The sequence below is a fragment of the Vibrio sp. 947 genome, from assembly GCF_033339115.1.
Classification (GTDB): domain Bacteria; phylum Pseudomonadota; class Gammaproteobacteria; order Enterobacterales; family Vibrionaceae; genus Vibrio; species Vibrio alginolyticus.
The window spans coordinates 398,670-456,340 of sequence record NZ_JAWOTX010000001.1 but is presented as its reverse complement, the minus strand read 5'-3'; the positions used below and the strand labels follow the sequence as shown (position 1 = coordinate 456,340).

Genomic DNA, 57,671 nt, shown 5'->3' with positions numbered 1-57,671 from the left:
TCACGTACCACCTCGCGTGCCAGGATTTGAAGCGGTTGGGCGTGTGGTGGAAGTCAGTGCAGTTGGTCAAACTGACCTTCAAGTTGGGCAAAAGGTGTTGGTGGCGATGAGTGGTACTTGGCAATACTACATAGATGCCTCGCCTGAGAATCTTTTTCCGCTACCTGAGAGTTTGGAGAACGACTATGCCTGTCAGTTGTACATCAACGCGCTAACCGCGTGGGTTATCACCACTAAAGTGGCGAAGTTGAACAAAGGCGATGTGGTAATCATCAATGCGGCAGGGTCAGCGATCGGTAAGATATTCGCCCAGCTTGCTCACTCACTGGGTTTTACACTGATTGCTGTGACTTCAAAGCCAGAAAAGTATCCGTACGATACGATTCCAGTGTTGGACGCAAAACAAGACTTACACGCGCAGCTGCAAACGCGCCAACTGCCACAACCAACGGTCGCTTTGGATGCGATAGGCGGTGAGGCTGGCACGGATCTCATTCGTACCTTGAAAGAAAACGGCCAATACATCAACTACGGAACATTGTCGTTAACGCCTTATACGCCTGAGTTTTTTGAATCGATGAAGGCCAACAACATCGACTTTAGTACATTCTTTTTGCGGTATTGGGAAGAATCGGTAGGTAAAGGCGGGAGAAAGACGGTGTTCGCTGAAATGTTAGAACACTTTATTAGCAGCGACATAAAGTTAAACGTTGCATATGATCTGTCGTTAGAGGACTTTCAAACAGCGATTGAAATGGTTGAGCGACGCTCGTCAGCAGTGTCAGGTAAAATCATTTTGACGCTATGATTTACAGTGAGTCTGTTGAGAAAAGGGAGGATAAAATCCTCCCTTTTTTATGGGTTTATTTGTAATGATAGGGCTATTTTAGATGGAAGATTTGCTCTGTTTCGAGCGATGTCATCGCACGTACTTGACGCCAAATGTAATAAAAAATACCGAACATCATCAACATACTTGGGATGGCAATCATTGGGTAACTGTACAGCGTCATTTTGCCTAACTCTTCGTTAAAGGCAGCAGTACCAGAAGGGCTAGTCACAATCCAAGTCGCAAGGAAGTAGTTCATTGCAGATGAGAACGCAAAAGTACTTGCAAACAGGTAGTTAGAAGACATAAGGCAACGTTCGAACGCATCGGTTTTATCATTTTCTTTTAAACGTTGGTTAATCAACGCGAGGTTCAACACTGTGTCATTCAGTACTAACTTCTGCATCAGCGGGTAGCGGGTAAACGTTGAACCCAAAACCGCTAAACCGATCAGGCCAGGAATCAGGGCTTCTTTTAGTGCTAACCAGCGTGTATCAAGCTCTAACAAGCCGATGCCACCAGTTAGTAGAACACTGATAAAGCCCAGAGCAGAAATAAAGTTAAATTTCTTGTTACGGACAAGGTCCATACCGCCATAAATGATAGGAAATAGCAAAGCGACAACCAGCGCCATTGCTGTCCCTAGATGCTCATCGCCACTAAACTTCATCAAAATGAAGGAAGGGATAAATACGTTGAAAAGGATTTCAAATAAGGGATTCGGCTTTTTCGCCGTCGTGTTACTCATAATGTTTTACTGACTCTACTCTATGTCGGCTGTTATTGTACTTTGACAAGAAGTGTTCATCTAGTCGCGCTTGATGTAAAGCGTTAAAGCGTCGAGTTGTGTAACGACTTATGAAATAGACCGGAGCATAGCCAGTTAGTTTACATGGTTGACTACTTTTTGTGTCTTAATAACTCTCCTTCTGTGCGATGATCTGATTACGCGCTCTGAATAATCGAGTCGCCACTGTGTTGTGGTTGAGCCTCAAGGCTTGGGCAATTTCATCATGATTCAACCCAGCCACTAAGCTCAAGAGCAACGGCTCTCGGTATTTGGGTTCGAGAATCATCATTTGTTTTTGAAGCCAATCTTGGGCCATGTCGTAGTCACTGCCAGGGTAGGTTTTTGTCTGTATTGCACACTCATCAATGTCGACAAAATCGTACTGTTTTCTATCAAAGCGCCGAGCATTCTCACGACGCAAAATAGTAATGAGCCAAGACTTCGCGGCGTTGGGGTCATTTAATTTATCAAAGAATCGCCACGCTTTCAGAAAGGTTTCTTGCGCTAAATCTTGAGCAAGGTGGTGATCTTTGCATAACCAATACGCGAGACGGTAGATCTCTTGGTATCGATCTTTCGTCAGTGCTTCGTAACGTTTATGTTTTTCCATAGCATTAAGATAAAAAGTTTGGAGAGCACGTTGTGTCTGCCAGATGAACGACAACCCTTTTTATCGCTTTTACAGTGATAAAAAGGGTTGTTCGATTAGGAAGACAAATTCGAAGAGTTAACCTTCCAAATATCGAAGGGTGACTCTGATTTCTTTCTTACACGCTTAAAATGGTTGGTTGGAAAAGCGTGAGTACTGGATGGCATCTGCGACTTCCTGAGCTTTAGACTCTGAAGTCATAAGGTGAAGTAGCTTAAGAGCAGCTTGATAGCTAACTAGGCTACCGTTCGAAGTGATAACGCCATCATCAATGACAAAATTCTGGTCGACTTGTACTTTGACAGCAGGGTAATCTCTTTGAAAGCCGTTTTCACCTCCGGCCCAAGTTGTTGCTTTTTTGCCGTTTAAAAGGCCAGCTTCGGCTAACAAATACGCGCCAGAGCAATTACTTGCCATCCAATCTGCCGCCTTTGAGGTAGTTCTAATAAAGTGAATGAGATCTTTATTTTCGATTAGTGCATCCATGTCATAGCTGGATGTTAAAACCAATACGTCGAGTTCCGGCAGATCACCAATCCAAGCATCCACACCAATTTTTAATCCTTCTTCAGTGGTGATGGTTTTCTGATCTGAGACGGAAATGGTGAGCACGTCATAATCACTAAACCAAGTGAGACGACTTGCGACGCCAAAAACCTCTAAAGGCGCAGTAACATCAGAGGTCAGTACGCCATCGTAAACCAGAATACCAATTCGTTTATCTGCGGCATGTGCTGTTTGAAGCACCCCAAAGAATAGGACTAGTGTCGCTATCAATAGTTGTAGTGCATTCTTCAATCCGTTTTTACCCATGGTTTTTCCTCGCTAACAGAGCATCAAGTTATTGAGGTTCATTATATTTAGGCTAATTAGTGATTGAAGAGCCACTTGGTCTTTACTAAAGTGAATAAAATTCATGAATAGAGTTCATTGGTTATATGGATAAGATACGGTCCCTACGATTTTTTATTGCCACTTTAGATGGCGGTAGTTTTGCTGCGGCTGCCAAAGTGTATGGCACTGACCCTTCGACCGTGAGCAAAGCCATACATCGTCTTGAAAGCGATTTGGGTATACAGCTTTTTCAACGTTCTACGCGACAGAGCCGCCTGACAGAAGCTGGTCGTAGGTACGCAAATACTGCTAGGTTTGTACTGGAGGAGCTGGCGGCATGTGAGGATTCATTAAAAAGTCACAATGATGCGCTTTCAGGGCAGCTTAAGATTAATGTGCCAGTCTCGTACGGTCGCCTCTATATTCGTCCTTTATTAAAAGAGTTTTGTCGCCGCTACCCTAACATCACTATCGATATTCATTACGATGACGCCTACGTTGATATTATTGAGCAAGGTATTGATGTGTCGATTCGCTCTGGTGTCGTTCACGATAGTCAATTGATTGTGCGTCAGCTCAGCCCTATCGATTTTATCATTTGTGCCAGTCAGGATTACTTAGCGCGCCATGGTGTTCCGAGTGGCTCGGATGTATTCAATGACCATTCTTGGGTTCGTTTTCGTTTTAAACAAACGGGGAAACTGTTGCCGATTCGGATGCCAGAACCAGACGGTGCGAGTGAATATGACCCCGAAAGAAACTACATTGTAAATGACGGTGAATCCATGGCAGAGCTTTGCGCAGAAGGCTTAGGATTAACTCAGATCCCTCATTTTATCGCGAGAGACTGGCTTAAAGCGGGGCGTTTAGTGCCGATATTTCCGAGCATGCGCCAAGCAGGAAATGGCGTGTATCTTCTCTATGCCAACCGGGAATATGTGCCTGCCCGAGTGAGGGTGTTCATCGATTTTATCACTCAAGCAATACAGGATATGGATGAAACGCCATTCCATACTTGGGCTGAAACGTTGCCGATTTATCGACCGAACCAAGGCGATTGAAAACTTCATGTGAGTCTTTGGTTAAAAAACCCTAAGCTATATGGTGCTTTTATTGGTTTTTGTTAGTTTATTGGGCGTTATTATCGAAAAGCGCAGTTTGCTCTTCGTCACTCATAAAGGAAAGACAATGCCAACTAAGATCTTAGTGCCTGCTTTGGCCCTACTTCTCAGCGCATGTGGCGGCGATGGGGAGTCGTCAGCCCCAGCAGAAAGCGGCTCACAAAACACAGGTTCCACATCGTCACAAGGCACATTTGCCGAGCAGATGCTTGCAGCGGTCAACAGCGCCCGCTCTACTACACAACAGTGTGGCGCAACCACCATGCCACCTGTTGGGGCCCTGACTTGGAGCTACGATTTGGAAAGCGCCGCTTATCGACATTCAAGCGATATGGCGAACAGCGATTTCATGAGCCACACAGGCTCTGATAGCAGCAAAATGTCAGATCGAGTTAACGCAACGGGCTATGCTTGGAGCGCCATTGGTGAGAATGTCGCAGTAGGGCAAAGCAGCATTAACGCCGTCGTTAATGCTTGGTTATCGAGTGAAGGCCACTGCCTTAATATCATGAGTGCGGATTTTGATCAGATGGGCGCGTCGCTTGTCGAAAATCACTCTGCACGCTACGGGTATTACTGGACTCAGGTTTTTGCCAAACAGCGCTAATGCGATAAAGAAGCCCGATAGATAAAAAATAAAACGCCAGCAGTCACTATCTGCTGGCGTTTTATTATTTACATCTCTTTTAGCTTGTCAGGTTACGAAGTTTTGGGTCATCCGCCAGGTATTCAACAAATTCAATCTCAAAACCGGCAGGGTCAACAAAATACACATTTTTGCGGTATGGTTCATCAGCACCAGGTTGGGCAATCGGATAACCTGCATCGGTTAGTCTTTTGATGATTGCATCGACGTTGTTGGTCACATAAGCAAAATGCGCTAGCCCAACTTGGTGCCCGCTCAACTCGCGGTTTTCTCCTTCGCCATGGTCACTCATGGCTATGTATTGATACTCGTCGCCAAAATGTAGCCAGTTTCTTGGTTTGCCACTCCATTCGCCTTTACCTTCATCACGCACGTACCAATGTGGAAATGCAGTTTGGTAAAACTTCAGCATTTCAGGGATATCTTTCACGACTAAGTTAATATGTTCTAGTTGGATCATGATGTGCTCCTTTTTGTCATTTTCTAGCCAACGATGAATATGCTAAAACCTCAAGTTAAGTTTAGGTAAAGGGCTTTTTTAAAATTTTTTAGGGTTGATATCTTTGGATCTGGATACATTGAGAGATTCGGTGGGTTTGGTGCTTTGAATCTGAGAGCTGGGTTAGGGGCTTGCAACCTTGTTTCACCCTTTGTTTATTCGTGCTAATCATTTTCGAGCGAGTTTGTGGTGAGTAGATTCCCAGTCTCACCTAGGTTCGCGGGAATGACGGAAAGAGAGTGTTAAACGAAGAGCGTCATTCTGAAAGAGCCTAAGCGAGTATTCAGAATCTACTTTCAGTGTGTTGTTATGTTGCGTTGTGAATTGAACTATCCGCGAGCACAGAACCAGTTCCTCCCTTTTGAGCTCTGCGTGTTGAGAGCTTCGGAGTTTGATACAAGGGGAGGTTAGGTGGGGTTGCTGGTTGAATGTTGGGTAAGGTGCTTGCAACCTTGTTTCACCTTTTGTTTGTTCGTGCTACTCATTTTCGATCGAGTTTACGGTGAGTAGATTCCGAGTCTCACCTAGGTTCGCGGGAATGACGGAAAGAGAGCTAAACGAGCAGCGTCATTCTGAAGGAGCCTAAGCGAGTATTCAGAATCTATTTGCAGCGCGTTTTGATGCCGGTGGAGTGAATTGAATTATCTGTGACTGTAAAACTTGCCACCTTGCGCTCGGAATGATGAGATCTTAAGAGTTTGATACAAGGGGAGGTTAGGTGGGGTTGCTGGTTTGAGGTTGAATGTTGGGTAAGGTGCTTGCAACCTTGTTTCACCTTTTGTTTGTTCGTGCTACTCATTTTCGATCGAGTTTACGGTGAGTAGATTCCCAGTCTCACCTAGGTTCGCGGGAATGACGGGAAGAGAACGCTAACGAACAGCGTCATTCTGAAGGAGCCTAAGCGAGTATTCAGAATCTATTCGCAGCGCGTTGTGATGCTGGTGGAGTGAACTGAATTATCCGTGATTGTAGAGCCATTCCCTCCAGTTTGAACTCGGAGCGCTGAGAGATTTGCTTACACCTCTCCCCAAACCAAAAAAGCCAGCAGTTAATATCTGCTGGCAAAGTCTTTGGGCTTCTAGGTTTTTTGATTGTATTTCTTGTTACTCATCGCTGTCACGGTGCCCCGATTGGTTTTCCGGGGAAGAAAACACAGCACCGTGCGCTTTGTGCTCAAGAAATTGGAGATTAACCTTGCTTACGGATTAGGTAGTCAAATGCGCCTAAGCTTGCTTTTGCACCTTCACCCATCGCAATGATGATCTGTTTGTAAGGAACAGTTGTTGCGTCACCGGCTGCGAAGACACCTTCTAGGCTAGTATCGCCACGGCTGCCGACTTCAATTTCGCCGCGCTCAGATAGCGCTACTTCTGAATCTTTTAGCCATTCTGTGTTTGGTACTAGACCGATTTGAACAAAGATACCTGACAATTCAATCTCTTTGATTTCATCTGTGTTGCGGTCTTTGTACTTCAAGCTTGTTACGCGAGTACCGTCGCCTACTACTTCTGTTGTTTGCGCCATCGTGATGATGTCTACGTTTGGTAGTGAGTTCGCTTTGTCGATAAGCACTTGGTCTGCGCGAAGTGCGTCTGCGAATTCAAGAACCGTTACGTGTTCTACAATACCAGCAAGGTCGATAGCTGCTTCGATACCTGAGTTACCACCACCGATAACTGCAGTTTTCTTACCTTTGAACAGTGGACCGTCACAGTGTGGGCAGTACGCGACACCTTTGTTGCGGTACTCTTGCTCACCCGGAACGTTCATTTCACGCCAGCGTGCACCAGGGCTTAGGATGACACTCTTACTCTTCAACGTTGCGCCGCTTTCAAGTTGGATGTGAATCAAACCATCTTCTGTATGTGCTGCGCCCATTAGCTTCTCAGCTTGTTGCTCAGTCACGACGTCTACGTCGTATTCTTTTAGGTGTTCTGCTAGGTCAGTTGCTAGTTTTGGACCTTCAGTACGTTTTACCGAAATGAAGTTCTCGATTGCCATGGTGTCCATAACCTGACCACCAAAACGCTTAGCAACAACGCCAGTACGAATACCTTTACGAGCAGCGTACAGAGCAGCTGCGCTACCACCAGGGCCACCACCGACAACAAGTACATCGTATGGGTCTTTTTCGCTCAGTGCTTTCGCCGCTTTCTCGCTCGCGCCGTCATCCACTTTGTTTAGGATTTCAGTCAGAGACATACGGCCTTGACCGAATAGCTCACCGTTCACGAATACGCTTGGTACGGCCATGATGTCGCGTTGTTTTACTTCATCTTGGAACAAACCACCGTCGATCATGGTTGCTTTTACTTTCGGGTTGATCGCCGCCATCATGTTGAACGCTTGAACCACGTCCGGACAGTTTTGACACGACAGTGAAATGAAGATTTCTACGTCTAGATCTTTGTCTAGTGCTGCGATTTGCTCAATCACTTCTGGTTCTAGTTTGATTGGGTGACCGCCAGAGTGAAGCAGTGCCAATACTAGAGAGGTAAATTCGTGACCCATTGGCAAGCCTGCAAAGCGTAGTGCTGTGCCTTTTGCTGGGTTAGTTACCGCCATCACTGGTTTACGTGCGCTTGCGTTGTCGTCACGTTCAACGGTGATTAGGTCGCTCATCTCTGCGATTTGGTTCGCTAGAGACAAAATGTCATTCGATGCTTTGCTTTCATCTAGACTAACCACTAAACGAACTTCTTCTTTTACATTAGCCAGATATTGTTTGAGTTGTTGTTGGATCGCTTGGTCTAACATAGTTGTTACTACCTTAATTAAATAGTTACCAATCAAAACAAGTATTTGTTCATTCTTGCTAGCTAAAATCGTTGATAACTGCGTTATAGATTTTGTAGTTAGAGTAGCTAGCTATCGAAAATCTATGCCTGGTTCTAAACGATTTTTTCTACGCAATTACTGCACACCTACTTATTCAGATAGGTAATAAAAAGTGGTTACTGTAGATAAAACCTGAGGGGGAGAGAGCAAATCAGGCAGAAGGTCGTCAAGGTATCTAACCTGAAGTGCTCTCTAATTCAGTTCTAATCAGAAAAAGGAAATCGGGAACTGATTAGAACTTAAATTTCAGTGGCTTAGATTTTGCCAACTAGGTCTAGTGATGGAGCTAGTGTCTCTTCACCTTCTTTCCATTTCGCTGGGCAAACTTCGCCTGGGTGCGCTGCTACGTATTGAGCTGCTTTAACTTTGCGTAGTAGGTCTTCTGCGTCACGACCGATACCTTCAGCAGTGATTTCCATTGCTTGGATAGTACCTTCTGGGTCGATTAGGAACGTTGCACGGTCTGCAAGACCTTGACCTTCACGCATCACACCGAAGTTGTTTGTGATTTTGCCTGTTTGGTCGCCAAGCATGTAGTACTGAATCTTACCGATTGTGTCTGAGCTGTCGTGCCATGCTTTGTGAGTGAAGTGTGTGTCAGTTGATACTGAGTAAACTTCTACGCCACGTTTTTGTAGCTCTTCGTAGTGGTCTGCTAGGTCGCCCAGTTCTGTTGGACATACAAACGTAAAGTCTGCTGGGTAGAAGAAGAATACTGCCCATTTACCTAGAACGTCTTGTTCTGTTACTTCAACGAATTCGCCGTTTTTGTACGCTGTAGCTGCAAATGGTTTGATTTGAGTATTAATCATAATTTACTTTCCTTTGAATGTTTTAAGCTGAGCTGTTGTTGCTTTCGGAAAGTATATTCTCATCGGAGTGTGTTTAAGGAAAATCGCTTGTAACTATCCTATTGATAGCCATTTCCTATTTCACTTGATAGGGAAATCCGATGTAAGTGAGTTTGCTTTGATAGGTTTTATTGAAGATGAAGGCAGATTAGCAATAGAGAATATCGATGATTACTTTGAGTAGATCTTCTCGCTAAGATCGAAGGAGCCTGCATCTCGGCAGGCTCTTTCTAATAGGAAGTGAGGAAGCGGATGCTTATATTTTGTTAGCTCAGATTATCGAGCACTTTGCCGCACAACTTCTTCAGCATGATCATTTCATCCAGCTCTAATGTGATTTTACACATCATGGCGTTTGGCACAGACTTAGCTTGTTCCTTAAGATCACGACCTTGCTCGGTTAGATTGAGCACGCGAACGCGTTCATCGGTCTCACTGCGACCACGCTCTACATAGCCTTTTGCTTCTAAGCGTTTGAGCAGCGGTGTGAGTGTGCCTGAGTCCAAATGCAGTTGAGACCCCAACTCTTTCACGCTGACACCATCTTTCTCCCACAACACCATCATCACTAAGTACTGCGAATAAGTCAGATCAAGCTCGTCCAGCAACGGGCGGTATGCTCGGATCACTGCATTTGCTGCGCTGTAGAGCGGGAAGCAAACTTGGTTTTCGAGTAAGAGTTTATCGTCGTCGGTCATGGTGTTGTCGGTGTAACACTGGCTCATTGGTGTTGCCTACCTGCTTGCAGAGAAAGAGAGTTATAAAATAAATTGTGCACAATATAGTTGCAAACGATCTTTACTTCGATATAAGATTGCAAGCAATTAAATTGCGTACAACTTAAATTAAGAAGGACACTCGCATGACTACTCTATACAAAACTCAAGCTACCGCTTTGGCTGGTCGTAATGGTCAAGTAAAAACTGATGACGGTCTTCTCGATCTAGAGCTGTCATACCCGAAGGAAATGGGCGGCACAGGCGCAGCAACTAACCCAGAACAGCTTTTTGCAGCGGGCTATTCGGCGTGTTTTTCTAACGCGATTTTGCACGTAGCACGTGAAGGTAAAGTAAATCTGAAAAGTGCCCCCGTAACAGCGCAAGTGGGCATCGGTCCTAACGATAACGGCGGCTTTGCACTGACAGTGAGCCTAGCGGTAGAGCTAGACATGCCACAAGAGCAAGCGCTAGAGCTAACGCGCATTGCACACCAAGTTTGCCCATACTCAAACGCAGTTCGTGGCAACATTGATGTGGCAGTAACGGTAAACGGCGAAGCGATTTAAGCGGTTCTTATCACTGCACAAAGACAAGAAAGCCTGCAAGTACGCAGGCTTTTTTGATTGGTATGAGTCGAGAATACTTAACGCGACTCTAGCGGGTAAGAGCGGTAGCTCCACATGCCGTAAGTACGCAGTGCATCGCGGTAGATACCAAGCAGTTCGCTATCGCTGGCTTTGGCTAAGTCTTTCAGTGGCTTGTCTGGGTAGCTTACGGTGTCGAAAGTGATGCCTTGCGGACCAGTTTGCCAGCTTGCGATTTCAAACAAGGTTTGACCACGGCGCACATGGCTCGCTGAGCTTATGATGGTTGCGTGCTTGATGTTATGACGCGCCAATGCGTAGCTGCTGAATAGGGCGTTACCTACCGTGCTGGTGGCGTAGTTTTCTTCAATGATGCGATCTTTGCTGATGCCTTTTTCGATCAGCCAATCCGCCATTAATTTGCCTTCAGTTTTGTGGTTCTTCGGTACGCCTCCCGTCAATACGATCAATGCGTCTGGATTTGCTTTCGCCATTGCTAACGTGGTTTCCAAACGCTCAACTAAGATCTGGTGCATAGAACCATCTGGGTTCAGCGCGTATCCCAGCGTGACGATTGCGCCTTTGTCATCCAGTTTGCCTTTGTCGGCTTTCTCTTTTAATGGAGTCGCAAGTACGCGGTCTACGGTGTCGAAGATGCGTTGGATGTCTGCGGCTTTACCTGCATTGAGCTTCGTGAGCGTCGCCATGTGTTTCGCTGATTCCGCTTGGTTGCCCTCAAAGCGTTGCCATACCGCTAAGTAAGCGTGCAAATCCACATCGTCTGGTGCGACAGAAAGGGCTTGTTCAAACAGTTCAATCGCGCGGTCTGCATTCTTGTTGTAGATCTGCGCGTTTGCTGCAGATATCAGTAGGTCAGTGCGGTACGGCTCAAGTTTGTATGCTTCTAGTAAGCGGTCGGTAACAATCTCCATGTTGCTCGGCATTTTGGCGGTAAAACCCGCATGCGAGATACGCGCAGGGGATTTGAATGCTTGTACTGCGTCGTTGAGAAGTTGGTCGACAACCTGGCGTTTAGTGACGATCTGTGAGTAATCGGCGGAAGATTGGACGGCAGCATCGTTAGCCGCGATAGAGTATGGGGCAGCAGTCAGCGCAATCACGCTACCAAGAGCAATGGCAAGTAAGTTCTTCTTCATGGAATGTCCTAGAGGTGCTGTAGTACCTAGTTTTTATTGTGCCTAGCGTTGTAGGTCGAACGGGGTCGATGGAGTTTTTTCAGTCTAGGTTCGCTTCATGAATAATCTGTGAAATGAATCCCAACTCAGCCGAGCGAATGAATGCGCGTGCTCAAAACGCGAAGTAGGATCACGAAAATACTGAGGTATTCATTCGTGTTCTAAGTAGTTGGATTAAAAGATAAACAGCGTTTGGAAGAACGGACTTAATCAACCAGAGTAAGAAATGAAAAAGCCTGCAACGATGCAGGCTTTTGGTTTATTTGATGGCAGTGCAGAAGCTAACGTCTGCATGATGCGTTTGTGGGTCGAAGCTGTGGTAAAGCTCAAAGCAAGGGCGGTCGTCGTTCTCAATACCGGATTCAATCACTTTGCTCATGACATCATCCCATGCTTTTGAGTATTGACTCGGGTCAGTAATGTGCTGGCGCATCACTGCATACTGACCTCCAGGAAAGTCTTGCAGCTCAATGCCTTTCGGAACTTCGGTGTCTTCTGGCACCATCAAGCAGATATCAGTGCGACACTTCTCGTCTGGCGTGATTTCAGGATTGTCATGGTAGATGAAGATGCAGGTATTGCCTGCCAAACCTTTCATTCCTGCCCATTGATACAGGCGACCTGATGGCTCTTCATAGCCTTGGCCGTAAGGGCCGTTTACACGAATGTAAGCCAGTTTTGCTTTTTCAAAGTTTTGCGTTTCCATTGTCGTGCTCCATTTGGTGAGTTCAGAGCTAGTATATGAATCGCTTGGTGTTACTTCGTTTCCATTCTTGCGCAACGTGTGTCCAATCTTGCTGTTTCGTGCTAATTCAGAAAACTGCTGGTAGTTTTCGCAGTCACGAAAGGCTGTAGGTGTGACGCCATAATGTTGTTTGAAGGCTTTGGCTAAACTCTGTGAGCTGGAAAATCCGTACTCTAGGGCAATGTTCAATACCGGTTGTTTGGATTTGAATAAGTCATCGGCGGCGGCTTCTAGACGTAAACGTCGAATGAAGTCGGCCAGTGTTTCGCCTTGCACGGCTTTGAAGGTGCGATGAAAGTGATAAGGAGAAAGGTTCGCCAGCGCGGCCACTTCTGGCAGGTTGAGTGGTTCATTAAAGTGTTGTTCTAAAAAGCGAATCACAGGAACCAGTCGTTGGTGGTAGTCGACGCGCATCGGGGTATTTCCTTGTTCTGTTCAGCTTGTATTCTCTGCTCAAAGCCTACCGCAATCCAACAAGCTTGCAAGGGAGCAGGGTGAGAAATGCGTGGCGAGATGAGCATCAATCAGTCACACTCAACGAACAGATGTTTAAGCAAAAACGTTGCGCTTATTATCTTTACTAACCGCTAGGACAATCATGATAGTTTGGAAACAGTCTCTGCCAGAGTACGAATGGCTCATTCATCAAGTGTGGTACTTGGAAGTGCCAGAGGGTGAAGTCATTGACCCCAAGCCGCACCTTATTCCAAACCCGCGTGCTCATTTACTCTTTACGCCACCAGAGCAAGGCTACAGCTACGACACGGGAGACACTAAGCTTACTGGCAAAGGCTGCCATTTATTAACGGCTAACGAACACTTGCTGCTGTTGGAAGATACGGCTCCCATCAAGCGTATTGGTATCACCTTTCGCCCAGAGGGTTTGTATGCCATTGAGTCACTTTTTAGTGATGTATCCCAAGTTAGCGCAATTAACCAATGCGAATGGTTTGATTGGCTCAACACGGCCTTTGATGAGCGCTTTCAACAAGGGTTATGGCAGCTAGAGTTGCAAGATTCACCGCAATGTTTGCTGAACTACATCAAACAACATCTAGATGCGTTAGATATCGAAGCTTGCCGTACCAAACCGTTTTTGGCATCACAAAAAGCGGTGTCCGTGATGGATGCTCAAGCGCTACGTTCACCTGAGTTAGCGATGGATATTGACGAGATAGCCAAACAGTGCGCCTGTTCTCGCAGAACGCTTGAGCGCAGTTTCAAGCAGGTGGTGGGGTTGAGCGTTAAGCAATATCAACAAATGGCACGTCTGGAGCAGATGATTTTGACCCTCTACAAGCAACAAGAGGCGATTGATTGGGCAAGCTTCTCACAGCAATTTGGTTTCAGTGACCAATCGCATTTGATTCGTACCCTCAAACAGCAGCTAAGAAAAACGCCAAGCAAGTACTTGAAAAAGCGTGACTTAACCATCGATATCTATGGCGATTTTGAGTCGTAATACATTGCTAATCAGCCCGAAAGTTGTCGCAAAAATCCAATTTTTCTCTTATCCGCTGGGCTACTATTTTCCGCAGATAACGAGGTAACACATGTCATATCAAAAACTAAAACAAGGCGAAGCCATCCCATTTAACGAATCGTTGACTATCCAACTGATTCAAGGCTCTGATCTAAAAGATATTATCGAGATGTTGAACGACGATAAGGTCAATCAATATCTGTTCTTCGCACCTGCTGACAACAGCCTATATGAAGGCTTCTTTGGCCCTATTATTGAAAATACGGCACAAGCGATCAAAGACGGTGTTTGGCCAGATAGCCCAACGTTCGTGATTCGTGACCAACAAGGTCAGTACATGGGAATGTGTGCGGTGACCGCAGTGATGTTCTTAGCTGGCAACTACGAAGTGGGTTATCAGTTACCTACTTGCGCATGGGGCAAAGGCGTTGCGACTCGCGCTTGCCAAATGATGACCAAGATTGGATTTACTGAGCTAAACGCCCATAAAGTCAGTGCGGATTGCTACGCTTCTAATGCTGGCTCTTACAAGACGTTAGAGAAAAATGGTTTTACTCAAGAAGGCCGTCAGAAAGACTACTACAAACTAGAGCAAGGCTTTGACGATAAACTTTACTACGGTATGACCGCAGATCAATTCGCGTCTTTAAATCGCTGATAATTAGCTGGCAAAAAAGTAGCTAACAACAAATTAGTGAACAAAAAAGGCCGTTAACCCAGATGTTTGGGTTAACGGCCTTTTCTATATTCAGCGCTAGATGGCTAAGACTTAGTTGCCTTGGTTTTGGCTTTGAAGCTTCTCTTTTGCTTCTTCAACCTTTGAGAAATCCAATCCCAACTCGTCTACGGCTTCTTTAATTAGCGCAGGGTTTTGCATCACTTGCGCCATCAGCATTTGTAGCTTGTCTTGTGGCAAACCTAGTTGGCTGATTGTTGCCATTGCCGCTAGAGGGTTTTGCGTCAGAGTCTGAAAAATCTCGTTGATTTGCTCATCGCTGATGTTGTTCTCTTTTAGCAGCGCAATAATCGGGTTCATCGCATTTCCTTTTAATCACAGAATGAAATAGAACCCGAGTTTATCATTTGGCTGAGCTTGGTTGAACTAGGAACTTCTCGCCAAGGACGTTGTTAGCTCCACTGCGCGTTTTCGGTAGTTGAATAACATGCTCAAACTGATCACCGCGGTGAGCGTTTCTGCAAAGACAATGCTCGCCCAAATGCCGTCTTGCGGGAAGAACTTAGGCAATAGCAATACACCTAGCGCGACAAACACAAACCCTCGGCATAAGGAAATAAGCGTCGCTTGTTTTGGCTTGGCGATGGCTTGGAACAGGTTGGCAATCACCATGTTTAATCCCATCAAAGGGACGCCGAAGAAGTAGAACGTCAGTGCGCTCGCGGCGATTGGGATTAAGTCATTCGCGTTACCTAAGTAAATCGAGGCAATCAGTGGCGCTGACAGCCAGATACCTAAAAGAAAGACTGTGCCGCTGCCCATGGCTGCTTTCATCCCTAGTTTTAGAATCTCGTCAATGCGTTCTGGTCGCCCTGCGCCGTGGTTAAAGCTGATGATTGGCTGACAAGCTTGCGCTATACCGACCATCACAAACAGAGCGAATACACCGACATTGGTGGTTAAGCCATAGGCAATGATGTGGCTTTCACCGAATTGGCTCAGCAATACGTAGTTGAACAGCACGATGGTCATCGCGGATGTGACTTCGATAAAGAATGTCGGAGTACCGATGCTTAAGATTTCTTTAGTCTTGCTTAAGCCGATGCCTTTCAGACTGAATTCTAATGAGCCTTTCTTGCGCAAGAAATGAGTCAGCAAAATCAGTGCGATGACTGCTTGAGCAATGGCCGTACCATAAGCTGCGCCTTTCATCCCCATGTTCATCTCGATGATAAACAGGTAATCAAAAGCAAGGTTGGTAATGGCACCAATCGACATCGCATAGGTGGCCAATTTAGGGTTGGTGTCGTTACGCACAAAGCAAGACAACACCCAAGCCAGTGAGTAAAGAACAAAGAAGGGTAGCAGCACGATCAGGTAATCATGAGCAAGCTGAGCCAAGTTGCCTGAAGCGCCCATCAAGGCAATCAATTCATCCAACCAAATGAGCGCGAGCGTCACCGTGATGGTGGATAACAAAGTGGTGATCAACATGGATTGGCTGAACCACATCTGGCTGGATTCCGTGTTGCCTTTGCCTATTTCTATCGACATTTTGGCGGCGCCACCAATGCCAACCATCATGGCGATGGCAGTAAAAATAGAAAAAGGTGGAATCACCAAGGCAATAGCACCAAGCCCATCGGGCCCGACGCCTAAACCGATAAATAACGCATCACCCATGATGAACAGTGACTTAATCACCATTCCAGTGAGCGCTGGCCATAGATACTGATAAAAGGATTTTGAAATGGGATCAGTTTTTAGATTGATAGCCATGGAATAGAAAAATACCCGAATGTGGTGGATTTATGTTCGGGTATTATCAGTACATTCAAGCATGGCGGAAAGGGATTATCCGCCCATTATATTGCACTATCTAAACATCGGTGACGAAATTCCGCTGGAGTTTCTCCCTTTTGCTTTCGATAGAAGCGGCTGAAATAGGCAGGGTCATCAAAGCCCAATTCAAACGCTATGGTCTTGACGGTTTTGGTCGAAAACACCAGCTCTCGGTTGGCTTCTAATATGATTCGGTCATGAATCAGTTGTGTGACCGTCTTGCCTCTGGCGGCTTTCACTAACTCGTTTAGACGTTTGCTGGTGAGAGCCAAGGAATCGGAGTAAAACTGACATTTCTTTTGTTCGCGATAGTGCAGCTCAATTAATTCGGTCAACTGTACGATGCGAGCGTCTTTCTGCTCCCCTTTTTGAGATGGTGTTTTAGCAAAGCGTAACGCATAGCGTAGAAAGCTGTTGATGAGTGATTCGACAAGGTCCCAATCGCAATCCTGTCCTTCACACTCTTCTTTGATTAGTGTGTAAATCGATTCTAGGTAGGGAAAACCTTCGTCGCTACTATCGAGGTATGGCGGTCGTTCAATCGTAGAAAATACGCTATTCACCAACTGTGTGCTGCGTGGATTGGTTTCAGCAAAGCCGGGACGGAATATCAACATGCGAATGTTTTTACCCATGAACTCGGAATGGTGAACCTGCCCTGGTGAAATGGTAAATAAGCGACCAACGCGGTTTTGGTATTCGACGAAGTCGACGCTCTGTGTTCCGCTGTTATCTAAACACCACACGATTTCCCAGTAATCGTGACGATGCGGTTCGATGTATGGGTCTTCTTGGATGTCCGAAAATTCAAGCGCTCGACACGGCTCACCTAAAATGAGTCGCACTTGTCGGATTGGCGAAATCATATTGCTCATGAGGGCATTCAACAGCTCTTGGGGATGAGGATGTCATCATTATGAATCGAATAATCAAGATTGTGCACGGAAATTTTTGTGCTCAGTAGCCGGTGAGTTCCATATAACCAGTCCCAGAATGAGAGCCATCAATACGCACCGGACCTTCCCAATAAGGTACCGAAAGCGGCATTTTCGCGTTCGGGTTGAGTGCAGAAACGGTTAGCTCGATTTGCTGCTTAGGAATCGACACTTGCCACTCGGTTGGATAATTGCGACCTTGGATTTCTGTTTGCTTGGTTGCCTCTAACTGAATGTCTTTTGGTGGGATAGCGATGCCAGAGCCATCTTGCTGCATCAGCTTTGCGCTGGCGTAACTAGCTTGTCCGGTTTTGGAATCCCGCAACTGGAACACCACCAAGCTGGTTTTGTCACTCAACCTCAGAGCAAACCAGTCCCAGCCTTGTTGTGAGTCGAGTAAGAATTGCGAGCTCCACTCTCGATCTATCCAGCCTTCACCCGACACTTGATGAGTTTCGCCGTCGATGGTGACTTCACCGGAGACATCAATAAACGGTTGGCTGTAGTAATACGAAGCCACCTGACCATCGGCACTTTTGGTGCTGTAACCTTGCTCGCCTTGCTTTTGATAAGGTGCGCTGCTGGTCAGTTTTAGTGAGTAGCCAAACTGCTCTGAATTGGCATTTAGCGTGGCAGGGAAGAGGTCGTTGGTTGAAGAGGTCCACTGCCAATCATCGAGGTAAACACGAAATGGAGAGCTATCGACGCCGGCTAAGGACGCTTGAGCGCGTGACCATTTTTCATCTGCATAGTGTTTGTCGGTTGTCGTGACTGCGCTGTGCGCCATGTAGATTTGCTGAGTTTGCCACTCGGTTTTCTTCACGTCATTTTCGCCCGTTGGCGGCGCAGCAGCAAAGCGAAATTGTGTCCATTGAACGCCAAGTGGGTTGCCTTCTTCATCAATTAAGTTAGCGGTTAAGTACCACCATTCATGACGAAAGTTTGGGTGCGCTTGATGATCGGTAGGAAAGGTGAGTTCAACCCCTTTTTCTACGGGTGTGAATAGGTTGCTTTCGCTTTGCATATCTCCACTGCCCAGAAAAGTTCCCATATTTTGTTGCTGCGCATCTTCACAACCGAATAGGAATAAGCTGCTTATGAGTAGAGTAAGCTTGCTTGCCAATCGAACCATCACAAGACCTCGCTTTGCAAACTGGAGACGACAGGCTTACTGACCAATCGCCACAGCGGAATCAAGGTTGCGATCACTGCCACCAAGATGGTGATTGCCGCAATGCTCAGCGCATCACTCCAATTCCACAGATAATTTAAGCTCCAACCAAAAGCTCGTAAGGTGACGATGTCTGTCAGTACATAACCCACCATCGCACCGAGGGGCAGGGCAATGACCAGCGTAAAACTGACCAAAGCGACGATCTGCCCGACCACCATGGTCATTAATTTACGACGGCTGACGCCAAGTGCATACAGCCTTGCAATGGCGGCTTTGCGCGCGTCGAGCAACATAAAACAAGCACTGAACAAACCAATCACCGCGACCATCAACGTCACGCCGTTGAGTGCGCGTGTAATGGCGAAGGTCTGCGAGAAAATATCCAACGCGATGGATTTGATTTGCGCCTGATCGTAGAGCTGACTTGGATGCAGATTCAATTGCTCGCGCAGTTGCTCGTATACGATTTGTGGGTCTCCTGATACTTTAATGCCAAGGCTTGTTGGCAGGTCGGTAAAGCCACTCTCTTGCCATAATTTGGGTGCCAATAACACTTCACCGTTGGGTGAGCCGTAATCGTGGAATACCGCACCCACAAGCAGGTTCTTATTTGGAACGGCATCAAGCGTGAGCGCGCTACCCAGTGATAAACCCAGTTTGACCGCGGTTGGTTCACTGATAGCGACCAACTCACCTTGGTAAAAGCGTGACCAGAAGTTCTCCAAATGCGATTTGAACACCATGGTTTGTTCTAAGGTGTCTTTGTCTTTGGTACCAAGCAAAATCGGTAAGCCTTGCAGGTTATCGTCGACGTAGTATTGCTTGTAGACGGTCTCAACCTTGTCGAACTGCCCTAACGCGCGCTCCACATCTGCGATTTCCCCTTGGGCAGGGCTGACGTAAATATCGGCGTGCAACCTTTGTTCTAACCACTGTTTTAGGGTGGATTCAAAGCTGCCCACCAAGGTGTTCATCCCCATATTGGCCGTAACGGCGAGTAACAGCGCCATCATGGCGAGAGAAAGCGGAGAAATCAGCTCACGCAGCTCAGCAAACAGATACTGCATCAAACCGGAAGTGGTGCGCTTCTCACACCAATTGGCTAACACGCTGAGTGTTTTGGGTAGATACAAAGGTATCGACACCACAAGTACGCCGAGCCACGCCATGGTAAAGCGATGATGCTCACTCAGCCATAACCCTGCAAGTGCGAAAGCCGTCAACGCAGCACCTATCACGAACAATTGGTTTTCGTTAGAGGCTTCCGGTGCTTGATAAAATCCGCCATGAGAGGAGAGCGGTTGGCGCACTCGTTGTTTAAAGTGCTGCCAACATGCCAATAGGGTGGCGGCTAACGTGAGCAGCAGGGCTTGCGCCCACCATTGCCACTGCCAAGTGCCGGGCAGCAGTGTCGCGCCATAAAGTTGTTCTAAAGTCAGTGCCACGGTCGGATGCAACCAATGGCTAAGCTGCATGCCCAATACAAAACCGAGGGAAGCGCCGATGGTAACGAGAAGAGTGAGTTCAACTAACAGCGCAGAGAACACAATGCTCGGCGCAACACCCGCCTGTTGAATCTGCACCAACAGCCGATTGCGTTTCAGCAAGCTGTATTTTACGCCGTTGTAGGCAATGAACAGCCCGACTAAAAAGGCGAGTAAGCTCATTGCGGTGAGATTGAGATGAAAGCTGTCGGTCAGTGAGCCAAGGTCTGTGCTTTGATTGTTGGAAATCCATTGCCCTTGATCGCCAATCAGCTTCTGCCAATTTGCTTGCGTGCCTTTATTCCCTTTATCACCCGAATGGAAAACTGCAATGTAACTGAGCTGACCTTGTTTATTGAGCAGTTGCTGGGCAAAGCCAATGTCCATCAACATCCGGCTACCTAACTGCCATTCGTCTGGTAGCACCACCACTTGGGTTGGAATGTCATCCAGAGTTAGGGTTTCTACTTCCCCTAAGTTTTGATGTTGAGATTGGCTCATCATCACGATTGGCTTGCCGGCTAAAAGCTCAGGCAAAGGCAAAGCACTGTCGAACAAAGAGACGTTCGGTTGGTTTTCTGAAGAATAGCGCGAACGTGATGAGATGGCGGCAATCAACTCGCTACCTTGCACTGACCAGCGACGCCCTTGTTCATCTCTCACTCGCCCTTCGATTACCGATAGTGCTGCACTGAGTCCGTTTTGTCTAAGGGCGAAGTAGAGCGATTCAGGCAGATAGTTTTGCCCTGCTGGTGGAATAATTAAGTTCTGAGCTTGTGCGCTGAGCTGCTCGGTAGACTCAGCATAACTGCGCTTGGCATTGAGGTTGATGGCTTGCACCGCAACAAACAAGGTCACGGCCAGCACGATACCGATCAGAATTGCGGCGGCTTGCAGTGGCGCCTGCCGATAGTGCGCTTCAAACAGATTCAGGGCGAGTCGAGTATGAGTGAATCTGTTGTTTGATGGCTTAGTTTGCTTCATGGTGAAGCTCATGTTTGTTTACTTGATGGCTGTTCTGTAGCTGACTGTTATCCAATCGCAGCCGTGCTTTCATAAATTCAGCGCATTCATGGCTGTGGGTCACCAAGAGCACGGCGGTATTGCCTTGGGTGGTGATTTCACTCAGCAGTTTCATCACTTCTAACCCTGCTTTTTGGTCAAGGTTACCTGTGGGTTCATCAGCAAGTAGCAGTTTAGGTTTGTGTGCTAAGGCGCGCGCAATAGCGACTCGTTGTTGTTGACCACCGGAAAGGGTAGAAACATGCCTGTCGAGAAGTTGGCTGATACCTAGAGTCTCGACCAAATAATCGCACCAGTCGTTCCATTTCTGTTGATTCAAATGCAGAGGGAAGGCGATGTTTTGCTGCACGTTGAGCGGCGTTAATAGATTGAATTGCTGGAAGATAACACCGAGTTTTTGATGTCGAAATCGGCTCCATTGTGGGTCTTTCCAAGCCGCCGTGTTATCGCCATCTAACCACAACTCACCATCGGAAAGCGGCTCAAAGCCAGCGATGACATTGAGCAAAGTACTTTTGCCGCTGCCACTTTCGCCCGTCAGCGCAACACTCGCTCCTGTGTTCAACGTGAAGTCGACGCCTTCCAACACGCGATGTGTCTCTTTACCATCAACAAAGCTTTTGCTGGCGTGTTTGAGTGTGACAAGTGGGCTTTCCATTTCCTCTCCCTGTATTCAAAAGGTGTCGTTTCTTTTGGCAATCGCTATTGCAGTTAGTTCTCTAGAAACTTTAGACAACAATCAGATAAAAACAGCGATTTACATCGATTTCTTAATAACTTGTACTGAAAAGAAGAGGGAAGAGATTAAATGAGGAAGGGATATGACAGGCATTAAAAAAGCCCGAGTCAGACTCGAGCTTTCAAATACATTCAGCGTAGTCAGCTTACACGTAGTAAGCTTCAACTTCGCCTTTAAGCTTGATTAGCATTGGGTTACCGAAACGGTCTTTTGCTTTAGGAGAAGCAATTTTTACCCAACCTTCGCTGATGCAGTATTCTTCTACGTCAGTACGCTCTTGGCCGTTGATACGAATACCGATTTGGTGCTCGAAGCATTCTTTGATGAAGAATGGGCTACGTGGGTTACCCGCTAGGCGATCTGGTAGAGCTGGTTTAGCTGTATCTGTCATGTTTGTGACCTAAATTCCGTAAAAAGTGCGCTATTGTAGTCAGTGCACTGTGTGTGTTCAAGATATGTTGAGAGTCGATGCGTTGTTTAACTTTCAAGTACCGCCTACAACCCCTTCAAATACTGCGCGTTGGCTGTTGGTTGAATCATGTCATTCAGCGTTTGGACGGCTTGTTCACTGTGATCTTCAAGTAGAGCTAAGAACGCGTCAATCAACTCAGGTTTGCTTGCTGAGACTTTCGTTTCGGTCTGGATATCACGCAGATCGATCAACACATCAGTACACAATTGCGGCAGATCGTACAGCACTTGCAGGTTTAAGACGTTGTACTCGCTGTAGATTGAATTGTGACTGCCTTTTTGTTTTTGCACCACATACGGATTGTCTTTTAAGTTGATGATAGACGTACGTTTATCACAGCGTTTCAAACAACCTTTGTTGACCTTAATCTTGCGGCACCCTTCGGTTTGTTGGAACAAACATTGGCGGCTCGTGAGTAGGGTATTTGGATGATAAATGCTGTAGAAGCAGCGCATGTTTTTCGGGCGCTTTATGTGACGCATCTGCTTCATATTCAGCTCGTTAGAAACAAACGCGCCACTTGCCGCGAACTCGTCTTGAAGGCATTTAAACGCGTATGAGTTCACCGTGTTCATTTGTGGGCCTGCCACCCAGCCTAAGCCGAGCTCTTTTGCGAGCATGCCGACGCCTGAGTTGTTGGTGATCAACAATTCAGGTTGGATGGTTTCCAAAAATACACGAGCGGCGTGGTAGTCTTCGCCAATCAAAATGGCAGGGAACCAAGGTTTGAGCATTGGGTTGGCTTGGAACAATTCAATCATCGCGCTCAGTTCACCAGACAATCCCATTGGCAATTGATAGTAAACATCAATGTCGTGGTATTCGCACAGCATGGCTTCTTGTGCTGACGAGATCAGAACCGATAGTTTTGGCGCACCTTGGCGAGGTTCTGGTTGAGGTAACGTTGGCAGAGTTGGTACATCAATCGACCCTTTCAAGCTGCTGCCGGATACTTGTGTTGAAGTGACATCGAACGACTTAGTTTGCTCTGCCACTTTCTCAATGATCGCGGTTTTGTCATCGTAGAGTTTCTTTTTCACCGCTTGTACATCATCAGCAGACTGGCATTGGTAAACCTTCGAAAAATGCTTTACAGCATGGTCGCGCGGGTTGTCGATGTACATCGCCTTGCCGAAATCACCTTGCAAAAATGCGTTGGAGAAATCACGGTTGAACACCGTGTATAACTCTGTGGTGTCTTCAGAGAGTTCCAAACCCTCGCACAAGCGATCGATTTGCTGGCGCCAATTGTCGACCACGGTATAGACGTAGTGCGATTTCTTGATTCGCCCTTCCACTTTTAATGAATACACGCCAGCATCGGCAAGCGCTTCCAAGTCCCCAAAGGCGGAGTTGTCTTTCATATTGAGTGGGTAGTTGTTGCCTGTTTTGGTCGTTTCGTACTGTTCGCGACAAGGTTGGCTACAGCGTCCACGGTTACCTGATGCGCCATTGCGAGCGGAACTGATGTAGCAAATTCCGGAGAATCCGATGCAGTATGAGCCGTGGACAAACACTTCCATCATTACGTTGTTCTCGCGACCAAATTGCGCCAGATGTTTTATCTCACTGATGTTAAGTTCGCGAGATAAGTTTACTCGGCTTGCGGTGAGCTGGTTGAGAAAGAGGATTTGGCCTTCGTTATGCGTGTTCAGTTGCGTTGAAGCGTGCACATCCAAATCGGGAAAGTGATGTTTGAGAATGTAGGCCAGACCGAGATCTTGTACGATCACGCCATCGATTTTGGTGGTGTTCAGTTGGCTGAGCAAGCGAACAATCGCTGGAATTTCACTTTCTAAAATCAGCACATTCAACGTTAGGAAAATCTTACAGCTGTGCTGATGGGCCAACGTTAACACGCCATTTAAGTTATCTAAGGTGAGGTTGGTCGCTCGGTTACGAGCATTGAAGCGGTCGAGCCCACAGTAAATTGCATCGGCGCCAGCGGCAATGGCGGCTTTGATGGAATCTAAATCACCACCGGGTGCTAATAACTCAAATTGATCGCGTGTCACTACTTTTCTCTTTCTTACTAAAATAGGCTGCAAATGTTACGTATTTCACGCTTTTGATGCTCGGCTAGTTAATGCTTTATTAATCTGAATCAATTTATCCGTGTTACACGGTCGACTCTTGAGTGGGTAGAGTGCAATTCGCGATAGCGGAATCTGACTTCTATAGTTTTCCTACACTTGGTTTTTCTATATCTAGTTTTCGACTCAGAGAGAGGAAGGGACGACAAATGAAAAAAGTAATCATTGGGTTGGTCGTGGCGTTGACGTCATTGAGTGCATTGGCTGGGGAGGGTGTGGTAACCGTTGCGAGCACGCATTCAGCAAAAAATACGGCGGATAAATTTGTCGCTATCGCGCAAGAAAAAGGGTTGAACGTCTTTGCGCGCATTAACCATCAAGAGAATGCCACGAAAGTCGATATGACGTTGCGACCAACCGAAGTTATCGTGTTTGGAAACCCTAAAGTAGGCACGCCACTGATGATCTGTGCGCAGGAAGTGGCGCTCGATTTACCCCAAAAAGTGTTGGTGTATGAAGATGATGAAGGCAAAACGTGGTTAGCTTATAACGATCCTATGTATTTAAAGCAGCGCCATCATATTGAAGGCTGTGACGAGGCATTGAACAAAATCAGCGGCGTGCTGGGCAATTTAACCAACGCGGCGGCGAAGTAGGGCTGGTTATTGGCTTCGCTTTTTTTACTCCGAAAACGAAAAAGCCAACCTCACAAGGAGGTTGGCAAATCTTACCTAGATTGGGGGAGGTAAGATCAGGAGGTGGCGAGTACGCTGTGCACTTCTGACTTAATTGAGTCAGACTGCGTACCAAAAATCGCTTGTAAACTGTCGCCAATCACTAAAACATCTCGCGCGCCGAGTGCTTTTAGCTTAGCAACATCAACGTTGGCAATGTCTTTCACCGAGACACGCAGACGGGTGATACACGCATCGACTGACTTGATATTGGCTTTGCCGCCCAATGCAGCGACTACATCCACCGCAATTTCATCAGGTTGTCCGGCAATCTTCACTTCTGCAATGTCGGTTTCACGGCCCGGCGTTTTCAGATCCAACTTCACAATTAGGAAGCGGAACAAGCCGTAGTACAGCGTCGCCCAGATTGGACCGATGATGATGAACATCCACGCGTTGCTCGACATTGGGTAGTAAAGGAAGAACTGGATCGCGCCGTGCGCAAAGTCAGTACTGTGTTTGATTTCCAAAAATGCGGTGATCGCAAACGCAATACCAGTTAGGAAAATATGGATTACGTACAGCACTGGCGCGACGAATAGGAAGGTAAATTCGATTGGCTCTGTGATACCAGTTAACCAAGAGGTCAACGCCGCAGACATCATCAAACCGCCGACGATTTTCTTACGCTCAGGAGACGCGCAGTGGTAAATCGCCAGTGCCGCTGCTGGTAGCGCCCACATGGAGTACATAAAGCCACCAGACAGATAACCTGCGGTTTTATCGCCCGCGAAGAAGCGAGTGAGCTCACCAGTAAACTCTTTGCCGGTTTCTGGGTCTACATAGCTGCCGACTTCAAAGAAGAACGGCGCATTCCAGATGTGGTGCAAACCAACCGGGAGTAAAGAACGTTCGCCCGCGCCGTAAACCGCCCACGCGAGTACAGGGTTTTGGTACGCTGCCCAATGAGAGAATGCATCAAGAAGTTGTCCGACAGGTGGCCATGCAAACGCGAGAATCGCACCAACGACGATCGCCGATAAACCGGTGACAATGGGCACAAATCGCTTACCCGCGAAAAAGCCCAAGTACTCTGGCAGTTTGATGTTGTAGAAGCGGTTGTACATGATTGCCGCGACCGCACCAATAAAGATGCCGCCAAACACCCCAGTTTGCAGCGTCTCAACGCCCATGATGGTGGCGTCAGTTTCTAGGCCGCGTAGGCCAGTCACGATACCGAGCGATGCGTTCATAATAATTAGGCCAACTAAGCCTGCGAGCGCAGCGGCACCGTCATTGCCTTTTGATAACCCGAGCGCTACACCGACCGCAAACATCAACTGCATGTTGCCGAACACGCCCTCACCGGCGGCGAGCATCACTTTGTTGACCGCGTCTGGAATAAACGCAAACCCCGCGTTACCAATACCCAGCATCAAGCCAGCCACCGGTAACACCGCCACAGGCAGCATCAACGACCGCCCTATTTTTTGTAGTTGTCCAAATATACTTGCAAACATGGTTTCCTCCTGACGAATGTCAGTGTTGTAGGACCTGATTCCTTCAGGTCATGCTGTTTCACGTAAGGTCAGGATGATCATAGCGAGCAAGGCGGCGCCTAAGGTTACAAAAGGCAATCAGTTTGTAAGTGGCCGCTTACAAATCTCTTACACCGAGAAGTGAAAATTGTAATCGGCTCGATTGTGCATGGGCGTTTAAGAATGCATCATATTGACCAGCGCCAAACTCAGGGGCAGGCACAGGGACGGACACAGGGAAAGTAGGATGGAAAACAAGCAGATACTGGTCGTCGATGACAACCTCGACCTTCGCGAAGCGTTGTCGGATTACCTTGGTCGAGCTGGATTTGAGGTGCTTTGCGCAGAAAATGGCGACGTGATGTGGCAACTGCTTAACGATCACCATCCTGATTTAATCATCCTCGATATTATGATGCCCGGTGAAGACGGCTTTACCCTGTGTCAGAAACTGCGCAAAAACTCCGATGTTCCGATCATCATGCTGACCGCCGTCACCGAAGAAGCCGACCGAGTCGCAGGGCTAGAAATGGGCGCTGATGACTACATCACCAAGTCATTCAGTCCTCGAGAACTGCTCGCGCGCATCAAAACGATTCTGAGACGCAGCCAATCGACCGCCAATAGCAAACTGACGCGTAAAGTGCGTTTTGACGATTGGTTATTAGATACCGTAACCCGGCAACTGACCCACGTTGCTAGCCGCGAGGTCAAGCAACTGAGTGGCGCGGATTTGTCGCTGCTCGGTTTGTTCGTCAACCACGCGCAATCAATATTGTCGCGCGATGATATTGCGCGCGAGATCTGGGGACGCGATGCCGACCCGTTTGAACGCGGCATTGACGTGCAGATCAGCCGCTTGCGTCATCACCTTGAAGATAAAGACCGCTCTCTGATCTTAACGGTGCGTAATAAAGGCTACATGCTGACCACGGACGTGCACTATGAGAATTAAACGCTGGACGGGGTCACTGGTTGTTCGCACCAGTGTGTTCTTGTTGCTGGTGATCATTCTAGCGCAAGTATTATCCGGGATTATCTGGTATCAACACGCCAGCGAACGCGATAAAGAAGGCCTGACCACCACAGTTAAAAGCTTAGCACTGAGTGCTTCTTCTACCATCGCCTTCTTTCAAACCCTCCCTTCGGAATATCGCCACTTGGTGCTCAATCAACTACGCAACATGGGTGGTACGCGCTTTTTCGTCTCACTCAACAATCACCAGATTGACGTCGACCCGCTGCCAGAGAGCGAGCGCAAAACGTTGGTCATCAACCAAGTTCGTGAAGTATTAGAAAGCGAGCTGAGCGGCATTCCTAATATCGAGGTGGAGTTCACCCAGCGCGACAAACTCAAAGTATTCAACAACGAGCTACCTATCGATGAACTGCCGCTATTGTGGGCGCATTATTCGCTTTCGTTTGGTGACCTCAATCCACCGATTCTGGTGATGCAGGTCGAAGTCGCGCAGAACGAATGGTTTTATCTCGCGGCGGTCCTGCCTGCGCCTTACATCAACCTAGAGACTAACTATTTTGAGCTGCGCCAATGGCTGACGCTATTGGTGTCCGCGCTAATGCTGTTGCTGTGTACCTGGTTTATCGTTCGCAAAGAAATTCAACCAATTCGAGAGCTGGCAAAAGCCGCAACCCTGATGTCGAGCCGACTAGACGTGCCCGAAGTCTCTGAGCGAGGCAGTAACGAACTGAAAGCGGCGGTACGTGCGTTTAACAAGATGAATCGACGCATCGACAGCCATATTAAAGACCGTGAAATGTTGTTCAGCGCCATCTCCCACGATCTGAAAACGCCGATTGCCTGCCTAAAACTGCGAGCGGAAATGCTGGATGACGACGCCGACCGAGAACGCTTTATCCGCCTGAGTAACGACCTAGATTTGATGGTCAAAGGCGCATTGCAATGCATTAAAGAGACCGATATCCACGAGGAAATCGAGCCGATCAATTTCACCCAACTGATTCAGCACATTTCCTCCAATATCGCCGATGCGCCGGACACAATTCGCATCCACGGTGAAATCCGCACCCACTTTGCTGGTAAACCGTTAGCGATTAAGCGCTGCATTCAGAATCTGGTCGATAACGCGCTCAAATACGGCCATCAAGCGGACATTACGCTGAGTGAAAGCCCAGAGTCGATCCAGATTGAAATTGAAGATCACGGTGGCGGCGTTGACGATTTATTACTTGAAAAGCTCTGCCAGCCATACTTCCGCGCTAGCAACGATAAAGAAGGCAGTGGGCTGGGGTTAACCATTTCACAGAGTATTGCAAAGGCTCATGGCGGCAACTTGTTGCTGAGCCATTCTCAGTTTGGCGGCCTCTGCGCCACACTGACTTTCCCGAGAGACTGACTATGAACAAACTGGCATTCTTGTTCCCACTGTTGCTCGCCCCTTGCGTCGCTCACGCTGAGTCGCCACAAGGGGTAGAGTTTTTACATTGGTGGACTTCTGACGGCGAGCAGCAAGCGCTGCAAACACTTAAAGCTCAGCTAAAACGGCACGATATTGAGCTGCTGCAAAGCCCGGTGTTAGGCGGTGGTGGTGACAGCGCGATGACGGTACTGCAAGCTCGCGCGCTGGCGGGCAATCCACCGAGCTTCGCGCAAATCGAAGGGCCAAGTATTAAGGCGTGGGATGCCATCGGTATTTTGCACAACGTCAACGCGGTTGCCGATGAGCAGCGCTGGGACGAGGTGCTCTACCCACTGTCTATCGAAATCAACAAAACAAAAACGGCTACATCGCCCTGCCACTCACGCTGCACCGCTTAAACTGGCTGTGGGTCAACCACAAGCTGCTTAAACAACTGAATCTGTCCGCGCCGAAAAACTGGCAAGAGATGTTCGCCGCCATGGAGCTTGCTAAGCAAAATGGCATCGTGCCGATCGCGGTCGGTGAGCAGCCGTGGCAAGTCGCCCAACTTTTCGAGAACTTAGTGATCTCCACTGGCGGCGTTGAGTTCTACACCAATGCAATGGTTAAACTAGAGCGAGACAGCATCGACAGCGATACCCTGCGCCAAGCGCTGACGCAATTTCGTCGCCTAAGTTTGTTGATCGACAACCAATTACCCGACAGTAAATGGGATACGGCAACCCAAGCGCTAGCCGACGGTCAAGCGCTGTTTCAAATCGGTGGAGATTGGATTTTAGGTGAGCTGCTCGCCAATCAAGTCTCGGTTCCGCAAGAGGTCGGCTGTTACCCAACGCCGGACAGCGATGGTGTATTCCTCTACAACATGGACAGCTTGGTGTTTATGTCGAGCAAGTCGTTTTCTGCCGAGGCTGCTCAGCAAACCGCAAGCGCGCTGGCAGATGTCGAGTTTCAAGCTAAGTTCAATAAGGTAAAGGGCTCGATTCCGGTACGTACCGATATCGACATCAGCGATTTTAATCCGTGTCAGGTCCAGTCATATCAAGACTTTCACTACGGCGTTAAACACAACCTCGCTGTGCCGAGTATGATTGATTCAATGGCGGTCAATCCGGTTGCCCAGCAAGCGATAAACTCGGAAATTTTCCGTTTTTACCGCAACCCCAAGATGGAACCCGACGAGCTGATAAAACGCATTATTGCGATTTCGAAAAGCGGTTAATGGCAATGAATCTGTGCCGAGATGGAATAAAAAAGCCCCAATGATTGGGGCTTGAGTGAAGCGAAGTATGCCGTTTAGAAATAGTGGAAGATCGGCGGTTCATGCATCAAGAAGTTTTGATGGGAGATGTTCCACGCATAGGCGCCCGCTAAGGTAAACACAACGTAATCACCAATATCGACGTGGGCGACGTGTTGATTGCGTGCCAGCACATCTTTGGGCGTACAAAGCTGGCCGACAAAGGTCGCTTGTGCATGCTGAATTGGATGAGAAATCTCATGGTGTTGCTCGCTTTTCAGGATGACGAATGGATGATCATGGCTCTGCGCCGCTGGCGTGCGGAAGTGGTGAGTTCCTCCGCGCGCGATGACAAAGTTTTCGCCAAGATTTTGTTTAATATCCAGTACTTCCATCACGTAATAACCGCATGCCGCCGTGATGAAACGTCCGCATTCAAAACGCAGTGTCCAGTCTTGCACTTGCTCTTTGGCGATGAGGAATTCCAACTTGTCGCAAAACTCCATCCACGGAAAGTGTTGCTCAGGGTTTTGGTAGTTAATCCCCATACCGCCGCCCAAGTTGATCATCAGCTCACTGAGTTCGAACTCCTGCTGCCACGTTTTCACGACTTGGAAATAGCGCTGCATTAACGCTAAGTGACGTTCAACATCGAGCTGATGCGACATCAAGTGAAAATGGAATCCTTTCAGTGACACTTGCGGGAAATCGCGCAGCAACATCAAAGCATTACTCAGTTCGGACTCGTCCAAACCAAAAGGGGTCGGCTTGCCGCCCATCGCCAACTTGCTGAGCGTGATGTCGCCGATATCAATGTTCATACGCAAAAAGATCGAAGCCGGGCGGTTGAGGCGCTCGGTTAGTGCTCCAATGCGTTGTAGCTCGGTGAGGCTTTCGACATGAATTGCATCGACATCAAGCTCAATCGCTTGTTGCAATTCACTTTGCATTTTTCCTGGGCCACCGAAGATCAATGGCTTATCGAGTTGTTGCTGGTGGAGGTGTGCCAGCTCCCCGCCAGATGCCGCTTCAAAACCATCGACATACGGCGCGAGTGTTTTGAGAACAGGGCCTGATGGATTGGCTTTGGCTGCGTAAAATAGCTCGACATTTTTCGGCAAAACGTGACGCAGTTGTTTGATGTGTTCTTCTAAGGCGTTTAGGTCATACACGTACGCGCACAAGGGTTGATTTTGCTGCTGTGCGAGCGTGTGAACTTGTTGGCTAACGCGTGTCGGTAGAGAGAGGGAATTAGACATGTTGCGCTCCTTTTTCGTGTTGCTGCCAAGGCGCGGCGACTTGGGTATAGCCCGACTCTTTATCGGCTTTTTGCATCAAGCGCGTGGTGAAATTATTTTTGCTTGGGAAGTGACCGCCATTCAGCAACGCTTCTAGTTCCTGCTGTTTTCCATTCACGGATTGCCAACGCACAATGGCACTTTGCACCGCATTCCACAGCGTTTGCTCTAGTGGCTCATCACCTTCTGCGATGAAGAAAATCGCTTCGCTGATGTTGTTGATAAAGGTGCAGTATCCGATGCGATTCCAGCCTTGTTCGCGACTGTAGCAAACCGATTGTCGCGCGCGTTCAGACAAATCAGTTAATGTTTCTGCTGGCCAGAACTCTGGCAGTAATTTAGTGCCTTCCAAATCACGAATCCAAACACAACACGGCATCTCTTGCTCAAAGCCAATCAAGGTGTTTTGCAAATGCGGCTCAAACGCCACTCCGTGTTTGAAGTAGTAATTAAACACGCCCGGAATTAGGCAATGCAAATAGCGTTCAAACCACAGTGTCGCGATGTCGGAATAGCGATTTTGCGTAGTACGCGCTTTGTTTTTAAGGCGTTGAGCAATGCAACTGTTGCCGTTTTTGTCGTAAGCAAACAGAGCGCCTGCGAGGGTTGGTTTTAAGATGTCGACTTCGCTCAGCGAGAAATTTTCGCGATACAAAATCCCAAACGATTCGCGCGCTTTGGTGTTGTCATCCCAATTGCGCTCAGCGACACTTTCTAGATTCAACGTGGTGGCGTAAGGCTCCGTCATCACCTTAAATACGGGGTTGTGCAGCTGTTCGTTTTGTCTAATTGGTTTAAGAATCGACGAGATCTGCACGGCGCTGTCGAGTTCGTACCACGCGTTTTTGCGCACGCAATTGGTTAATCGTACGTTGATGGAGAATTTCGCAAACCAGTCCATGTCTGGGTGGTAGAGGGTACGAACTGAAGAGGTTGGCTGCATCTTTTCACCACCTAAACCCAGTGGCGTGATCTTGCCTTGTTCAATGGCACGCTTCACGCTTGGGTTGCTCAAAATGGTGTAGCTTTCCCAAGGATGGCAAGGGTAGAGGGTCTTCCCATTGTTGGTGGCGTGTTGTGGCGCGAGCTGTTGTAGCATGCGCTGCGCAGGGTTAGCTTCTCCGTCAGAACTCAGCACATCAAGTAAGGACGTATCCACTTCAAACCAGTACAACGGGACTTGCGCGCCGACTTCTGGAGAAAACGCCAAGAGATCATCCATGGTGACGCCCGAACGACTTTTCGGGGTCGGATGGAAAGTATGCCCCCAAATCAGAGATTGTTCCGAAGCGATAAATTCGTTGTGATGCGATTTGGGCGCGACGTTGAGAAACTGCTCGGTAACCAGCACGGTATTTTCTAGTTGTTCGATCAGCTCATGGTTAAACGGGATCGCCAATACCTGCTTGAGATAGTTAAGCAAAAGCGTAAGAGTTTGCGTGGCATCCAATTTCGCCCAACCAGATCCCGGCATTTTCGCCCAAGGCAGTTCTGCCAATTTGATTTTGCCCAGTTTGCTCGCGTAGTGAATCGGCAAAACCAACACGCCATTTTGTTGAGAAAGATGAACGGCTATCCGCTGTTTAGCGGGATAGTTGCGTTTTAACGTTTGGGGTAGCGATGTCGATTGGTAGTGCCATTCCACTTGTTGATTCGGTAGCGCAAATTCACGTAAGTAACAATTAAGAACACCCATTATCGTGTTGAGTTGGGCTTTCTCACGGTTGAGCTGCACCTCATGCGCGCGCAACTCGCTAGTCTGAGAGGATTGAGTTTGTAACATGTTGATTTCCAAATTTTGAGTGGAGAATCAGCGCGATCAAGGTGATTACGCTGACTATCGCAGAAAGTAGGAAAGGAACCTCAAGTAGCCCCAAGCTAGAAATGAAAGAAGCGCAAAATCCCGCTGCCACGCCACCCCATTTGGACATGGCATCAAAGCGAGAAAATACTTTGCCACTGAGTTTGCGATCCAGATTGCTCGCAAGATGCTGATGCAATCCGTGATAACAACACACCATCGCGATGCCGAAGATAATTCTCGCAGCAATGAGTGCGGTTTCGGACGCAATCAAATGCAAGGCAGAGCTCACGGCAAGCAATGCAAACCCAAGCCACAACGTGCGCAGCGGTTGATGTCGATTCAACCCATCTGACAACACGTGAATTTTTCCTGCCAGCAACAGATAGACGCCATGCGGCAGTGCGTACAAAAAACCGATCCATGCGTGGTTAGTGATGCCATATTGCTGCACAAACGGCGAGAAATAAGGAAAGGTCACCACCATAGAAAACGCAAACCCGAATTGAGCAAAGAAGATCCAACGAATGGCATGCATTGCGTTTTTCTGTGCAACCGGTTTTTCTTGCTGAGGTTCTGAGTTTGGCTTTTCGAGGTTTTGGTCGGCGGGTTTATCCGCTGGCAGTGTTAGCGTGATGCCCATAGCAATTAAAGGCAAAACGCATAACCACAGGTACGCGTTGAGTGGGTTGGTCTCTGACAAGCTCCAGCCGAGCCCAATAGGCGCAACGATCAGCGCCAAGCGAGCAGATAGTTGGGTTTTATTGAGTGACTTGCCGAGTGTTTTGGCTTCTTTAATTTGACTAGATAAGTAGCTGTTCGAGGCGGCCATGGTGCCGCCAAAGGTTCCTTGAACAATAAGACCAAACACAAACATGGCGAGGTTGTCTGCCAAGCCGCACAGCGCAAACCCTGCTGCAAGGCCAAGTTGCGCACGCAAGAGTGAGCGGCGGCGACCGTAGCGATCGGCAAAGTTGCCCCAAAATCGCGCTGCCAACGCAGTACAAAACGTAGGTAGGATAAACAATACCCCTGCCCAGTCCGCATCAATGCTTGCGCCTAACGTTGGCAACACGACGGGTAGAAATAGCGGCATACCTAACGCGGCAAACGCAGCGATAAAGTGGCACAACAACACACTGTAGATGAGTTTGGTCATAATCGTTTAACGTACGCTTTTTTTGATGGCTTCTAAGTAGGCGCGCTGCGCTTCTTCGCTAGAAAGCAGTAAGAAGTTCGGGGCCGACAAACCATAGAACTTATTGATGTCACTCGCGCCGGAGGCTTCTTTCGAGAGCAAACTGCCAGAGCTCAACAAGTACTTGGCGTACAAATCAGGTGCCTCTTGCAGTAACTCGCGAGCCAGTTTTGTCTCTAACCCTTCGCCTTCCAATCGGTTGAGTTGCTCTGCAATGCTTTTGGCCACGATGGCGTAAAGCGATGCTGAAGAGGCAATGCCCTTCGCTGCCATGGCTTCTACAATCGCTGCGATATCCAATTGTAATGTGATGGTGGTAAACATCTGACCGAGCGCCAATTCATTGTCGACTTTGATGCGTTGATCGAGCAGTTCATCGCAATCCACTGGAAGTAGTTTTGCGCCGTGTTTTTGGGCAGCATGCTCTGTTGCAAAGTGGAAGCGCTCTGGCCAAATTCGCGCCGCGTCGTTGTCTTTCATCGCGAGCGTCATTTTGCCCTGTTGATCAAATGCAATGATGGCGTTTTGCTGGTTGGACTCCAATGCGATGCCATAACGAAGCCACAAGGTGAGGTGCACTTGGCATAATAGGTCGGCGTAATCTTGGAACCAAGCCAGCGTATCTTGTTGATAGTACTGCTCCGCCAAATGTTCTAAAAACAAGCGGTCGTCAGGCATTGGGCTTGCCAGTGCGGCAACCGGAACTAGCGCTTTGTCTTCGCAATGAATAAGTGGATACTCACGTACGATGTACGCAAAGGTTTTATCCTCGCCGACGTGTCCACCGTGTTTTTCGTTGCAATGGAACAAGCGACTGTTTAAATCGGCGTCCGTTTGTTCAAGGTGGCTGAGTAGGCGTTCAAACCAGTGGCCGTCATACAGTGTTGAAGGCTTGATTAAGCGAATATTTTTCGTGCCTAGCGATCGCATGATCAGCGGAACCTTGATGTGAATGTGCGGTGCGTCGTTCACGACCACCGTACGAACGGAAAGCGTCGGCGTCACGTCTAGATACGTTAAAGGCGCTTCTATCATACCTTCGGGTAAGGCTTCTAAAGATCGCAGGGTGAGCGGATGCGCAGGGAACAGTACGTGGCTCAGTGCAAAATCAGCAGGAAGCCCAACTTGCTCCATGGTTGGCCAGCAATCAGGTTGTTCGCTGGTTAATGTCAACAGTGATTTTTCAATCGCAATCCAATGCAGAGCAAAGCTTGGTGCAAACTCGGGCGCGTACTTAGCAAGGTCTTCATCGCTCAGACCAAACTTCGCCCGCGCAGTTGGATAGTACGGATGGTCAAGGTAAGAAGCGATCTGGTCGGCTAGCAGCAGTTTTTGATGCCAAGAACCAAGCTCGGATATTGGTTGAGAAATTTGGTCTGCGTGATGATGAAACGCTTGGTCACACAGCGCTTTGTGTTTCTCTGCACATTCCAGTTCTTGAAGATACCCCGCCAACAATTCGTGAGAGCTCTCATGCGCCAGTGTCGTTAGTAGTGTAATCCACTCTTTGTAATGCTGTTGATGCTCGACTTGGCCATTTTTCTCCACCCACCAACCTGGTGGTGTTTCGTCATTGGCGTGACCGTAGCGCCAGTGCTGCATGTAATACGTTGGCGCAACGGGTAAATACAACGTGAAATCAGAGTTGGCAAATATCAGCCAGACTTGCTCGCCTTGAGGAACAATTCCCCCTTTTGGCGCGTCGCTACTGAACTTGGCTTTCGACAAAATGCCAAACATGTCTTCGCGTAAGCAAGTGTCGATCAATCGTTGCGTTAGATACAAAGCGTTGTCATTCATGCTGCCACCTCACGAGTCGGAGCGAGATCGAAATTGCTAAGCGCGTTCTGCAGCGCTTGGTCGAGGTTTCGCCCTGATGGTGAGACAATCGAAATTCGGGCGAGATAATCCTTATTGGAATAACTCTGTTGGAAGTGTTCTCCCGCGGTTTTTAGTACCTGTTGCTGGGTGATGACATCGCCATCGTGTTGGATGAAGGAGGTCGAATCTCCATCAATAACACCACTGTGTTCCGCAACCACATAGTGCACGTGTGCTGAGCCATGAATTTGGTAATCGCCGGCCAATCTTCGGCCCAAATGCAGACCCAAAATTGTGCTAAACCAACCGAAGTGAGCGAGATTGTTGAGCAAGAATTCGCGGCCATCTCCAATACTGCGGTAGTTAATTTCCACCAGAACCGGGCCATTTTCCGTAATGATAAATTCGCTGTGGCAAACTCCAAAACCAACGCCGAACGCTTTAAGTTGAGCCAAGCAAGCTTCTCGGTGAGCAATGCCGTTTGGTCCGTTCCAGTCTGCGGCGGTTTCGATAAAGTAAGGCGGCTCAGAGAGCGACACATCAAAACCGCCCACGGCGATAAGTTGGTTACCGTCTCCTAAAGTTTCGAGCGTAACCAACGGTCCTTGAAGAAACTGCTCCACCAGAATGGCGGCGTTTGGGTGCTTTTGCCAAAACGCCTCGCAGTAAGCATCGAGCTCGCTTTGGGAGTCACAGCGCTGTACATCTAAACTTGCCACGCCTTCTTTGGGTTTTGCTACGACAGGGAAGGCCATGCCTAATGCCACATTCGAATGGCGATGCAGCAAACAGCTTTGTGTGCTGGGTAAGGATTTTTCATTTAACACTTGTCGAGTTAAGTGTTTGTTTTTGGCCTTTAACGTGACAGACCAATCTTTGGATGGGAGGCCAAAAAATTGCGCGCAGATGGCGGTGGAAGTTTGTAAGTGATCACTATTGCTGAAAATAGCGTCTGGCTTTAATTCATGCTCCGTGATGGTTTCGATGAGTTCTAATGGGTTGAAGACATCACATTCTAGAATGGTATCCGGATTAAAGTGACTATCATGACTCGCCAACTCTAAATGGCTGAGCTTATGGTCGGTGATAAGAACGACGTGAAGGTCCATCGCTTTAGCTGCAGGCACAAAGCCGTGAGTGACTGCATCGTTAACGACATGACTTACGATAATCATCGTAGATTTCATGAGCTTTCCTAATTTTCTAACATTTTCTTCTAACGTTGATAAAGTCGCTCACGGTCGTCTTCCAATGTGCCTCTCTCGAGACGGAGGGCAGAAGTTTTAGTATTTATTGTTATGATATTTGGTTTTTTTGTTGTTAGTTGTGTTTTTAGGGTAAATAAATATAGAGCATAAAATTAATATTGCAAATAGAAATAATATTTGTTCTTATTTCCATCCGTTGGCTTTATAACAACTAAACGGAATTATGGAATGAATAAATTATTGACCCTGACCCCCTTGGCGGTCGCGATTGGTTCTTCATTAGTAGCACCAAGCGCAGTGGCTTCAGAAGAGACGAACTCAACCCCATCAGCAACTGAAACGATTCAAGTCTTCGGGCATCAGTACGAAGGTTATGCTGAACACATGCCTCAATCAGGCACCAAAACCGATGTGGAATGGCTTGATGTGCCACAAGCGGTATCCGTAGTAACGAAAACAGAAATGCAAGACCGAGGCGCGGTGCGCTTAGTGGATGCGCTAGATGGGGTAGCCGGGGTCAATAACACCTTGGGCGAAGGCAGCCGCGATCAGTTCATGATACGTGGTTTTGATTCACTCAACGATATGTACCGTGATGGCTTGCGAGATGACGGTACGTTGCAGTCTTACCGCAGCTTAGCGAACGTTGAACGCGTTGAAATTGTGAAAGGCCCTGCGGGTGCTTTGTATGGCCGTGGTTCAGCTGGGGGCATCATCAACTTGGTGACGAAACGCGCTAACGGTGAGAATTTTACTCACGTAAACGGTAGTGTAGGCAGCAACAACCAGTATGTTGGTCAGGTCGACAGCTCAATGGCGTTTACAGATAAGGTCAACGGGCGTATTAACTTGGAATACCGTCAAGCCGACTCGTACGTTGATCATGTTGATTCAAACGATTTCTTCATTGCACCGACCATTCGTGTGTTACCAGCGGAAGGTCACACCATTGATATTGACGTGGAATACGCCCATCAAGAACTAGTGCCGTATCGTGGTGTGCCATCAAAAAATGGCAAGCCAGTTGATTTGCCAGTAAGCACTTACTTTGGCGGCACAAACGACTATCAGGAGTCAGACAGTCTCCGTATTGCGGTGGATTACGAATGGCGTCTGAATGATCAATGGGTATGGAACAACCGAGCGGCGTTCAACCATATCGAACTTGAGCAAAAAGGCACGCGTCAGGGCAAAGTGACGGGTAATGAAGTGTCTCAAACCGTTAACAACTTTGGTTACGATCCACGTACTACGACCACTTTACAATCTGAGTTGGTTTGGGAAACCAGGGACAATCAATTGATGGTGGGTGCAGATTTCAACCAGATCGATATCGACCTAACGTTGGCAAGTGACAAAACGCTTCCTCCGCAAAATATCTACGACCCAGTCGTTGGTCCAACGCCTGATCCGGGCTTTAAGCCATTTCGTGACAATACCACCACCACGACAGGTTTGTATGTGCAAGATGTCTATACGTGGGGTGACCTTTCTTTGATCGGTAACGTGCGTTACGACTCGATGGAACTCGAACAACAAAAAGCGGGCTCAGATAAGGAAAAATTGGATGATGACAAAGTCAGCTACCGTGCTGGTTTGGTATACCGCATCAATTCCGACACATCCGTATACGCCAGTTTAGCGCGCTCTTGGCAGTTACCGTACGCTGGTATCTACATCAATCCAAAATTGGCGGAATTCTTCCACACCGACTTAAAAGAGGTGGGTGCGAAAGCGTACCTTTTGGATAACGCATTAATGTTGAATGCGGCACTGTTCCAGATTGATCAAGAGCAACCACAAACTAACGTGGACGGCGATGTGATCGATAAAATTGAAGTGCGTCACCAAGGTATTGAATTAGAGGCTCGCGGTCAAATCACCAAACAGTGGGACATCTCTGTTGGTTACAGCTACTTAGATGCGGAAGACAAAGCCACAGGCAAAAAGCCGAACGATGTATCAGACCACTTGTTCTCTCTTTGGAGCACTTACCAATTGGATGACAACTGGCGTTTAGGCGGTGGTGTGAAGTACGTGGGCGACCGTTACGCAGGTAACGACGAAGCCGTCGCACTTGGCGATTACACAACGGTGGATTTGATGGCGGCGTACACCACTGGTCGTCACAAGATCCAAGCGAACGCTTACAACATTTTGGATGAGAAATACATTCTTGGCGCAACAAACGGCACGTCTGGCCTAAACCAGATTGGCTACGGCGCACCAGCCGAGTTCATGCTTAGCTACGGATACCAGTTCTAGGCTTGTTGTGCGTAGTTGGCGCACGTTAGCCGATTTTTTGCCTCTTATTGAGGATGTTTTAGCCCCGAGAGCCTACGGGAAATGTTTTGCCCGAGGCTCAATTTCTCGCAAAGGAGACCTTAATGTCTTACCAGAATTTGGATGGTAAAGTGCGTGTACGTGCTGGTTTGTCTACCACTTACAGTGTGCTTGCGATTGCAATCGCTTCTGCCACATCCATGAGCGCGGTTGCCGCTCCTGCTAAAAAAGAACAAACTACCGCGATGGAAACCGTCGTTGTCACTGGTAGCGTGATTGGTAAATCTGAAATTGAAGACGTCAAAGAGTACCCAGGTGCTCGTACCGTCATTACCCGCGATCAAATCGAGAAAACCGCCGCAGGCTCGATTGATAACGCGCTACAGCGCGTGCCGGGTATTAAAGTTCAGGATGAAAGCGGAACGGGCGTATTGCCTAACATTTCCGTACGTGGTTTGAAAGCAAGCCGTAGTGGTCATGCTCAGTTCTTGATGGATGGTGTACCGCTAACACTTGCGCCATATGGTCACACTGGTCAGTCTATCTTCCCAGCAACACTGTCGATGCTTGATCGTATTGACATTGTACGCGGTGGTGCCGCAGTACAGTACGGCCCAAACAACGTCGGTGGTGTGATCAACTTAGTGACCAAACCGATTCCACACACGTGGCAAACTGAAATCAGTAACCGCCTTACCGTGTTTGATGGCGGTGATGCGCCGCTGAATGATTTTTACCTACGCACGGGCGGCTGGTTAAGCGACACATTTGCACTACAGTTGGAAGGTAACTTCCTAAAAGGTGAAAGCTTCCGTGAACATTCCGATACGGACGTGAAGAACTTCCAAGCCAAAGCACAGTGGCTACTGAGTGACACTCAAGAGATTCAAGCATTCCTGCAACGTTACGATGCTGAAACGCAAATGCCGGGCGCACTTTCGCCACAAGATTACGAGCAAGATCGTCACCAATCGAAACGTCCTTACGATGATTATGAAGGTAAGTCGACGCGCTGGAGTGTTAAGTACATCCACGATTTGCCATTTGCCGACAGTGCCGAGCTAGAAGTGCTAACGTTTGGCCATAAGTCAGAGCGTCTTTTCAAGTGGGGCTTTAACAGCGCGGGTGGCCATTGGGCGGATCCGGCTCTGCCAGCGACGGACGTTCGTACCTCTCCACGTGAATTTACCGTGTATGGTATAGAGCCAAAAATGGCGATGTACTTTGGCGAAGGTAAATCCGTTACTCAAAACTGGATCGTGGGTACCCGTTATGTTAATGAAGACATTGACTACAAACTCACTCAGACTCCAATCGCCGGTGGTGCAACCAGCGTTCCGCGTGATTGGCATCTAGATACGGACGCGTTTGCTGGATACGTTAGCAACGAAATTGGTTTGTTCAATGATACATTGAAGGTAACGCCTGGGTTGCGTGTTGAGTCGGTTCGAATGACGTTTACCGATCGTGGTAAAAAACAAACAGCAGACAACACCGTGACGGAATGGTTGCCAGGTTTGACGGTGGCATACAACTTAACTGATCAGTGGGTGACGTATGCGAACGCGCAAAAATCACTTCGTGCGCCACAAATTGCCTACATCCGAGGCTTGGGTGAAGAAGGGAGCGAACTGGCTTGGAACTACGAAGTCGGCGCGCGTTACACCCAAGATGCGACCAGTTTTAACGCTGCACTTTATCGCATCGATTTTGAAGACCAACTGCAATGGCAAAGCTCAACGCAGACCTTCGATAACATCGGAAAAACACTTCACCAAGGTTTAGAACTTTCTGCTCGTTACGTGCCTGAAGTTCTACCTGCTCTGAGCTTGGGCGCAAGTTACAACTACCTCGATGCCACGCTTGAAGAAGAGGGTGCGAATAAAGGTAACCAGCTGCCTTACACCTCTAAACATCAACTTGGTTGGGATGCGACCTACGCGTTTTACGGCATGGACACCACGCTATCGGGCTTCTACTTCAGTGATTCGTATACCGATAACGCCAACACCAGTGCCGAAGACGCAACAGGTGCAACGGGCAAAGTGCCGTCTTACATGGTGTGGAACTTCAACTTAGGTACGGATTTATACAAAGACGACAAAGGCAAGTTACGCATGAATGTTGCAGTAAACAACTTGTTTGACGAGGAGTATTACTTCCGTGGGATTGATACCAGCCCAGTTGGTCGGTACCCAGCTCCGGGACGCTCTTACACACTGGATCTGAACTATCAGTTTTAAGCGTTTCGTTCACCGAGTTTGAAAAGAAAAGTCGCCAATTTACCTTGGCGACTTTGCCGATCTTAGGTACTGGAAAACACTTAGCACTGGAAAAAAGCAAGATGAAAAATAAAAAACAATTTACGATCAAACACTTTTCAACCGTTTTGCTGATGCTGTTGAGCTCAGTTTTTATGTCATTTTCCGCAAGTGCTCAGGTGCGCAGCGTGCAAGATGAGCAAGGCACTTTTGAGCTAGAAGCGATACCTCAACGTATTGTGGTTTTAGAATTTTCGTTTGTCGATGCATTAGCGGCAGTCGATGTCTCACCTGTAGGCGTCGCCGATGACAACGATGCCACACGAGTCATCCCTGCTGTTCGCGCCAAGATTGAACCTTGGCAATCGGTCGGCATGCGTTCACAACCGAGTTTAGAGGCGATTGCGGTGCTCAAGCCGGATTTGATCATTGCCGATGCCGAACGTCATCGCGCGATTTATCAAGATTTGCAGCGAATTGCGCCAACCTTGCTGTTAAAAAGCCGTGGAGAGACGTATAAAGAAAACCTCGAATCTGCACAGAAAATCGGGGTTGCGATTGGCAAGCAAGCGAAAATGACACAACGAATTGAGCAGCACAAACAGACAATGGCGGAGTTCAAACAGCATTTTGCGACACAAGAAACCATTCAGTTTGGTGTGGTTTCTGACAAAGGGATGTGGCTGCATAGCCCGGTTTCTTACGCTGGGGGCGTTTTGAGTACGCTGGGCATCCAAAGCCCGCTGGCTCCATCTGAGCAAAAAGCGTATATCCCAACCAGTTTCGAACTTTTACTAAGAACCAACCCTGATTGGTTGTTAGTTGGACTTTACTCTCAACCAAATATTGTGGATGAGTGGCGCAAAAACCCATTATTTAAGCTGCTAACCGCTGCGAAAAAACAGCAACTTGTTGAGGTATCTCCTGAACTGTGGTCGTTAAATCGCGGCATGTTGGCTGCGGAAGAAATTGCCCGCAATCTTGAAGCGTTATTGGAGCGCTCATGAGTTCGGCGATAAGCTCGGAAAGCGCGTCTTCGGTTAGCAAATCGCATTGGAAAGCGAGCTTGTTTGTCTGTGCTATGGCGTTGTGTACGCTCTCAGGCTATGCAGCCTCAATGATTGGCTGGTCCAACTTTTCTTTGAGCGTTAATGATCTGACAAGCTATTGGTTTGCGTTTGATGAGGGCAATATGCTGCATCAAATCCTCGCGACGCTGCGTGCGCCTCGTACCTATGCTGGGTTATTAATTGGCGCTTCGCTTGCGGTATCCGGAGTGCTGATGCAAGGATTGACTCGTAACCCTTTGGCGTCGCCATCCATTCTCGGCATTAATGCAGGTGCGGCGTGTTTTATGGCCTTGGCGTCCATCGGCGTACCATTCTTTAGTCAATTGAACCCAATCATCAACGCAGTACTCGGCGCGCTACTAAGTGGTGGTGCGGCCATGTTGTTGGGCGGTTTTTTTTCCGCGCGTTCTCACCCATTGCGTTTAGTGCTAGCGGGCATTGCCATCAGTGCACTGCTGATAGGGTTAACTCGTGCGTCGGTAATTTTGGCGGATGACATGGCTTACAGCGTGTTGCATTGGTTAACGGGTTCACTCTCCGCGGTAGATTCTGAGCAGTGGCAGCAACTGTGGCCTTTTGCGACTTTAGGTTTGGTGCTCGCCATGGGCTTAGCGCGAAACTTAAATTTACTCGCGTTGGGGGACGAAGTTGCTGTCGGGTTGGGTGGTAACATTCGTCTTACGCGATTAATCAGTGGTTTAGCGGTTGTGCTGTTGGCAGGAACTAGCGTAGCGATTGCTGGACCAATTGGCTTTGTCGGGTTGTTAGTGCCGCACTTGGTACGCCCGATTGTTGGTCACAACTATCACATTCTCATTCCGGTTTCCGCCTTGTGTGGCGCGGCATTGGTCACGTGGTCAGATGCTTTATCACGCGCGATTGCCTTTCCGGCTGAAACGCCAGTGGGCGTGATTACCGCGCTGTTGGGTACACCTTGCTTTATCGCGATTGCAATGAGGAAATCATCATGATGAATCAAACCAAACTGTTTGCATTAGTTGGATTGTTGCTGATTGCGTCTTCTCTCACGCTGTTTGTTGGCGCGGCGAACATGTCGGCTCAACAGGTTTTTGCATTGCTGTTTTCTTTCTCTGACTCGGACTTTGTGATTCACCAATATCGATTACCGAGAATGTTGCTCGCCATTGGCGTGGGCGCTGGGTTGGGGCTGTCAGGCGTTTTAGTTCAAGGCGTCATCCGTAATCCACTTGCCTCACCAGATTTAATGGGGATAAGCGCCGGAGCAGGACTGGCGGCTACCGCTTGTTTGGTGCTGTATCCGAATGCGCCAGTGGCAATGTTGCCGATGGTCGCCATGTCGGGAGGCTTGCTTGCTGCTGGCTTTATTGCTGTGCTGGCTTACTGGTCGAAACCAACACCAGCACGTTTGGCGCTGATTGGTGTTGCTGTCAGCGCATTTTTAGCCAGCGGTATCGATTTTCTTCTGATTGTGCACCCTATTGAAATCAACACGGCGATGGTATGGCTAACCGGCAGTTTGTGGGGACGAAACTGGCAACAAGTGCCGTTTATTTGGAGTGCTTTATTGCTGCTACTGCCATTGGCGTTTTGGCTGGCTTGGCGGCTAGATGTTATGGGACTGGGAGAAGAAAGCGCCACTACACTTGGCACGAAACCAAGACAGATCCAAATTCTTGCGCTGATTGCTGCCGTGCTATTGGCGAGCATCAGTGTGTCTGTGGCAGGCACGATCAGCTTTGTTGGCCTGCTTGCGCCGCATCTTGCGCGTTTGCTGTTTGGCCACAACCACAAGTTGTTGATTCCAGCCGCTGCAACCCTTGGCGCTTTGTTGGTGATTTGCGCCGATGGTTTAGCGAGAGGCTTACAGCCGCCAATTGAGCTACCAGCGGGAGTGCTAACATCTGTTATTGGCGCACCATATTTCATTTTTCTTTTGTATCGTTACAGAGGTTGGTAAGCATGTTACGAACGCAGAACTTATCCGTCGCGTACGGCAAACAGACCATCATTCCAGATCTCTCTTTGTCGATTCCTCAAGGTAAAATTACCGCACTAGTTGGTCCAAATGGTTGCGGTAAATCGACACTATTAAAAACCTTGGTACGCATCAATAAACCTGCTTCTGGCCAAGTGTTGTATGACGACAAACCACTAAGCAGCTACGGTGATAAACGCTTGGCGCGTTCGTTGTCTTTGCTGCCGCAGATTCTTGTCAGTCCTGAAGGTATTACCGTCAGAAAACTGGTCGAATATGGCCGCTCGCCTTATCTCTCTCATTGGGGCAGGTTAAGTCAACAAGACAAAGCCTTGGTCGAGCAAGCAATGCAAGATACTGGCGTGATTGAGTTTGCTGACAAGCCAGTTGAATCGTTGTCTGGCGGTCAAAGGCAAAGAGCGTGGATTGCGATGGTAATGGCGCAAGATACCGACGTAGTGATGCTTGATGAGCCAACCACTTACTTGGATCTCTCTCACCAAGTTGAGCTGATGAAACTCATGAGGCAGATGAACGACAAAGGCAAAACAGTGGTCGTAGTGCTGCACGATCTAAACCAAGCGTGCCGTTACTGCGATCATTTGGTGGTGTTGGAAAAAGGTCAGTTAGTCACGCAGGGAACACCGCAAGAGGTAATGACAGAAGGCATGTTGTCATCGGTGTTTGATTTACAAGCGAGAGTATTTAATGACCCAATCTCAGGCACGCCGATGTGTGTGGCGGTGTAGGTTTACGTCTTTGGAAAGCTATCTGCAATAAAAACGTCGATCCATAAAAACAAACCCCGCTAGTAACAAAGTTGCTAGCGGGGTTTGTTGTTTTTAAGAGCGTCCTTAATGTGGCGTTTAAGCCAGTTTAAACGTCGCCACTTTCGAGTTGAGATCCTCAGCTTGCGATTTCAGCTCAGCAGATTGATTCATCGATTCTTCGGCACCAACTACCAAGTGATCGGTCACATCTTTAATGGACGTGACATTTTGCGTGATTTCATTGGTTACGTGCGTTTGCTCTTCGGCGGCGGTCGCGATTTGCGTTGCCATATCGCTGATCAGCGCAACGGCCGCGTTGATTTCATCCAGAGCCAGTGCTGCGCGATCTGCATCTTCCACCGAACCTTGCGCGAGCTGAGAGCTTGTATCCATGATGGTCACAGCGCGTTGTGTGGTTTGCTGCAAGGTCTCGATCGTCGAGCGAATCTCTTCGGTTGAGGTGTGTGTGCGTTGTGATAGCACGCGAACCTCGTCTGCAACAACGGCAAAACCGCGACCTTGTTCACCTGCACGCGCCGCTTCAATCGCCGCATTCAGAGCCAGTAAGTTGGTTTGTTCTGCGATGTCTCGAATCGTTGATAGTACGGTTGAGATGTCTTGCGCGTGCTGGTTGAGCTCGCCGATGACAACGCTCGCTTGGTTGACTTCAGAAGACAAATTGTTGATGGATGACTTGGAGTTGATCACTAACTCATGACCATTTTGTGTGCTCGCTGAAGAGTCTTGAGCGGCTTTAGCCGTCTGCTCTGCATGTGCTGCAATCTCTTGCGTTGCCGATGCCATTTCAGTCACAGCGGTCGCCACCATCGTGATTTCTTGTTGCTGATGGTTCAGATCGGAAACCGATTGATTCGCGCGATTCGTGCTCAGCTCCGATTGTTGGCTCAGTTCTTCCGCTTGGTGACGAATGTGACCAATAAGTTGCTGCAAACTTTCAACGAACTGGTTGAAGTTTTCAGCCAGCTCACCAACTTCGTCACGGTTTTCTACTTTGATGCGTTGAGTTAGGTCGCCGCTACCGTTTGCGATTTGTGCAAGCGCATTCGAAACGTTGTAGAGCGGACGGAACAAGATGTTACATAGCAGATTAAACAAAGCTACGCAGATAACGACGACGATGGTGGTTGCGATGATCTGATCCCAAACAGCATCGTAAAGTGGGGCAACCAACGAGTTTTGATCTAACACCGTCACTGTTGTGAGCTTGGTACCCTCTATGTGGCGCGCGTAAATCACATATTCGGTGCCGTTAATAGAGACGCGATGCTCTGTACCTGAACGTGCGGCAGACGTAATGTCGTTGTTGTTGAGGCCTAGCTTGCTAACCGGTTGATTCAGCAGTTTACCGTTGTTATGAGTGAAAATATTGCCCTGTTCATTGGCAATAAACATATAACCTTCACCCGGTAGGATCACTTGGTTCAGACTGTTCAGGATATCACCGATCTCTACGTCAGCACCCAGAACGACGGTTTGACCATGCAATTGCAGGGCTTTACCGAGCGACACCACATTCGCACCAGTTGCAGCAGCAACGGTCGGGTTATCCATAAAGACTTTCGATGGATTGGCAATGGCGTTGGTGTACCAGCCCCACTTGCGAGGATCGTTATTACCTGGTGGCAAAACCACCCCATTAGCGTTGTCTTGTGACCCGTCCGGGTAAGCGAGGAAAACGTTATCGAACGCGCCAGAGTCTCGGACTTGTTTCAAATGCGTAACCAGAGAACGTTTCTCTGAATCAGAAGAGAGTGAAGTTAGTGCGCGCTCTTTAGAGAGTAGCCAGTCCTTTACGTATTGATTGTAAGATGCGCTAGTGCTTTCTAGTCGCTGTGCGACTTCGACATCGAGCCTATTTAATGAATCTCGAAAAGACAGCCCCTCTACCAGCACTCCCCCTAGAATGATGGCGGCACTGGCAGAGATTGCCAGTTTGTTTTTTAATGATAGATTTTTGAACATAAAGCGAATAATAGATCTTTGAATAATAGTTGTTGTGTTTTTATTCTCATCAGTGCTCTCTGCGCTGTTGAATATGCAGCAGAAAGTCAGATTCGAATCTGTTCAATAATTATATTTTATTGCTCAAAATAAATACTGACTCCATGTCGCGAATTTGAGTTTTACACCAAATAAGCAAAAGAATTTGGAACGATATTATTTATGTATTTGTAAAGTAAGGATTTGTCGATTTTTGTAAATGAGAATTGATTTCAATAAATCGTGATCTTTATCACATTTGCGTGTCTGATAATCCATTAAAAATGTGAAGGTTATAGCACCGGATATATATTGATTAGCTTAATCATTGTTATGGGCAATCGTTATGCGCAGTATATTGTTAGTCCCCGCGTTATTAGTGTCAGGGTGTGCTCTGATACAACAGTCGACGCCGATTCAACCTGACGCCAACTGGCACGTGGACCAGTTATCGAACGGTATGAAATACCATCTCTATCCAACAGAAGACCAAGAAGTCTCGGTCCGTTTGGTGATGAATATCGGCTCATTCCAAGAAACATCTTCTCAAAAGGGTTACGCTCACTTTGTTGAGCATATGGCGTTTAATGGTAGTGAGCATTTTACCGGTAACGACGTTGTCAAACTTTTTGAGCAATCTGGTGGTAGCTTTGGCGCTGATATCAACGCTTTTACCAGTTATCAGCAAACGTCTTACCAACTTGACCTTGCGAATAATACGAAGCTAGAAGATGCCCTGAAGTGGATGAGAGATATCGGTAACGGACTTGAGTTTGCTCCTGAGCAAGTAGAGAAAGAAAAAGGGGTGATTCTTGGGGAATGGCGACGTGCTAATCCAGATGATAAGTCCTTTTCTATGCATGCTTACCAAGCCTCGATTGAAGGCACTATGTATGGTGAGCATGACCCAATTGGTACTCGCGAAGCGATTCAAAACGCTTCCTCGAGTAAGTTAAAGGCGTTTTACGACAAGTGGTACCAGCCACAAAATGCCGAGTTGATTGTGACTGGTAATATCGACGTAGATTCACTGTCCAAGATTATCAAAAGCAAGTTCTCGAACTGGGAAAGTACCTCGGATACGGTAATAGAGAAGCGCCGTGATATTCGAGTGAACAACGAAAACAGAATCTTGCCAAGTAACACGATGGAATCACCAAGTCTTCATTTAGTGATTGAGCGTGGTCTAAGTGGCAGCGCGACGATTGAGCAACAACATGAAGTGTGGCGTGATGAAGTCGCAACACAACTCATTCAACAGCGTTTGATCCGTGTACTCAGTGATGCCGCTGAACCTTTTCAATACGCTTATGCAGAGCCCTATTACTCTAACTATCAGCGTATGATGTCGGCAGGGATTTCGTTTGCACCAGATCGCCGCGAACAAATGCACCAGACTTTCATTCGTACCTTGGCGTCGTTAAGAGATTATGGTGCGACTCAATCCGAGTTAGATAGCGTTATGTCAAATTGGCAAGGTGAACTTGCAAATATTGATTCAGATTGGAGTCAGCGTAAGCCAAACAGTTACGCAGAAGCACGTGTTTTTCAAATTGGACAAGACAGTGTCAGCCAATCAAAAGAGAATTATGCCCAGAGTTTGGCAGAATTCATCAACAACGAGAATTTAGAGAGCATTAACACACAATTGACGGCTTTGTTATCTCAGCAGCCAAGCTTTTTTATTGGTTTGGGGAAAAGCGAAACGTCAGAACAGTTCAATGGTGTATTTGCCGCTCTAAACAGTGCCTATCTTCAAACTGGCGAAAAACCGTTAGAGATGTATGACAAAGTGGATGGATTCTTAAAGCCTACCCAGGAAGGCAGCATCACGAGCATGCGTCAGGAAGCGGGTGGTTTTCAAGTCTATACGCTATCAAACGGTATCGAAGTGTGGTTCCAAAAAGATACTAAAGCGGGTGGTCGAGCGTATATTTACTATGCGAGCCAAGGTGGTAAAGCCGCTGTTGATCCGACGTTGTATGCCGCTTATGAAATCGCAGCAACAACGGCAATACGCAGTGGGTTAGGGACATTTTCTGGTTCAGAGCTAGATAGCTACTTACGCAAAAACAACATTGCGCTTGGCGCGATGCTTGATGCGACCAGTCACGGAGCTCAAATTACGGCGCCAAATACGCACCTAACTGATGCTTTGAATGGACTATACAACCTAGCGACGGAGATTAAAGTCGACGAGCGCCAGATGGAAGCAGCGAAGCAAGAGTTTAAACAGCAGAGCGGCGCTTTTTTTGAATCACCGATGGGAAAACTGATTCAAAAAGCAAACGGCAATTCTTATTTGCCGGGGAGTCGTCATCGTATAGTGTCCAGTGATGATGTTGAACAAGTGACTTCCGAGCAGGTACTAGCGGTGCATGAGCAACTTTTCAAAACCAATGATGGTTTTAAGATGGTTATTGTTGCAAACGTAGAGCCGGAAGAAATTACACCACTTTTGCGTAAGTATGTGGCCTCTATCGAAATGAAACCGAGTCGTTCGATTGATTATCACGTTGCGTTTAACCCGGAAGTGCCGGAGCGAACTGTGGTTGCGGATGGGCATGAACCTTCATCGTTGTATGTAATGCGTTTGACTAATACGAGCGATTACCAACGTACGGCAAGAGATACGGTTATCGAAGATATTTTGCAACGTATTAGTAATGCGCGTGTTTTGGATATTGTGCGAGAAGAGTCTAGCCTTGATTACAGCCCGAGCATTTACACCATGACACAAGATCGCGAACCCATCTCTGATTGGCTCTTGGAGTCTCAAGTTGAGCCCGAAGACGTGGCACTTTTAGAGAGTAAACTGGGCAAAGTGTTTGATGATTTAGCGTCAAATATTACCCAAAAAGAAGTGGATACGGCCGCGAAACAACTGGCAGTCGCGATGCAAGGATTGGATGACAACCCAGCACAGAGATCATGGGCATATACTCGTTATTTGGTGCATGATTACGGCGTCGATGTGTTGCTTGACGTTGAGAAAGTGGCTAAGAGTGTGACGTTAGATGAAGTGAAAGCGCATGCAAAATCAGCTTTTGGTCCACAAGCAAAACGCTCGGTGATGGTTTTAAATCCGGCCGAATAATCACGTAGTTTCTGACGAAAATCGTGGCAATAGTAATAAAAAAGACGGCGTGAAAGCCGTCTTTTTTAAGCACTTTAATCAAAGCGTTTTATGCTGATTTACGCGCAAGTCGCTTTTCATTGTTGGTGTTGTTTTCTTTTGTGTTCGCACTGTCTTGAGCCTTACCCTTGAGCGTTACCACTTCTTTTTCAGGTAATTCAGCTGCTTCACCAAAGAATTTACCACCAGGTTCAATGCTGAGGTTATTGCTCCAGATCCTACAGCTTACGCGTCCCTTGGCAAGTACTTGAATGTGTTCTGCGTGACAGTTTCCGTCCATCATGCCGTTAATGATCAGCTGTTTAGCGTAAATTTCACCGTTTACTCGCCCGCTTTCTGCGACAACGAGAGTGCCTTCCACGTTAATTTGACCATCGACGATGCCATCAATCTGGACATCGTTTTCTACTTTGAGTTCTCCGCTAAGAGAACAGCCTTTGGCGATGAGAGTTGAAGCTGCTGAGCTACTCGTTGTTCCACTGTTTTGATTAAAGATTCCCATCGTATTCTTCGCTCCTTAGTAAAAATGTCTTCGAAATCATTAAGGCTCCAATCGACAAATGGTTTCGGATTCAGTGCTCGCCCAACAAATCGCACCTCGTAATGCAGGTGAGGGCCAGAAGAGAGCCCACTGTTGCCGGAAATTGCAATCAGCTGCCCTTTTTTGACGAACTGACCACTTTTTACTTTGAACGCTTTCAAGTGCGAATAAGAACTCGAAAAACCGAAAGAATGTTGCAGCCTGAGGAAGTTACCAGAGCCTTTATTACTGCGGCGGGTGACTTCCACTACCCCATCGGCAGGGGCATAAATTTTGGTGCCGATATTTACGGCAAAATCGAGCCCACGATGCATCTTGGCAACTTTTGTCACCGGATGGATACGCTTACCAAATCCGGAAGATAGCCGTACGTTGCCGACTGGAGAGCCACTTGGTATTTGGTTTAATAACACCATGCGAACGTTTGAGGTTATCGCCGCTGCATCGAGCCTAGCATCCAAGTTATTTGTCGAGGTATGTTCTCCAACCCCAAGCACTTTCTCTAATTCACCCAAACGTTCCGAAACAAGTTGTACCCGTTCTTCACGTTCTGAAAGGTCATTTTCTAGCTCTGATTTAAGTGTTTTCAGTGTGCTGAGTTCTTCACCCATGGTGCGTGAATGCTCTGTCAATTCAGCTTGTTTTAACGCTGCATTATCAACGCGAGTGTACAAGTGATGAATTAAGATTACGGTCGCGGCCAGAGCAACAACAAAAAAAACGAAAAACGTTTTTATGTTGCGTTGCATCCTTTTACTGAAGTACCAATGTCTTGAGCCATTGATAGTTGATATAGAGATCGTCAACTGGTCTTTCATCGTCTTCTATTGCTCGTATTTGGTATACGTCTCGTCACTGAGTTAGTAGGAATGTAAGGAAAACGAGTAGGGACTGCCAGAGGCAAATTGGAAAGAAGTGTCAGGTCGTGAGGCGTTTTCAGATATTAGATAAAAGACTCAATAAAGATTTAATATACTGCTGATTTTGGTCGTAATTACTCCAAATCGCTTCATTTAACTGAATATTATGATTTTTAAGGCGGTTATCCGAGAAATTGGATTGTGAATATTGCCAATAGCATCCGCACGCAATTCAACTTACTTCACGGTTTGCCTTATAAATGTTGGATAATTTATCAAACCGACATTCATTACATCGATAACTTGTTTATGATAGCGGTTGATATAAAGCACTATTCATTGGCTTTAAACCTAAGCGTTACATTTCGTTTAGGAACACATAACTATGACAACGGAGTTGGTCGTGAAAAAACTACTATTGGCTACAGCAGTGGTCGCAGCTGCAGGGGGCGCTGGCTACCTGTACCAAAACAATACTACCGCAAGTGATGCAGGCTCACTGTTAACGCAAGTTCCTGCAGATTCACTTATGGTGACGTATCAGACAGAACCTTTTAACCATTATAAATACATGAACGCATTCGGTACGGCGAACCAAGGCTCGATTGCAGAACTTTTTGCCGATGAACCACTGTCTCCACAACAGCAGTTTGCAGTTAACTTATTCGATGGGTACCTAGAGAGTGCTGCGTCGCCAGAAACATTAAAAGCTTATTTGGGCACCGGGGAAAACATTAATCCTGTGTTGTACACAATTGGTATGGTACCGGTGTACAAAGTGGATATTGAAGACCCTGCCGCGTTATGGAAAACACTGGATCATGAAGAGCAGATGAGCGGCGCTAAGCATGAGTTGGTTAAGCTTGGTGAAGTCGAGTATCGTCGTTACGAGATGACTGATTCAATTGACCCGCAGGACGGTATTGGCTTGGTTGTAGCCGTGGTTGATAACGTGCTTACGTTAACGGTTGATGTTCCGCAACTGGGCGTTCAAAACCCGATTAAAATGGCATTAGGGCTTGAAGCACCAAGTCAAAATATTGTTGAGAGTGGACGTCTTGAGGCGTTGCAAGCCAAATACGGTGAAAACAACAACTCTTTTGGATACTTTGATCATCGCGAAGTGATTAAAGGTTTGACGACGAAAGATGGCAATATGTTTGCTCGTCAAATTAGCACGTTGGATGCAATAGATCCTGAACCAACTATTGAGGAAATGCGTTCACCAGCCTGCCATACTGAGCTTACTCAAGTTGCAGAAAACTGGCCTCAGTCCGTCGCGTTTGCAGAATACAAGATGAAAGGCGATCAGGCGTTCATTAAAGGTTCTTTTGTTGTTGAGTCCAACAATAAAGTGATTCTAGATGCGCTCAAGTCGATTCGTGGTGTATTGGCAGAGTCTAAAAGTGATAAGAGTTTCTTTAGTATGGCGCTTGGTTTAGACATCAATACGCTAGCGCCATCGATTGGTCAGATCTGGGCTGACTTGACCCAGCCTCAATACCAATGCTCTTTATTGACACAAATGCAGCAAGAGATGGGCGGCCAGAATCCAGCAGCCGCTGTAAGCATGGGGTCAGGCATGGTTAACGGCCTCAAAGGCTTAAGCCTACAAATGTTTGATATCAAAGTAGATACTAATGCTCAGCATGGTGAAGTATTTAGCCAGCTAGATGGTATGTTGTCTCTTTCTGCCAATGATCCAATGATGCTTATTCAAACTGCGCAAATGTTCGTTCCTGAACTTGCTCAATTGCAAATTCAACCGGATAACCAACCTGTTAATGTCAGTGACCTATTAGAAATGCATACTGGCATGAAGGTGGACGTGTTTGCTCGTCTAAACGAAAACCATTTCACCCTTTACAGTGGTGATAGTGCTGCGGAAGCAAGCAAAGAAGTGATGGCGCAATCACTTTCTCCAAATGGCTTGTTCAGCTTTGATTTTGATTCAGAGCGTATTTTGGAAGTGTTAGAGAGTGCGTCGTCAATCACTGGGGAGCCGGTTCCGGATGATGTTGTCAAAAGCTTACAAGGCGAGCTTGTTGGTGGTATGACGATGGACGTGACAGACCAAGGTATTGGTTTTGAGTTTGATTACCGTGGTGCAACTAAACCTGTAACGGTTGCACAACAGTAACACATTGAGTAGAAAAAGGCGGCATATGCCGCCTTTTGTTATTATGTACCGCATTAAAAAGCGAGTGGGAAGAGCGACGCTTACTCATCTATTTGAGGATGAGAGTATTGCTGATATTCAGGTAACTCTTTTCTTAAGTTACCAAATGTCGCCCATGCACTTTCTTTTGAAAGTTTGTTGATCAGCCAGTTTGGCAATAGACCTCCGGGATCAGCAAACGCCTTGTATTCCACGAGTGTTGTATCGTTTGTGAGTTTTTGTAACTCCCAAGTCGCATCAACCGAGCGAATTCGAACATAACCATTTTGTTCAGCAAGATATGAGTCAGGTGCGCTTTTGATTTCTATGATGAATCCCAGCTCATCGACCCAGTACTTTGAGTAGGTGACCATATCCCGATTTTTGGCAGGCCATGGTGCTTTAAACTGGGTGTAAACGATGTTCTCGGTGGCCGATATCTGATTTAAAACCCGGCTATGACTGGCATTGTCAATCCAGTTCGGGATATTGTCACTGTCTTCCAGTAGCGTTAAAAATGCACCATAGCTGGTGGGTGTGAACATCCGGGCACGGATCTCAACTAAACCGTCACTATGTTCTCGGGAGTAAATTGTGATTCCATTCTTGTCACTCTCGAACTGCCAGTTCTCGTTGGCGCTCGCATCAGTACCATCGGATATCAATGTGGCGAGTGTTAAGGCGCCCATTCTTAAATGCAACATCATGTTAGTATCCGCCAACTTTTCCTAAATTTAAGTTTATACGATTTGTTGTAGCTATAAGGACAATAGTATGTTTTTTGTTATTGTTCTGAAGGTTGCTCTGCACTGAAGCCACGTTGAATGTTGGTGAAGGTAAGCGATGCAAATATTACGATAACGATCGCTAGATGCCATGCTTGACTCAATCCAAGCTGCACCAGAGTTAAGCTGACCAATGAGGAGACGACCATTTGTCCACCACCAGACATTGCCGCTGCGGCACCTGCTTGCTTTTTATAAGGTTGCATTACCATCGCTTGTGCACAAGGTAGGGCAATACCATTACCCAAGATCATTAATAGCTGTCCTAGCATCAGAAATAGAGGCTCAACAGGGCAGAAAAATAACCATATTGCGGCAGCGAGGTGAAGAAATGGGGTGCAAAGCAGCATTTTTTTATTGCCAATAATTGGCCTTACTCGGTTACAAATCGTGGTACCACATAACATACCCAAAGCGGGAATGAGCGCCCACATCGCGTATTGAGCGGAGGTCATGCCAATTTGATCTTGCATGATAAATGGCATCACAGAGACTGTCGTAATCATTAAGCTGAAGTTTAACCAACTGATACTGGCGAAACTCATAAAGTAACGAGACGTAAGTAAGCTCTTGTATTGGAGTAACATTTTTCGGGGTGACGGAATGACAGAACGTTTTGTGATGGTTTCTGTGAACTTAAAGGCGATGATTACCCAGGCCAGCGAGACATAGCCCAATAGAGAAATAAACACCATACTCCAACCGAAGTGGAAGTTGATAAAGCCGCCAATCACAGGTGCAATAAGTGGCGTGATTGAAGCCGCCATGGCGATGTAAGACATTGCCACTGGGAGTTCATCCCCGCTAAATCTATCTCGAGTCGACGCCCTCGCGAGTACCGCGCAGCATCCTGTACCTAACCCTTGTAAAAAGCGCCCCATCACCATCCCTGTAAATGTGTCACTGAAGAAAATAATCATCAGCAGACCAGACATCGCGATGAGTAAACCGGTAAGTAATACTCTTTTTCGTCCTAAAGCATCTGACACTGGCCCGTAGATAAATTGAGAGGGGCCAAAGCCGAGCAAATAAATACTCACAAGTAGTTGAGCTTGGTCGAGGGAGATGGAAAAGTCTTTTGCTATCCATGGCAAAGAGGGCATGACTAGCCCCATGCTCAACTGGCCAACGCTAATAATAAGACAGGCGAGTAGTATAGTATGAAAGTTGATTGGGCGACTCATGACTGGTCTCCATTCAAACAACCTTTTTGGCGTCGTGATCTTAAGCCGCCTTCGTCATCCACTTCCTTTAGCTTTGCTTTGACCCGCTTCACAGTCGATAGACTGACTTCGCATTGCTCTGCCACGTTTTGCAATGTGTAGCCTTCTAGCAGTAACGTTGCGATCTGTTGGTGTTTGGTTTTGTTTGCGGGGCGGCCGCGAAACTTCTGTTTCCATAATTCTGGCTGCTCTTTAATGGCCTGTCGCCCTTGCTCTGCGGCAAACAGGCGATGTTCAGTCTGCACTTTCCCATATCCAGATAACACTGTGAGTAGTGTTTGAGTTTGAACAGAATCTGGCTCAAAAGTTATTGATTCACATACGGTTTTCAATGTTACCCCTTTATCGAGTAGCATTTTTATTGTGTTCAATGCTTGACTAAAGTCGCGACCAAATGCGGTCAGCCACCAGAGCACAATCGTATCCCCAGCTCTGACGGAATCGAGCAGTCGTAAGAATGCCTCTCTCTCGGTTGGAGGCATGCAACCACGAACCTTATCCTCAAAGTGCTGAGCTTCGGGCGCAAAAGCTTTTAGAGTATTAAGGTGCTCTTGGTAAGCTCGATTTTTTGGCGAATAACGAGTGTAAAGATACGTGGTCATAAGGATTATGAGCCTTTTTTTGTTTGGTTCATATAGTGTAATAGCTCATAAATATACATGGGTTCATTAATGCTTACAACACTAAATGAGCCGTTTGGGAGTCACAGGCAAATAAAAAAGCCAACCGAATGGCTGGCTATAGCTATTTAAGCTTTTGTTGTCTGGCGCTCGATTAACTTCACTGGCACCATCATTTTTACTAGGCTGCCGTTTTTCGTATTAATTTGATCAACAATGATCTTCACGCACTCGCGAGCGAGGCGACGGAAATCCTGGCGGAACGTGGTTAATTGATAGCTTAACCATTCTGTCTGAGGAATATTATCAAAACCAATGACTTGTAAGTCCTGAGGAATCCTCAACCCGCATTCTATACGGGCGATATCCATGACCGCCATCGCAAGGTTATCGGTTGCACAGAACACTGCTTCAGGCCGATTTTTGTCTGCCAGTATGGCACGGACTTTATCAAGTGAGCTCGCGTAGTCATAGCTGGCTTCAATGATGCGTGGCGTCTTGCCGGTTAGGTCTTCAAATTCAGAGCAGAAGCCGCTTTGGCGTTCGTCATTCGTAAAGGTTGGCACTTCTCCCGTCAAATAAACCGCGTTCTTCACGCCACTTTTGTGCAGAAGTTGCGCGGCTTGTTGGCCTGCTTCGTAGTTGTCACTGATAACGTAGCTACTCC

Annotated in this window: 47 protein-coding genes and 1 pseudogene (2 of these 48 cut by a window edge); 18 read left to right on the top strand and 30 right to left on the bottom strand. The window is 47.4% G+C overall.

Annotated features, from left to right (window positions below):
• Positions 1–808: the 3' portion of a zinc-dependent alcohol dehydrogenase family protein gene (locus R7Q39_RS01980; RefSeq protein ID WP_318075709.1), read on the top strand. The gene continues 185 nt to the left of window position 1, outside the view; only the last 808 of its 993 coding nucleotides appear in the window; its start codon lies beyond the left edge, outside the window; its stop codon occupies positions 806–808.
• Between the two features lie 73 nt (positions 809–881).
• On the opposite strand, the gene R7Q39_RS01975 is transcribed toward R7Q39_RS01980, so the two are convergent.
• The 3 genes from R7Q39_RS01975 to R7Q39_RS01965 all read right to left on the bottom strand — a co-directional run bounded on the left by R7Q39_RS01975 (position 882) and on the right by R7Q39_RS01965 (position 3,081).
• Positions 882–1,577: a VC0807 family protein gene (locus tag R7Q39_RS01975; RefSeq protein WP_053303949.1), complete on the bottom strand. Its 696-nt coding sequence runs from the start codon at positions 1,575–1,577 to the stop codon at positions 882–884.
• Positions 1,578–1,743: 166 nt separating this feature from the next.
• The gene (locus R7Q39_RS01970; RefSeq protein WP_318075737.1) at positions 1,744–2,274 is read right to left on the bottom strand and encodes a sigma-70 family RNA polymerase sigma factor; all 531 of its coding nucleotides are present in this window, start codon (positions 2,272–2,274) and stop codon (positions 1,744–1,746) included.
• A 120-nt stretch (positions 2,275–2,394) separates the two neighbouring features.
• Positions 2,395–3,081: a DJ-1/PfpI family protein gene (locus R7Q39_RS01965; protein ID WP_053350144.1), complete on the bottom strand. Its 687-nt coding sequence runs from the start codon at positions 3,079–3,081 to the stop codon at positions 2,395–2,397.
• A gap of 125 nt (positions 3,082–3,206) precedes the next feature.
• Between R7Q39_RS01965 and R7Q39_RS01960 the strand changes: the two genes are divergently transcribed.
• Together R7Q39_RS01960 and R7Q39_RS01955 are read left to right on the top strand one after the other, a co-directional pair.
• Positions 3,207–4,163, top strand: coding sequence for a LysR family transcriptional regulator (locus tag R7Q39_RS01960; protein ID WP_005374613.1), 957 nt, complete (start codon positions 3,207–3,209; stop codon positions 4,161–4,163).
• A 127-nt stretch (positions 4,164–4,290) separates the two neighbouring features.
• Complete coding sequence (locus tag R7Q39_RS01955; RefSeq protein ID WP_031778865.1) at positions 4,291–4,830, top strand: CAP domain-containing protein; 540 nt, start codon at positions 4,291–4,293, stop codon at positions 4,828–4,830.
• 79 nt (positions 4,831–4,909) lie between these two features.
• Here the strand turns inward: R7Q39_RS01955 and R7Q39_RS01950 are convergent, their stop codons facing one another.
• From R7Q39_RS01950 to R7Q39_RS01935, 4 genes are all read right to left on the bottom strand, one after another.
• The gene (locus R7Q39_RS01950; protein WP_005374615.1) at positions 4,910–5,329 is read right to left on the bottom strand and encodes a VOC family protein; all 420 of its coding nucleotides are present in this window, start codon (positions 5,327–5,329) and stop codon (positions 4,910–4,912) included.
• 1,227 nt (positions 5,330–6,556) lie between these two features.
• Positions 6,557–8,125, bottom strand: coding sequence for an alkyl hydroperoxide reductase subunit F (ahpF, locus tag R7Q39_RS01945; RefSeq protein WP_182038156.1), 1,569 nt, complete (start codon positions 8,123–8,125; stop codon positions 6,557–6,559).
• A gap of 335 nt (positions 8,126–8,460) precedes the next feature.
• Positions 8,461–9,018: an alkyl hydroperoxide reductase subunit C gene (gene ahpC, locus R7Q39_RS01940; protein ID WP_318075708.1), complete on the bottom strand. Its 558-nt coding sequence runs from the start codon at positions 9,016–9,018 to the stop codon at positions 8,461–8,463.
• A 305-nt stretch (positions 9,019–9,323) separates the two neighbouring features.
• On the bottom strand, positions 9,324–9,782 hold the full coding sequence (locus R7Q39_RS01935; protein WP_054729905.1) for a MarR family winged helix-turn-helix transcriptional regulator: 459 nt from the start codon (positions 9,780–9,782) through the stop codon (positions 9,324–9,326).
• Positions 9,783–9,919: 137 nt separating this feature from the next.
• Between R7Q39_RS01935 and R7Q39_RS01930 the strand changes: the two genes are divergently transcribed.
• Entirely contained in the window at positions 9,920–10,342 is a 423-nt protein-coding gene (locus tag R7Q39_RS01930) for an organic hydroperoxide resistance protein (RefSeq protein ID WP_042600226.1), read from the top strand.
• Positions 10,343–10,419: 77 nt separating this feature from the next.
• Here R7Q39_RS01930 and R7Q39_RS01925 read toward each other — a convergent pair whose 3' ends face one another.
• The gene (locus R7Q39_RS01925) at positions 10,420–11,517 is read right to left on the bottom strand and encodes a YdcF family protein (protein WP_042600224.1); all 1,098 of its coding nucleotides are present in this window, start codon (positions 11,515–11,517) and stop codon (positions 10,420–10,422) included.
• Between the two features lie 298 nt (positions 11,518–11,815).
• The gene (locus R7Q39_RS01920) at positions 11,816–12,715 is read right to left on the bottom strand and encodes a GyrI-like domain-containing protein (RefSeq protein ID WP_203345538.1); all 900 of its coding nucleotides are present in this window, start codon (positions 12,713–12,715) and stop codon (positions 11,816–11,818) included.
• Positions 12,716–12,899: 184 nt separating this feature from the next.
• On the opposite strand from R7Q39_RS01920, the gene R7Q39_RS01915 reads away from it, so the two are divergent.
• Positions 12,900–13,763, top strand: a complete 864-nt coding sequence (locus tag R7Q39_RS01915) for a helix-turn-helix domain-containing protein (protein WP_318075707.1) — start codon at positions 12,900–12,902, stop codon at positions 13,761–13,763.
• Between the two features lie 91 nt (positions 13,764–13,854).
• Positions 13,855–14,442: a GNAT family N-acetyltransferase gene (locus tag R7Q39_RS01910; RefSeq protein ID WP_318075706.1), complete on the top strand. Its 588-nt coding sequence runs from the start codon at positions 13,855–13,857 to the stop codon at positions 14,440–14,442.
• A 111-nt stretch (positions 14,443–14,553) separates the two neighbouring features.
• Here the strand turns inward: R7Q39_RS01910 and R7Q39_RS01905 are convergent, their stop codons facing one another.
• The 8 genes from R7Q39_RS01905 to R7Q39_RS01870 form a co-directional block, all read right to left on the bottom strand.
• Positions 14,554–14,820, bottom strand: coding sequence for a DUF2999 family protein (locus R7Q39_RS01905; protein ID WP_004746427.1), 267 nt, complete (start codon positions 14,818–14,820; stop codon positions 14,554–14,556).
• Between the two features lie 66 nt (positions 14,821–14,886).
• Positions 14,887–16,239: an MATE family efflux transporter gene (locus R7Q39_RS01900; RefSeq protein WP_054822412.1), complete on the bottom strand. Its 1,353-nt coding sequence runs from the start codon at positions 16,237–16,239 to the stop codon at positions 14,887–14,889.
• 86 nt (positions 16,240–16,325) lie between these two features.
• Entirely contained in the window at positions 16,326–17,177 is an 852-nt protein-coding gene (locus R7Q39_RS01895) for a helix-turn-helix domain-containing protein (RefSeq protein WP_318075705.1), read from the bottom strand.
• 82 nt (positions 17,178–17,259) lie between these two features.
• Positions 17,260–18,369 carry a lipocalin-like domain-containing protein gene (locus tag R7Q39_RS01890; RefSeq protein ID WP_318075704.1) on the bottom strand — a complete coding sequence of 370 codons (1,110 nt, stop codon included), beginning with the start codon at positions 18,367–18,369 and terminating at the stop codon, positions 17,260–17,262.
• Positions 18,369–20,879, bottom strand: a complete 2,511-nt coding sequence (locus R7Q39_RS01885; protein ID WP_318075703.1) for an ABC transporter permease — start codon at positions 20,877–20,879, stop codon at positions 18,369–18,371. Before R7Q39_RS01885 ends, R7Q39_RS01890 begins: the two co-directional genes overlap by 1 nt.
• Positions 20,866–21,576 (bottom strand): ABC transporter ATP-binding protein, encoded by a 711-nt coding sequence (locus R7Q39_RS01880; RefSeq protein WP_158155559.1) that lies wholly within the window; start codon positions 21,574–21,576, stop codon positions 20,866–20,868. The genes R7Q39_RS01885 and R7Q39_RS01880 overlap by 14 nt, the downstream gene beginning before the upstream one ends.
• 226 nt (positions 21,577–21,802) lie before the next feature.
• Positions 21,803–22,048, bottom strand: a complete 246-nt coding sequence (locus R7Q39_RS01875; RefSeq protein ID WP_005374689.1) for a DUF3297 family protein — start codon at positions 22,046–22,048, stop codon at positions 21,803–21,805.
• A 104-nt stretch (positions 22,049–22,152) separates the two neighbouring features.
• Positions 22,153–24,144 (bottom strand): U32 family peptidase, encoded by a 1,992-nt coding sequence (locus R7Q39_RS01870; protein ID WP_318075702.1) that lies wholly within the window; start codon positions 24,142–24,144, stop codon positions 22,153–22,155.
• Between the two features lie 227 nt (positions 24,145–24,371).
• Here R7Q39_RS01870 and R7Q39_RS01865 point away from each other — a divergent pair, with 227 nt between their 5' ends.
• Entirely contained in the window at positions 24,372–24,818 is a 447-nt protein-coding gene (locus tag R7Q39_RS01865; protein ID WP_025551121.1) for a DUF302 domain-containing protein, read from the top strand.
• Between the two features lie 95 nt (positions 24,819–24,913).
• Here R7Q39_RS01865 and ptsG read toward each other — a convergent pair whose 3' ends face one another.
• Entirely contained in the window at positions 24,914–26,356 is a 1,443-nt protein-coding gene (gene ptsG, locus R7Q39_RS01860; RefSeq protein ID WP_017447155.1) for a glucose-specific PTS transporter subunit IIBC, read from the bottom strand.
• Between the two features lie 265 nt (positions 26,357–26,621).
• On the opposite strand from ptsG, the gene R7Q39_RS01855 reads away from it, so the two are divergent.
• The 3 genes and pseudogenes from R7Q39_RS01855 (at position 26,622) to R7Q39_RS01845 (ending at position 29,995) form a co-directional block, all read left to right on the top strand.
• The gene (locus R7Q39_RS01855) at positions 26,622–27,329 is read left to right on the top strand and encodes a response regulator (RefSeq protein WP_031820810.1); all 708 of its coding nucleotides are present in this window, start codon (positions 26,622–26,624) and stop codon (positions 27,327–27,329) included.
• Positions 27,319–28,749 (top strand): ATP-binding protein, encoded by a 1,431-nt coding sequence (locus R7Q39_RS01850; RefSeq protein WP_023584462.1) that lies wholly within the window; start codon positions 27,319–27,321, stop codon positions 28,747–28,749. Before R7Q39_RS01855 ends, R7Q39_RS01850 begins: the two co-directional genes overlap by 11 nt.
• Before the next feature lie 2 nt (positions 28,750–28,751).
• A pseudogene (locus tag R7Q39_RS01845) lies at positions 28,752–29,995 on the top strand (ABC transporter substrate-binding protein).
• Between the two features lie 74 nt (positions 29,996–30,069).
• Here R7Q39_RS01845 and R7Q39_RS01840 read toward each other — a convergent pair.
• The 5 genes from R7Q39_RS01840 to R7Q39_RS01820 are packed head-to-tail and all read right to left on the bottom strand — an operon-like array spanning position 30,070 to position 37,318.
• Complete coding sequence (locus R7Q39_RS01840) at positions 30,070–31,272, bottom strand: type III PLP-dependent enzyme (protein ID WP_042522236.1); 1,203 nt, start codon at positions 31,270–31,272, stop codon at positions 30,070–30,072.
• Positions 31,265–33,094, bottom strand: coding sequence for an IucA/IucC family protein (locus tag R7Q39_RS01835; protein WP_318075701.1), 1,830 nt, complete (start codon positions 33,092–33,094; stop codon positions 31,265–31,267). Before R7Q39_RS01835 ends, R7Q39_RS01840 begins: the two co-directional genes overlap by 8 nt.
• Positions 33,066–34,271, bottom strand: a complete 1,206-nt coding sequence (locus R7Q39_RS01830) for an MFS transporter (protein ID WP_169628469.1) — start codon at positions 34,269–34,271, stop codon at positions 33,066–33,068. Before R7Q39_RS01830 ends, R7Q39_RS01835 begins: the two co-directional genes overlap by 29 nt.
• 6 nt (positions 34,272–34,277) lie before the next feature.
• Complete coding sequence (locus R7Q39_RS01825) at positions 34,278–36,110, bottom strand: IucA/IucC family protein (protein WP_258660396.1); 1,833 nt, start codon at positions 36,108–36,110, stop codon at positions 34,278–34,280.
• Positions 36,107–37,318 carry an acetyl-CoA carboxylase biotin carboxylase subunit family protein gene (locus R7Q39_RS01820; RefSeq protein ID WP_258660395.1) on the bottom strand — a complete coding sequence of 404 codons (1,212 nt, stop codon included), beginning with the start codon at positions 37,316–37,318 and terminating at the stop codon, positions 36,107–36,109. The genes R7Q39_RS01825 and R7Q39_RS01820 overlap by 4 nt, the downstream gene beginning before the upstream one ends.
• A gap of 249 nt (positions 37,319–37,567) precedes the next feature.
• Here R7Q39_RS01820 and R7Q39_RS01815 point away from each other — a divergent pair, with 249 nt between their 5' ends.
• The 6 genes from R7Q39_RS01815 to fecE all read left to right on the top strand — a co-directional run bounded on the left by R7Q39_RS01815 (position 37,568) and on the right by fecE (position 45,659).
• On the top strand, positions 37,568–39,604 hold the full coding sequence (locus R7Q39_RS01815) for a TonB-dependent receptor (RefSeq protein WP_005383467.1): 2,037 nt from the start codon (positions 37,568–37,570) through the stop codon (positions 39,602–39,604).
• 122 nt (positions 39,605–39,726) lie between these two features.
• On the top strand, positions 39,727–41,865 hold the full coding sequence (gene pvuA / locus R7Q39_RS01810) for a TonB-dependent siderophore vibrioferrin receptor PvuA (RefSeq protein ID WP_017634503.1): 2,139 nt from the start codon (positions 39,727–39,729) through the stop codon (positions 41,863–41,865).
• 101 nt (positions 41,866–41,966) lie between these two features.
• Positions 41,967–42,890 (top strand): Fe(3+) dicitrate ABC transporter substrate-binding protein FecB, encoded by a 924-nt coding sequence (locus R7Q39_RS01805; protein WP_053308093.1) that lies wholly within the window; start codon positions 41,967–41,969, stop codon positions 42,888–42,890.
• A gap of 74 nt (positions 42,891–42,964) precedes the next feature.
• Positions 42,965–43,924 carry a FecCD family ABC transporter permease gene (locus R7Q39_RS01800; RefSeq protein WP_395221061.1) on the top strand — a complete coding sequence of 320 codons (960 nt, stop codon included), beginning with the start codon at positions 42,965–42,967 and terminating at the stop codon, positions 43,922–43,924.
• Entirely contained in the window at positions 43,921–44,892 is a 972-nt protein-coding gene (locus R7Q39_RS01795) for a FecCD family ABC transporter permease (RefSeq protein ID WP_318075700.1), read from the top strand. The genes R7Q39_RS01800 and R7Q39_RS01795 overlap by 4 nt, the downstream gene beginning before the upstream one ends.
• A 2-nt stretch (positions 44,893–44,894) precedes the next feature.
• Complete coding sequence (fecE, locus tag R7Q39_RS01790) at positions 44,895–45,659, top strand: Fe(3+) dicitrate ABC transporter ATP-binding protein FecE (protein ID WP_054700603.1); 765 nt, start codon at positions 44,895–44,897, stop codon at positions 45,657–45,659.
• 117 nt (positions 45,660–45,776) lie between these two features.
• On the opposite strand, the gene R7Q39_RS01785 is transcribed toward fecE, so the two are convergent.
• Positions 45,777–47,663, bottom strand: coding sequence for a methyl-accepting chemotaxis protein (locus R7Q39_RS01785; RefSeq protein WP_258497928.1), 1,887 nt, complete (start codon positions 47,661–47,663; stop codon positions 45,777–45,779).
• Between the two features lie 364 nt (positions 47,664–48,027).
• On the opposite strand from R7Q39_RS01785, the gene R7Q39_RS01780 reads away from it, so the two are divergent.
• Positions 48,028–50,778, top strand: a complete 2,751-nt coding sequence (locus tag R7Q39_RS01780; protein WP_318075699.1) for a M16 family metallopeptidase — start codon at positions 48,028–48,030, stop codon at positions 50,776–50,778.
• 88 nt (positions 50,779–50,866) lie between these two features.
• Here R7Q39_RS01780 and R7Q39_RS01775 read toward each other — a convergent pair whose 3' ends face one another.
• Positions 50,867–51,319, bottom strand: a complete 453-nt coding sequence (locus R7Q39_RS01775; RefSeq protein WP_318075698.1) for a polymer-forming cytoskeletal protein — start codon at positions 51,317–51,319, stop codon at positions 50,867–50,869.
• Positions 51,223–52,176 (bottom strand): M23 family metallopeptidase, encoded by a 954-nt coding sequence (locus R7Q39_RS01770; RefSeq protein WP_005374721.1) that lies wholly within the window; start codon positions 52,174–52,176, stop codon positions 51,223–51,225. The genes R7Q39_RS01775 and R7Q39_RS01770 overlap by 97 nt, the downstream gene beginning before the upstream one ends.
• Before the next feature lie 427 nt (positions 52,177–52,603).
• Here R7Q39_RS01770 and R7Q39_RS01765 point away from each other — a divergent pair, with 427 nt between their 5' ends.
• Complete coding sequence (locus R7Q39_RS01765; protein WP_206959510.1) at positions 52,604–54,358, top strand: hypothetical protein; 1,755 nt, start codon at positions 52,604–52,606, stop codon at positions 54,356–54,358.
• 80 nt (positions 54,359–54,438) lie between these two features.
• On the opposite strand, the gene R7Q39_RS01760 is transcribed toward R7Q39_RS01765, so the two are convergent.
• From R7Q39_RS01760 to R7Q39_RS01745, 4 genes are all read right to left on the bottom strand, one after another.
• Entirely contained in the window at positions 54,439–55,083 is a 645-nt protein-coding gene (locus R7Q39_RS01760) for an START domain-containing protein (protein WP_213891033.1), read from the bottom strand.
• Positions 55,084–55,160: 77 nt separating this feature from the next.
• Positions 55,161–56,345: a multidrug effflux MFS transporter gene (locus R7Q39_RS01755; protein WP_064376320.1), complete on the bottom strand. Its 1,185-nt coding sequence runs from the start codon at positions 56,343–56,345 to the stop codon at positions 55,161–55,163.
• A complete protein-coding gene (locus tag R7Q39_RS01750) occupies positions 56,342–56,986 on the bottom strand; it encodes a recombinase family protein (RefSeq protein ID WP_213891035.1) in 645 nt (214 codons plus the stop codon). The genes R7Q39_RS01755 and R7Q39_RS01750 overlap by 4 nt, the downstream gene beginning before the upstream one ends.
• Before the next feature lie 146 nt (positions 56,987–57,132).
• Positions 57,133–57,671, bottom strand: the 3' portion of a protein-coding gene (locus R7Q39_RS01745; protein WP_017820101.1) for a LacI family DNA-binding transcriptional regulator. The gene runs 469 nt beyond the window's last position; only the last 539 of its 1,008 coding nucleotides appear in the window; its start codon lies beyond the right edge, outside the window; it ends in the stop codon at positions 57,133–57,135.

Excerpts from the sequence above, each read along its gene's own strand:
- R7Q39_RS01760 (WP_213891033.1), bottom strand. The coding sequence starts at position 55,083 with ATGATGTTGCATTTAAGAATGGGCGCCTTAACACTCGCCACATTGATA.
- R7Q39_RS01935 (WP_054729905.1), bottom strand. The coding sequence starts at position 9,782 with ATGAGCCAGTGTTACACCGACAACACCATGACCGACGACGATAAACTC.
- R7Q39_RS01955 (WP_031778865.1), top strand. The coding sequence starts at position 4,291 with ATGCCAACTAAGATCTTAGTGCCTGCTTTGGCCCTACTTCTCAGCGCA.
- R7Q39_RS01815 (WP_005383467.1), top strand. The coding sequence starts at position 37,568 with ATGAATAAATTATTGACCCTGACCCCCTTGGCGGTCGCGATTGGTTCT.
- R7Q39_RS01850 (WP_023584462.1), top strand. The coding sequence starts at position 27,319 with ATGAGAATTAAACGCTGGACGGGGTCACTGGTTGTTCGCACCAGTGTG.
- R7Q39_RS01965 (WP_053350144.1), bottom strand. The coding sequence starts at position 3,081 with ATGGGTAAAAACGGATTGAAGAATGCACTACAACTATTGATAGCGACA.
- R7Q39_RS01775 (WP_318075698.1), bottom strand. The coding sequence starts at position 51,319 with ATGGGAATCTTTAATCAAAACAGTGGAACAACGAGTAGCTCAGCAGCT.
- R7Q39_RS01770 (WP_005374721.1), bottom strand. The coding sequence starts at position 52,176 with ATGAAAGACCAGTTGACGATCTCTATATCAACTATCAATGGCTCAAGA.
- R7Q39_RS01925 (WP_042600224.1), bottom strand. The coding sequence starts at position 11,517 with ATGAAGAAGAACTTACTTGCCATTGCTCTTGGTAGCGTGATTGCGCTG.
- R7Q39_RS01960 (WP_005374613.1), top strand. The coding sequence starts at position 3,207 with ATGGATAAGATACGGTCCCTACGATTTTTTATTGCCACTTTAGATGGC.
- R7Q39_RS01975 (WP_053303949.1), bottom strand. The coding sequence starts at position 1,577 with ATGAGTAACACGACGGCGAAAAAGCCGAATCCCTTATTTGAAATCCTT.
- R7Q39_RS01920 (WP_203345538.1), bottom strand. The coding sequence starts at position 12,715 with ATGCGCGTCGACTACCACCAACGACTGGTTCCTGTGATTCGCTTTTTA.
- R7Q39_RS01785 (WP_258497928.1), bottom strand. The coding sequence starts at position 47,663 with ATGTTCAAAAATCTATCATTAAAAAACAAACTGGCAATCTCTGCCAGT.
- R7Q39_RS01910 (WP_318075706.1), top strand. The coding sequence starts at position 13,855 with ATGTCATATCAAAAACTAAAACAAGGCGAAGCCATCCCATTTAACGAA.
- R7Q39_RS01950 (WP_005374615.1), bottom strand. The coding sequence starts at position 5,329 with ATGATCCAACTAGAACATATTAACTTAGTCGTGAAAGATATCCCTGAA.
- ahpF (WP_182038156.1), bottom strand. The coding sequence starts at position 8,125 with ATGTTAGACCAAGCGATCCAACAACAACTCAAACAATATCTGGCTAAT.
- R7Q39_RS01795 (WP_318075700.1), top strand. The coding sequence starts at position 43,921 with ATGATGAATCAAACCAAACTGTTTGCATTAGTTGGATTGTTGCTGATT.
- R7Q39_RS01895 (WP_318075705.1), bottom strand. The coding sequence starts at position 17,177 with ATGAGCAATATGATTTCGCCAATCCGACAAGTGCGACTCATTTTAGGT.
- R7Q39_RS01865 (WP_025551121.1), top strand. The coding sequence starts at position 24,372 with ATGAAAAAAGTAATCATTGGGTTGGTCGTGGCGTTGACGTCATTGAGT.
- R7Q39_RS01755 (WP_064376320.1), bottom strand. The coding sequence starts at position 56,345 with ATGAGTCGCCCAATCAACTTTCATACTATACTACTCGCCTGTCTTATT.
- fecE (WP_054700603.1), top strand. The coding sequence starts at position 44,895 with ATGTTACGAACGCAGAACTTATCCGTCGCGTACGGCAAACAGACCATC.
- R7Q39_RS01835 (WP_318075701.1), bottom strand. The coding sequence starts at position 33,094 with ATGTTACAAACTCAATCCTCTCAGACTAGCGAGTTGCGCGCGCATGAG.
- R7Q39_RS01890 (WP_318075704.1), bottom strand. The coding sequence starts at position 18,369 with ATGGTTCGATTGGCAAGCAAGCTTACTCTACTCATAAGCAGCTTATTC.
- R7Q39_RS01880 (WP_158155559.1), bottom strand. The coding sequence starts at position 21,576 with ATGGAAAGCCCACTTGTCACACTCAAACACGCCAGCAAAAGCTTTGTT.
- R7Q39_RS01820 (WP_258660395.1), bottom strand. The coding sequence starts at position 37,318 with ATGAAATCTACGATGATTATCGTAAGTCATGTCGTTAACGATGCAGTC.
- pvuA (WP_017634503.1), top strand. The coding sequence starts at position 39,727 with ATGTCTTACCAGAATTTGGATGGTAAAGTGCGTGTACGTGCTGGTTTG.
- R7Q39_RS01765 (WP_206959510.1), top strand. The coding sequence starts at position 52,604 with ATGACAACGGAGTTGGTCGTGAAAAAACTACTATTGGCTACAGCAGTG.
- R7Q39_RS01780 (WP_318075699.1), top strand. The coding sequence starts at position 48,028 with ATGCGCAGTATATTGTTAGTCCCCGCGTTATTAGTGTCAGGGTGTGCT.
- R7Q39_RS01900 (WP_054822412.1), bottom strand. The coding sequence starts at position 16,239 with ATGGCTATCAATCTAAAAACTGATCCCATTTCAAAATCCTTTTATCAG.
- R7Q39_RS01905 (WP_004746427.1), bottom strand. The coding sequence starts at position 14,820 with ATGAACCCGATTATTGCGCTGCTAAAAGAGAACAACATCAGCGATGAG.
- R7Q39_RS01830 (WP_169628469.1), bottom strand. The coding sequence starts at position 34,271 with ATGACCAAACTCATCTACAGTGTGTTGTTGTGCCACTTTATCGCTGCG.
- R7Q39_RS01915 (WP_318075707.1), top strand. The coding sequence starts at position 12,900 with ATGATAGTTTGGAAACAGTCTCTGCCAGAGTACGAATGGCTCATTCAT.
- R7Q39_RS01930 (WP_042600226.1), top strand. The coding sequence starts at position 9,920 with ATGACTACTCTATACAAAACTCAAGCTACCGCTTTGGCTGGTCGTAAT.
- R7Q39_RS01800 (WP_395221061.1), top strand. The coding sequence starts at position 42,965 with ATGGCGTTGTGTACGCTCTCAGGCTATGCAGCCTCAATGATTGGCTGG.
- R7Q39_RS01750 (WP_213891035.1), bottom strand. The coding sequence starts at position 56,986 with ATGACCACGTATCTTTACACTCGTTATTCGCCAAAAAATCGAGCTTAC.
- R7Q39_RS01840 (WP_042522236.1), bottom strand. The coding sequence starts at position 31,272 with ATGTCTAATTCCCTCTCTCTACCGACACGCGTTAGCCAACAAGTTCAC.
- ahpC (WP_318075708.1), bottom strand. The coding sequence starts at position 9,018 with ATGATTAATACTCAAATCAAACCATTTGCAGCTACAGCGTACAAAAAC.
- R7Q39_RS01855 (WP_031820810.1), top strand. The coding sequence starts at position 26,622 with ATGGAAAACAAGCAGATACTGGTCGTCGATGACAACCTCGACCTTCGC.
- R7Q39_RS01825 (WP_258660396.1), bottom strand. The coding sequence starts at position 36,110 with ATGAATGACAACGCTTTGTATCTAACGCAACGATTGATCGACACTTGC.
- R7Q39_RS01875 (WP_005374689.1), bottom strand. The coding sequence starts at position 22,048 with ATGACAGATACAGCTAAACCAGCTCTACCAGATCGCCTAGCGGGTAAC.
- R7Q39_RS01885 (WP_318075703.1), bottom strand. The coding sequence starts at position 20,879 with ATGAAGCAAACTAAGCCATCAAACAACAGATTCACTCATACTCGACTC.
- ptsG (WP_017447155.1), bottom strand. The coding sequence starts at position 26,356 with ATGTTTGCAAGTATATTTGGACAACTACAAAAAATAGGGCGGTCGTTG.
- R7Q39_RS01805 (WP_053308093.1), top strand. The coding sequence starts at position 41,967 with ATGAAAAATAAAAAACAATTTACGATCAAACACTTTTCAACCGTTTTG.